Source organism: Sneathiella chinensis (assembly GCF_012720115.1).
Classification (GTDB): Bacteria; Pseudomonadota; Alphaproteobacteria; order Sneathiellales; family Sneathiellaceae; genus Sneathiella; species Sneathiella chinensis.
Map to the genome: position 1 here is coordinate 345,298 of NZ_VNWN01000002.1, position 57,671 is coordinate 402,968.

General features: G+C 57.9%; 52 protein-coding genes (2 of these 52 only partly in view). 19 read left to right on the plus strand and 33 right to left on the minus strand.

Features of this window, described 5'->3' with window-relative positions:
• The 4 genes from FQB27_RS01645 to FQB27_RS01660 all read left to right on the plus strand — a co-directional run.
• Positions 1-2,738: the 3' portion of a translocation/assembly module TamB domain-containing protein gene (locus FQB27_RS01645; RefSeq protein WP_169559130.1), read on the plus strand. It extends 1,627 nt beyond the left edge of the window; 2,738 of the gene's 4,365 nt are visible here — the last part of the coding sequence; the start codon falls outside the window, past its left edge; the stop codon is at positions 2,736-2,738.
• Between the two features lie 128 nt (positions 2,739-2,866).
• Complete coding sequence (locus FQB27_RS01650; RefSeq protein WP_169559131.1) at positions 2,867-3,403, plus strand: SixA phosphatase family protein; 537 nt, start codon at positions 2,867-2,869, stop codon at positions 3,401-3,403.
• 195 nt (positions 3,404-3,598) lie between these two features.
• Positions 3,599-4,063, plus strand: coding sequence for an HPP family protein (locus FQB27_RS01655; protein WP_169559132.1), 465 nt, complete (start codon positions 3,599-3,601; stop codon positions 4,061-4,063).
• Positions 4,064-4,158: 95 nt separating this feature from the next.
• Complete coding sequence (locus tag FQB27_RS01660) at positions 4,159-4,392, plus strand: hypothetical protein (protein WP_169559133.1); 234 nt, start codon at positions 4,159-4,161, stop codon at positions 4,390-4,392.
• 10 nt (positions 4,393-4,402) lie between these two features.
• Here FQB27_RS01660 and FQB27_RS01665 read toward each other — a convergent pair whose 3' ends face one another.
• A complete protein-coding gene (locus FQB27_RS01665; protein WP_169559134.1) occupies positions 4,403-5,041 on the minus strand; it encodes a TetR/AcrR family transcriptional regulator in 639 nt (212 codons plus the stop codon).
• A gap of 119 nt (positions 5,042-5,160) precedes the next feature.
• On the opposite strand from FQB27_RS01665, the gene FQB27_RS01670 reads away from it, so the two are divergent.
• The 3 genes from FQB27_RS01670 (at position 5,161) to FQB27_RS01680 (ending at position 10,517) form a co-directional block, all read left to right on the plus strand.
• Complete coding sequence (locus FQB27_RS01670) at positions 5,161-6,354, plus strand: efflux RND transporter periplasmic adaptor subunit (RefSeq protein ID WP_206374172.1); 1,194 nt, start codon at positions 5,161-5,163, stop codon at positions 6,352-6,354.
• 11 nt (positions 6,355-6,365) lie between these two features.
• Positions 6,366-9,515, plus strand: coding sequence for an efflux RND transporter permease subunit (locus FQB27_RS01675; RefSeq protein ID WP_169559135.1), 3,150 nt, complete (start codon positions 6,366-6,368; stop codon positions 9,513-9,515).
• A 168-nt stretch (positions 9,516-9,683) separates the two neighbouring features.
• Positions 9,684-10,517, plus strand: a complete 834-nt coding sequence (locus FQB27_RS01680; RefSeq protein ID WP_206374174.1) for a hypothetical protein — start codon at positions 9,684-9,686, stop codon at positions 10,515-10,517.
• 59 nt (positions 10,518-10,576) lie between these two features.
• Here FQB27_RS01680 and FQB27_RS01685 read toward each other — a convergent pair whose 3' ends face one another.
• The 11 genes from FQB27_RS01685 to FQB27_RS01735 form a co-directional block, all read right to left on the minus strand.
• Positions 10,577-11,692, minus strand: a complete 1,116-nt coding sequence (locus tag FQB27_RS01685) for a THUMP domain-containing class I SAM-dependent RNA methyltransferase (RefSeq protein ID WP_169559137.1) — start codon at positions 11,690-11,692, stop codon at positions 10,577-10,579.
• 88 nt (positions 11,693-11,780) lie between these two features.
• Positions 11,781-13,853: a methyl-accepting chemotaxis protein gene (locus FQB27_RS01690; RefSeq protein WP_169559138.1), complete on the minus strand. Its 2,073-nt coding sequence runs from the start codon at positions 13,851-13,853 to the stop codon at positions 11,781-11,783.
• A 426-nt stretch (positions 13,854-14,279) separates the two neighbouring features.
• Positions 14,280-15,326, minus strand: coding sequence for a hypothetical protein (locus FQB27_RS01695; RefSeq protein WP_169559139.1), 1,047 nt, complete (start codon positions 15,324-15,326; stop codon positions 14,280-14,282).
• 3 nt (positions 15,327-15,329) lie between these two features.
• Complete coding sequence (locus tag FQB27_RS01700; RefSeq protein ID WP_169559140.1) at positions 15,330-16,115, minus strand: capsular polysaccharide synthesis protein; 786 nt, start codon at positions 16,113-16,115, stop codon at positions 15,330-15,332.
• Positions 16,116-16,400: 285 nt separating this feature from the next.
• Positions 16,401-17,378 (minus strand): ornithine cyclodeaminase family protein, encoded by a 978-nt coding sequence (locus FQB27_RS01705; RefSeq protein WP_169559141.1) that lies wholly within the window; start codon positions 17,376-17,378, stop codon positions 16,401-16,403.
• Entirely contained in the window at positions 17,375-18,223 is an 849-nt protein-coding gene (locus FQB27_RS01710; protein WP_169559142.1) for an alpha/beta fold hydrolase, read from the minus strand. The genes FQB27_RS01705 and FQB27_RS01710 overlap by 4 nt, the downstream gene beginning before the upstream one ends.
• Positions 18,220-19,671, minus strand: a complete 1,452-nt coding sequence (locus FQB27_RS01715) for a M81 family metallopeptidase (protein WP_169559143.1) — start codon at positions 19,669-19,671, stop codon at positions 18,220-18,222. The genes FQB27_RS01710 and FQB27_RS01715 overlap by 4 nt, the downstream gene beginning before the upstream one ends.
• Positions 19,668-20,219, minus strand: a complete 552-nt coding sequence (locus FQB27_RS01720; protein WP_169559144.1) for a TRAP transporter small permease — start codon at positions 20,217-20,219, stop codon at positions 19,668-19,670. Before FQB27_RS01720 ends, FQB27_RS01715 begins: the two co-directional genes overlap by 4 nt.
• Positions 20,220-20,223: 4 nt before the next feature.
• Positions 20,224-21,201, minus strand: a complete 978-nt coding sequence (locus FQB27_RS01725) for a TRAP transporter substrate-binding protein (RefSeq protein WP_169559145.1) — start codon at positions 21,199-21,201, stop codon at positions 20,224-20,226.
• Positions 21,202-21,241: 40 nt separating this feature from the next.
• Positions 21,242-22,528: a TRAP transporter large permease gene (locus FQB27_RS01730; RefSeq protein WP_420877412.1), complete on the minus strand. Its 1,287-nt coding sequence runs from the start codon at positions 22,526-22,528 to the stop codon at positions 21,242-21,244.
• Positions 22,528-23,658, minus strand: a complete 1,131-nt coding sequence (locus tag FQB27_RS01735) for an NAD(P)/FAD-dependent oxidoreductase (protein ID WP_169559147.1) — start codon at positions 23,656-23,658, stop codon at positions 22,528-22,530. The genes FQB27_RS01730 and FQB27_RS01735 overlap by 1 nt, the downstream gene beginning before the upstream one ends.
• A gap of 118 nt (positions 23,659-23,776) precedes the next feature.
• On the opposite strand from FQB27_RS01735, the gene FQB27_RS01740 reads away from it, so the two are divergent.
• Positions 23,777-24,370 (plus strand): helix-turn-helix domain-containing protein, encoded by a 594-nt coding sequence (locus FQB27_RS01740; protein ID WP_169559148.1) that lies wholly within the window; start codon positions 23,777-23,779, stop codon positions 24,368-24,370.
• A gap of 80 nt (positions 24,371-24,450) precedes the next feature.
• On the opposite strand, the gene FQB27_RS01745 is transcribed toward FQB27_RS01740, so the two are convergent.
• The gene (locus tag FQB27_RS01745) at positions 24,451-26,217 is read right to left on the minus strand and encodes an ATP-binding protein (protein ID WP_169559149.1); all 1,767 of its coding nucleotides are present in this window, start codon (positions 26,215-26,217) and stop codon (positions 24,451-24,453) included.
• A 241-nt stretch (positions 26,218-26,458) separates the two neighbouring features.
• Between FQB27_RS01745 and FQB27_RS01750 the strand changes: the two genes are divergently transcribed.
• From FQB27_RS01750 to FQB27_RS01760, 3 genes are read left to right on the plus strand one after another with little or no spacing between them, the layout of a single operon-like run.
• Positions 26,459-27,661: a CaiB/BaiF CoA transferase family protein gene (locus FQB27_RS01750; protein WP_169559150.1), complete on the plus strand. Its 1,203-nt coding sequence runs from the start codon at positions 26,459-26,461 to the stop codon at positions 27,659-27,661.
• 17 nt (positions 27,662-27,678) lie between these two features.
• Positions 27,679-28,449: an enoyl-CoA hydratase/isomerase family protein gene (locus FQB27_RS01755; RefSeq protein WP_169559151.1), complete on the plus strand. Its 771-nt coding sequence runs from the start codon at positions 27,679-27,681 to the stop codon at positions 28,447-28,449.
• A 4-nt stretch (positions 28,450-28,453) separates the two neighbouring features.
• The gene (locus FQB27_RS01760) at positions 28,454-29,272 is read left to right on the plus strand and encodes a GntR family transcriptional regulator (RefSeq protein WP_169559152.1); all 819 of its coding nucleotides are present in this window, start codon (positions 28,454-28,456) and stop codon (positions 29,270-29,272) included.
• A gap of 51 nt (positions 29,273-29,323) precedes the next feature.
• Here the strand turns inward: FQB27_RS01760 and FQB27_RS01765 are convergent, their stop codons facing one another.
• The 13 genes from FQB27_RS01765 to FQB27_RS01825 form a co-directional block, all read right to left on the minus strand.
• A complete protein-coding gene (locus tag FQB27_RS01765) occupies positions 29,324-30,439 on the minus strand; it encodes a CaiB/BaiF CoA transferase family protein (protein WP_169559153.1) in 1,116 nt (371 codons plus the stop codon).
• A 14-nt stretch (positions 30,440-30,453) separates the two neighbouring features.
• Positions 30,454-31,752: a TRAP transporter large permease gene (locus FQB27_RS01770; protein WP_169559154.1), complete on the minus strand. Its 1,299-nt coding sequence runs from the start codon at positions 31,750-31,752 to the stop codon at positions 30,454-30,456.
• On the minus strand, positions 31,749-32,261 hold the full coding sequence (locus FQB27_RS01775; protein WP_169559155.1) for a TRAP transporter small permease: 513 nt from the start codon (positions 32,259-32,261) through the stop codon (positions 31,749-31,751). The genes FQB27_RS01770 and FQB27_RS01775 overlap by 4 nt, the downstream gene beginning before the upstream one ends.
• Before the next feature lie 68 nt (positions 32,262-32,329).
• A complete protein-coding gene (locus FQB27_RS01780; protein ID WP_169559156.1) occupies positions 32,330-33,358 on the minus strand; it encodes a TRAP transporter substrate-binding protein in 1,029 nt (342 codons plus the stop codon).
• 69 nt (positions 33,359-33,427) lie between these two features.
• On the minus strand, positions 33,428-34,219 hold the full coding sequence (locus tag FQB27_RS01785; RefSeq protein WP_169559157.1) for an enoyl-CoA hydratase/isomerase family protein: 792 nt from the start codon (positions 34,217-34,219) through the stop codon (positions 33,428-33,430).
• 402 nt (positions 34,220-34,621) lie between these two features.
• Positions 34,622-35,071, minus strand: coding sequence for a MaoC/PaaZ C-terminal domain-containing protein (locus FQB27_RS01790; protein WP_169559158.1), 450 nt, complete (start codon positions 35,069-35,071; stop codon positions 34,622-34,624).
• A gap of 9 nt (positions 35,072-35,080) precedes the next feature.
• Positions 35,081-36,685 (minus strand): AMP-binding protein, encoded by a 1,605-nt coding sequence (locus FQB27_RS01795; protein ID WP_169559159.1) that lies wholly within the window; start codon positions 36,683-36,685, stop codon positions 35,081-35,083.
• The gene (locus tag FQB27_RS01800) at positions 36,685-37,401 is read right to left on the minus strand and encodes an ABC transporter ATP-binding protein (RefSeq protein WP_169559160.1); all 717 of its coding nucleotides are present in this window, start codon (positions 37,399-37,401) and stop codon (positions 36,685-36,687) included. Before FQB27_RS01800 ends, FQB27_RS01795 begins: the two co-directional genes overlap by 1 nt.
• On the minus strand, positions 37,398-38,162 hold the full coding sequence (locus FQB27_RS01805; RefSeq protein WP_169559161.1) for an ABC transporter ATP-binding protein: 765 nt from the start codon (positions 38,160-38,162) through the stop codon (positions 37,398-37,400). Before FQB27_RS01805 ends, FQB27_RS01800 begins: the two co-directional genes overlap by 4 nt.
• Positions 38,159-39,052: a branched-chain amino acid ABC transporter permease gene (locus tag FQB27_RS01810; protein WP_169559162.1), complete on the minus strand. Its 894-nt coding sequence runs from the start codon at positions 39,050-39,052 to the stop codon at positions 38,159-38,161. Before FQB27_RS01810 ends, FQB27_RS01805 begins: the two co-directional genes overlap by 4 nt.
• Before the next feature lie 14 nt (positions 39,053-39,066).
• Positions 39,067-39,936 carry a branched-chain amino acid ABC transporter permease gene (locus FQB27_RS01815; RefSeq protein ID WP_169559163.1) on the minus strand — a complete coding sequence of 290 codons (870 nt, stop codon included), beginning with the start codon at positions 39,934-39,936 and terminating at the stop codon, positions 39,067-39,069.
• An 18-nt stretch (positions 39,937-39,954) separates the two neighbouring features.
• Positions 39,955-41,094 carry an ABC transporter substrate-binding protein gene (locus FQB27_RS01820; protein WP_169559164.1) on the minus strand — a complete coding sequence of 380 codons (1,140 nt, stop codon included), beginning with the start codon at positions 41,092-41,094 and terminating at the stop codon, positions 39,955-39,957.
• Positions 41,095-41,295: 201 nt separating this feature from the next.
• Positions 41,296-42,264: a LysR family transcriptional regulator gene (locus tag FQB27_RS01825; RefSeq protein WP_169559165.1), complete on the minus strand. Its 969-nt coding sequence runs from the start codon at positions 42,262-42,264 to the stop codon at positions 41,296-41,298.
• 88 nt (positions 42,265-42,352) lie between these two features.
• Here FQB27_RS01825 and FQB27_RS01830 point away from each other — a divergent pair, with 88 nt between their 5' ends.
• The 8 genes from FQB27_RS01830 (at position 42,353) to FQB27_RS01865 (ending at position 50,105) form a co-directional block, all read left to right on the plus strand.
• Positions 42,353-43,219, plus strand: a complete 867-nt coding sequence (locus FQB27_RS01830) for an ABC transporter permease (protein ID WP_169559166.1) — start codon at positions 42,353-42,355, stop codon at positions 43,217-43,219.
• Positions 43,219-44,004, plus strand: a complete 786-nt coding sequence (locus tag FQB27_RS01835) for an ABC transporter permease (protein ID WP_169560030.1) — start codon at positions 43,219-43,221, stop codon at positions 44,002-44,004. The genes FQB27_RS01830 and FQB27_RS01835 overlap by 1 nt, the downstream gene beginning before the upstream one ends.
• A 39-nt stretch (positions 44,005-44,043) precedes the next feature.
• Complete coding sequence (locus tag FQB27_RS01840; RefSeq protein WP_169559167.1) at positions 44,044-45,183, plus strand: extracellular solute-binding protein; 1,140 nt, start codon at positions 44,044-44,046, stop codon at positions 45,181-45,183.
• Positions 45,184-45,246: 63 nt separating this feature from the next.
• Positions 45,247-46,326 (plus strand): ABC transporter ATP-binding protein, encoded by a 1,080-nt coding sequence (locus FQB27_RS01845; protein ID WP_169559168.1) that lies wholly within the window; start codon positions 45,247-45,249, stop codon positions 46,324-46,326.
• 3 nt (positions 46,327-46,329) lie between these two features.
• Positions 46,330-47,673: an aminotransferase family protein gene (locus FQB27_RS01850; protein ID WP_169559169.1), complete on the plus strand. Its 1,344-nt coding sequence runs from the start codon at positions 46,330-46,332 to the stop codon at positions 47,671-47,673.
• Positions 47,674-47,683: 10 nt separating this feature from the next.
• Entirely contained in the window at positions 47,684-48,610 is a 927-nt protein-coding gene (gene kce / locus FQB27_RS01855; RefSeq protein WP_169560031.1) for a 3,5-dioxohexanoate:acetyl-CoA acetone transferase, read from the plus strand.
• Positions 48,610-49,086 (plus strand): GNAT family N-acetyltransferase, encoded by a 477-nt coding sequence (locus tag FQB27_RS01860; protein ID WP_169559170.1) that lies wholly within the window; start codon positions 48,610-48,612, stop codon positions 49,084-49,086. Before kce ends, FQB27_RS01860 begins: the two co-directional genes overlap by 1 nt.
• Positions 49,083-50,105, plus strand: coding sequence for a histone deacetylase family protein (locus FQB27_RS01865; RefSeq protein ID WP_169559171.1), 1,023 nt, complete (start codon positions 49,083-49,085; stop codon positions 50,103-50,105). Before FQB27_RS01860 ends, FQB27_RS01865 begins: the two co-directional genes overlap by 4 nt.
• A 20-nt stretch (positions 50,106-50,125) precedes the next feature.
• On the opposite strand, the gene serB is transcribed toward FQB27_RS01865, so the two are convergent.
• The 7 genes from serB to FQB27_RS01900 form a co-directional block, all read right to left on the minus strand.
• Positions 50,126-51,031, minus strand: a complete 906-nt coding sequence (gene serB, locus FQB27_RS01870; protein ID WP_169559172.1) for a phosphoserine phosphatase SerB — start codon at positions 51,029-51,031, stop codon at positions 50,126-50,128.
• Between the two features lie 46 nt (positions 51,032-51,077).
• The gene (locus tag FQB27_RS01875) at positions 51,078-52,697 is read right to left on the minus strand and encodes a Na/Pi cotransporter family protein (RefSeq protein ID WP_169559173.1); all 1,620 of its coding nucleotides are present in this window, start codon (positions 52,695-52,697) and stop codon (positions 51,078-51,080) included.
• Between the two features lie 36 nt (positions 52,698-52,733).
• Entirely contained in the window at positions 52,734-54,119 is a 1,386-nt protein-coding gene (locus tag FQB27_RS01880; RefSeq protein ID WP_169559174.1) for an L-serine ammonia-lyase, read from the minus strand.
• A gap of 14 nt (positions 54,120-54,133) precedes the next feature.
• Positions 54,134-54,931 carry an amino acid ABC transporter ATP-binding protein gene (locus tag FQB27_RS01885; protein ID WP_277346002.1) on the minus strand — a complete coding sequence of 266 codons (798 nt, stop codon included), beginning with the start codon at positions 54,929-54,931 and terminating at the stop codon, positions 54,134-54,136.
• A gap of 25 nt (positions 54,932-54,956) precedes the next feature.
• Positions 54,957-56,045: an amino acid ABC transporter permease gene (locus FQB27_RS01890; RefSeq protein ID WP_206374180.1), complete on the minus strand. Its 1,089-nt coding sequence runs from the start codon at positions 56,043-56,045 to the stop codon at positions 54,957-54,959.
• Between the two features lie 2 nt (positions 56,046-56,047).
• On the minus strand, positions 56,048-57,229 hold the full coding sequence (locus tag FQB27_RS01895) for an amino acid ABC transporter permease (protein WP_169559175.1): 1,182 nt from the start codon (positions 57,227-57,229) through the stop codon (positions 56,048-56,050).
• A 104-nt stretch (positions 57,230-57,333) separates the two neighbouring features.
• A protein-coding gene (locus tag FQB27_RS01900; RefSeq protein ID WP_206374181.1) for an amino acid ABC transporter substrate-binding protein crosses the window boundary here: on the minus strand, positions 57,334-57,671 show its final stretch. 676 nt of this gene lie beyond the right edge of the window; 338 of the gene's 1,014 nt are visible here — the last part of the coding sequence; its start codon lies beyond the right edge, outside the window; the stop codon is at positions 57,334-57,336.

The window sequence follows — 57,671 nt, forward strand, 5'->3', positions numbered from 1 at the left end:
CGGTTGTCGGTAAAGCACCGCTCCTGAAGGCGCGGGCTAACTGGTCGGCCGAGGGGCTGGCCCTTTCCAATACGGTTCTGGAATTCCCATCCGGAAAGGTCTCCATGGAAGGGAAAATTCCCGCGACCTTTGACCGGATCGCGGCGCAGCTTGAAGGCAATTTTCCGGCGCTTGCGCCCCTGACAGATTTGGTCGGGATGCCGCTTTCGGGGTCGGGGCGGGTCACGGCGGAGATCACCGGGCCTTTGGCGGACCCGGATCTTGCGGGGCGGATTGCGCTGCAGGGGGTGTCCCTGTCTGACCAGAAGGTCGGAAACGTGGATGTGACGGTTCAGGCCGCCCATACGGGAACCTCGCCTGCGGGAAGGGTGGCCCTGTCCGTTGAAGGCGGGCCGGTCCCCCTGACGGCAAGCAGTGATATTGCCGTACCGGATTTTTCCCGGCTTGACGCCCGGACGATAGAGGTGCAGCAGGGGGAAAACCGGATAACGGGGGGCCTGAGCGTTCCATTTGACGGCAGTCCGCCGCAAGGACAGTTTGAGGGGGCCCTGTCCGACTGGCGCGCCTTGGCCGCGCTCACAGGGCAGGACTTATCCGGCAGCCTGACGGCCCGCGCCCTGATAGAGGACCGGTCGGGGATAATGGCCCTCCGTTTGTCTGCTGAAGGCAAGGATGTGCGGCAAGGACCGGAGACCGGGCTGGAGACGATCACACTGGTGGCCGCCCTTGGGGGCGATATGGCTGACCCGGACCTTGAATTTGACCTTCGGGCGGGCGGTGCTGAGGCTGGCACCTTCCGCCTTGACCGGATCGAGGCAAGCGGCGCCGGCCGGTTATCCGCACTGGACCTTCGCTTTGATTTGCAGCGCCCGGAAGCGCCGTCCCTGTCCCTGTCGGGAGCGGGGCAACTGGCCCTGAAGGAGCAGGGGGTATCCGTTCTGATGTCCCGTCTGGAGGGGGCGCTTGGCGATCGGCAGGTGCAGCTTCTTGCGCCGCTGCAGGTGCAACAGTCGGCGGCGGGGCTTTCCGTCTTGCCGTTCTCGCTGGGGCTTGGGGATGGAACCGTGGGCCTTGAGGCCGACCTTGGCGGGGCGAACAGCCGCGCTGCCCTGTCCCTGACGGCGGTGCCGGTAGACCTTGTAACGGTTTTCCAGCCCGATTTCCCCGTATCGGGGCGTCTGGACGGCACGGCCGAGATTGGGATGGAACAGGGCCGGGGGGCCGGGACATTCCGGTTTGATGCCACCGGGATCAGGATCGAGGATGCGGATCTTGCCGACCTGCCCCCGATCGAGGCCCGGCTTGAAGGCTCTTTGGCGGCGGGACGGTTGGCGACATCGGCCCGTATTTCAGGCATTGAGGCCAGTGGCCTCTCCGCCGAGGCAACCCTGCCCGTTGCCCTGACCCTGTCTCCCTTCTCTTTTGACATGGATGGCGGGGCACCGATCTCCGGGCGGTTTGACGCGGTCAGTGACCTTGGCCGCCTGATCCCGCTGCTGGGGCTGGATACCCACAGTGCCTCCGGTCGCTTGCAGGCGGAAGGTCAGATGTCCGGTACGATGGATCAGCCCCTGTTCGATGGTCAGGGTAGCCTGTCGGATGGCCGCTACGAGAATATGGAAACCGGCACCATTCTGGAGGCCCTGTCGCTGCAGGGCGAGGTTCGCCAGTCGGATCAGGTGGCGTTTCGTCTGTCCGCAAGCGATGGCCGGGCGGGAACAGTCAACGGCAACGGTACGCTGCGTCTGACGGATCTTGGCCGTCCGGCGCTGGATATTGTTGTGGCGCTGGAAAATTTCATGGCGGCGGATCGGGATGATGTGGCCATTGTCACCGATGCGGATATTGCCGTGAACGGGCAGCTTCCCGACCTTGCGACCCGGGGCACGGTGACCACCCGCACCGTCGAGATCAATATCGGCGGCTCCCTCGCGCCGCAGATCACCGAGCTGGAGGTCACGGAAATCAACAGGCCGGGGGCAAGCGATGCGGGCAGGGAGCCGGACGCCAAACAGGCGGGCACACGCATTGCCCTTGATCTTGGCATTTCCTTGCCGCAACGGGTTTTCATTCGGGGGCGGGGGCTTGAATCCGAATGGGCCGGGGATTTCACCGTCAAGGGAACGGCTGCCGCCCCGCTGGTGGAGGGAAGCCTGCGCCCGGTTCGGGGGCAATTCTCGTTTGCCGGTAAGGATTTCAAGCTGGACAAGGGGGCCATCACCCTGATCGGCGGAAAGGAAATCAATCCTGAACTGGACTTGTCCGCCATATACGAGGCGCGGGATGTGACCGCCGTTGTGTCCATCACGGGCACGGCGTCGGCCCCTGAAATCAGCTTTTCCTCGCCCGATGGCCTGCCGGAAGATGAAGTCCTGTCCCATGTCCTGTTTGGCAAGTCTGCGGGCAAGCTGTCTGCGGTCGAGGCCCTGCAACTGGCCAATGCGGTGGCAACGGTTTCCGGGACGACGGGGGCGGGCGGCGGCCTTATGGGGTTTGCCCGCGATGCCCTTGGTGTGGATGTCCTGACCGCCGGAACCGACGAGGAAACCGGCAAGGCCGAGGTCAGTGTGGGCAAATATATCAATGACAATATTTATGTGGGCGTGGATCAGGGCACCGAGGCAGGCAGCACCCGCGCCCGTGTGGAAATCGAACTGACCCCCAACATCACGGTGGAAAGCGAAACCAGCCAGTCTTCAGACAGTTCGGTCGGGGTGTTCTGGAAGTGGGACTATTAGGACAGGCGTGTCCGTTTTCCCAACCGCCGGGGCTGGAACTTTCTTCCAAACGTCATATTTGCAAGACAGGAAGGATGATAGACTGGCCTTCTTTCAAAGTGCGGTTTTCAAAAAGTGGGGCAGGTGCCATGCCAAGATTGACATTGCTACGTCACGCCAAATCCAGTTGGGAGGATCTCTCCCTCGGGGATATTGACAGGCCGCTGGCGCCGCGGGGAAAGCGGGATGCGGTCACCATGGGGAAATTCCTGCTGCAACAGGAACTGGCCCCTGAACTGGTGATCTGCTCGCCAGCCCTTCGAACACGGGAAACACTGGCGCGCCTGCATCCCTTCATGCCAAAGGATGTTGAAGTCCGGTTTGACAAGATGGTCTATTCCGCCGGGATGGGCAGCGGATTGATCACTCTTGCGAAAGGGCTGGAAGACGCGGTCCGTCACGTGATGATCATCGGGCATAATCCAACCATGCACGAACTGGCATTGTCACTGGTGGACTGGACATCGGAAGAATTGGCCCTGCAGCAGAAAGTGCGGCGGAAATTCCCGACGGCGGCGCTGGCCTGTATCGAATTTTCCGGTTCTGATTGGTCGTCCCTTGAACGGGGACAGGGGCGTCTGGTTTGCTATGGGACACCCAAGATGATTGCGAGGGATGGGACCTGAGCTGAGCCGGGAATTGTCGCGGAGTCATTAACACACAAATATTTTGTAATATAAAATTCAATTTACAAGTCATGTGTAAAATGCTACTCAGGCTGCCCCGTCCCGCGATTTACCGAGTGATTTCAAGCCGTGACCGAACAGACCAACCTTGCATTCAGCCCAGCAAAAGGGGCGGATTCCAAACCTTCCGACCGGATGTTTCGAATATTTGTCTGTGGGATTGGCGCGATTCTGACCATCGGCGGTCTGGGGGCCATTGGCGAATTTACCCAGATGTCGCTGTTGATGGCGCCGCTTGGGGCCAGTGCGGTGTTGCTGTTTGCCGTCCCGAATTCACCGCTGGCCCAGGTCAAGAACCAGTTGGGCGGGCACCTGATTGCCGCGATCATTGGCTTGTTTGCCATTTTGCTCCCCTATGAGGGGATTTGGCTGAATGCGGCTGCGGTGGGATTGACGGTAATGCTGATGATGCTGTTTTCCGTGGAGCATCCCCCCGCAGGGGCCGTGCCGTTGGTCATGGTGCTGGGGGATGTGGAGCCGGGATTTGTTCTTGGGCCGGTCCTGTTCGGCACCTTCTTCTTGGGAGCGGTCACCGGCATTTTCCATTTTGTCCTGTCGTGGCATGAAGGGCGGCGGCTCAGAAAGCGTTGCCTTCAGTAAAGCCTGATCCTTGCGCCTGTTCGGGGCAAGGGGATTGCGACAGACCCTTATTCATATTAGATTGTTGTCATTCTTTGTTGAGGATGATGACGGCCATGACAGACGGGAAAAAATCCTCCCTGCCGCCGGAAAAGGCCGAGCGGCCCGCATCGCCCGTGCAGGACGTCCGGGAATTTTCCTCCCCTCCCTGCCGGTTGCATGAAGTGGATCGCCACTGGCTGTGGTCCGAGAAGGGCGAGCAGATAGCGCCGCCCGCTGCGACAGGGGTAGGGGATGGGGGAACGGCGCGTGATGCGCCATCGGACCCGGAAAGCCGGAAAGACGATTGATTCGGGCCGCTTATCGAGGGCGGGCCCCGTTCAGGAAGAGGGTGACGGCCCCCTGAACCTGTTTTCGGATTTCATCCTCGGTCAGGGTGACAAGGCTGTCAGGATTGATCAGGTAGGACATGATCTGTCCTTGCAGCATGGCCATAAGCATTTCTGCCGCCCGGGACGGGTCCGTCAGGGTCAGCCGGTTCATGTGGATTTGTTTTTGCAGGTAATCGGCCAGCATTCGGCGGGTGCGATCAGGACCGAGAGCGTCAAATTTCTCCATGATGGAGGGAAATTTATGCCCTTCGGCAGCGATCAGGCGAATGATCCGAACACCTTCGGTCGAGATGATGCCATGCAGCAGCTTGTTGCAAAAGCCGGTCAGGGCCTCCTCAAGGGGGCGGTGCGGGTCCAGCGAGATGAGCAGTTCATCGGCAAACAGTTCGCAATGTTCCGCGAGAACGGTTTCGATCAGGCCCTTCTTGCTGCCGAACTCTTCATAGACGGTTGTCCGCGAGCCGCCGGACCGTTCAATGATGGCGTCCAGCGTCAGGGCGGAAAAGCCCTGTTCGATCAGGATGGACCATGTGGCATCCAGAAAGGCGCGCCGTCTGGCAAGGCTGCGTTCCTCTTGAGTGTATTTTTTGCTGCGCTGCAACGACATCCTGTGTTCCAGATCACTTGATTGTCTTAAGTACGATATGTACTTTACCGTACACAAATTCAATGGGCATGCCTGAACCCTGTCAGGCCCTTGGCCCCGTTTTAGAAGGAATATGGTTGGTGTCCATTCGTAATTGGAAAATTCTTGCGACTTTTTCCGCAACGCTTCTGCTGGTCTCCGCATGCGGGGATGGCAGTGAAGGACAGAACGGTCAGGCATCGGCGCAGGCCCAGACACCGCCCGCCGCACAGGTCGGTTTTGTCTCGCTGCAGCCGGAAAGCATTGACCTTGTCGCCGAAATGCCGGGCCGCACGGTTGCCTATCGCAAGGCGGACGTCCGCCCGCAGGTCGATGGCATCATCAACGAGCGCAACTTCCGCGAAGGCGGCTTTGTCGAGGCTGGCCAGCAGCTATACCTGATCGATCAGGATCGCTATCTGGCCAATCTGGCCGCAGCACAGGCGGAATTGGCCCGGCAACAGGCCAACCTGTCCCTCGCCACGAAAACCCGCGCCCGCTATGAAAAGCTGTTGAAATCCAGCGCCGCCAGCGAACAGCGCTATGACGATGCCGTCGCCGCCGAGGCGCAGGGCCGTGCCGCCGTGGCCGCTGCCCGTGCCAATGTGGACCGGGCGCGGATCGATCTGGACTATACCAAGGTGACGGCCCCCATTTCCGGCCAGATTGGTGCCTCCTCCTATACCGAGGGGGCGCTTGTTACGGCAAGCCAGTCCAGTGCCCTTGCCACCATCACCCAACTGGACCCGATCTATGTGGATGTGACGCAGGCGGGCGGAAAGCTGCTGCGGATCAAGGACGCGATTGCCTCGGGCCGGATTACGGGACTGGATGATCACGAAATTGACGTGCGGCTGATTCTGGATGCGTCCGGGCAGGAATATGCCCATACCGGCAAACTTCAGTTTTCCGAGGTAACGGTCAATGAAACCACGGGAACGGTTCGCTTGCGGGCGGTCTTCCCCAATCCTGACAAGGTGCTTCTGCCCGGCATGTTCGTTCGCGGATTTGTTGAGCAGGGCCGTGTGGAAAGCGGGTTTCTGGTGCCGCACCGGGCTGTCATGCGCCGCCCGGATGGCAGTGCCTATGCCTATGTGATTGGCGAGGGCGACAAGGTTGCCACCGCAGACCTGCAGATCGAGCAGTCCCTTGGGGCAAACTGGGTTGTTACGGCCGGCCTCAAGGCGGGCGATCGCCTGATTGTCGATGGCCTGCAACGGATTGCCCCCGGCGCGCCGGTAACCCCGCTTGATGTGGGTGTGGCCACCAAAACACCTAACCCGACTGCCGGATAAGGAAACGGTTCATGGCAAAGTTTTTCATTGATCGCCCGGTATTTGCCTGGGTGATTGCATTGGTGATCATGCTCGCCGGTGCCTTGTCCATCCTGCAGTTGCCGGTGGAGCAATACCCCTCCATCGCGCCGCCCAAGGTGGAAATCCAGGCAATGTATCCGGGGGCATCGGCCCAAACGGTCGAGAATACGGTTACCCAGTTGATCGAGCAGGAAATGAACGGGCTGGATAATCTCCGCTATATCTCTGCGGTGAGTGATTCCACCGGTTCCGTGACCATTACCCTGACCTTCAACCCCGAGGCGGACCCGGATATTGCCCAGGTGCAGGTCCAGAACAAGTTGCAGGCGGCCATGTCCTCTCTGCCAACCGAGGTCCAGCAGCAGGGGATTACGGTCTCCAAATCAACGGGAACCTTCCTGATGGTTGTCGGCTTTGTGTCCAAGGACCAGGCCATGAACCCGGAAGACCTGGCGGATTTTGTCGTCAATACGGTAAAGGACCCGCTGGCCCGTGTGAACGGGGTTGGCACCGTGACCGTGTTTGGCGCCCAGCACGCCATGCGGATCTGGCTGGATCCCAACAAGATGATCAGCTATGGCCTGACCGTCAATGACGTCAGCAGTGCCATCCGCGCCCAGAATACCGAGGTAACAGCCGGACAGATTGGCGGCGCACCGTCCCTGCCGGGGCAGCAGATCAACGCCACCATTACGGCCCAAAGCCGCCTGCAAACCACCGAGCAGTTCTCGAACATCCTGCTGCGCATCAACACCGACGGGTCGCAGATCCGCCTTGGCGATGTGGCCCGTGTTGAAATCGGCAAGGAAAACTATTCCACCGTTGCCCGCTATAACGGGCAGGATGCGGTGGGGGTTGCCGTCAATCTGGCAACCGGGGCCAACGCCCTTGATACGGCCGCCGCTGTCGAGGCGCGCCTTGACGAATTGCAGGCCTTCTTCCCGGCCGGGGTTGAGGTTGTCTATCCCTATGACACAACACCGTTCGTCAAGATTTCCATCAAGGAGGTTGTCAAAACCCTGTTCGAGGCAGTGCTCCTTGTATTCCTTGTGATGCTGGTCTTCCTGCAGAATTTCCGGGCCACCCTGATCCCGACCATTGCGGTTCCGGTTGTTCTTCTGGGAACCTTCGGGGTTCTGGCGGTCTTTGGATACTCGATCAATACCCTGACCATGTTCGCCATGGTGCTGGCGATCGGCCTGTTGGTGGATGACGCCATTGTGGTGGTTGAAAATGTGGAGCGGGTCATGGCCGAGGATGGCCTGTCCCCCCGCGAGGCAACCCGAAAATCCATGGGCCAGATCACCGGGGCACTGGTGGGGATCGCGCTGGTCCTGTCGGCGGTGTTTATACCGATGGCCTTTTTCTCCGGCTCGACGGGGGCGATCTATCGCCAGTTTTCCATCACCATTGTGTCGGCCATGGTGCTGTCCGTGGTCGTGGCGGTGGTCCTGACACCGGCCTTGTGTGCCACCATGTTGAAACCCGCCCATGGGGACCCCCATTCCAAGCGCGGCTTCTTTGGCTGGTTCAACCGGGGCTTCGATTGGCTGAACCGGTTCTATCAGGGCAGCGTGGGTCATATTGTCGGTCGCAAATGGCGCTATCTGGCCCTTTATGTTGTGCTGATCGGCGGGCTGGTCTTCCTGTTCGCGCGGTTGCCCGCCTCGTTCCTGCCGGAAGAGGATCAGGGGATCATGTTCTCCATGGTGCAGTTGCCCGCAGGGGCTTCGCAGGAGCGGACGGTTGATGTCCTGAAAAAGCTGGAAAACCATTTCCTTGAAAATGAAAAGGATACGGTCGAAGGCATGTTCACCGTTGCCGGCTTCAGTTTCGCGGGCAGTGGCCAGAATGCGGGTATCGCCTTTATCAACATGAAGGATTGGTCCGAACGCAAGGAACCGTCGCAATCGGTTGGCGCGGTTGTCGGCCGGGCCTATGCGGCGTTCGCTGGCATTCGCGAGGCCATGGCCTTTGCCTTTGCCCCGCCCGCCATTATCGAGCTTGGTACGGCCAACGGGTTTGACATGCAGCTCGTGGATCGCGGCGGTATTGGTCACAATGCCCTGATGGCGGCCCGGAACCAGTTGCTGGGCATGGCCGCCCAGAACCCGAACGTGGTCGGCGTGCGCCCCAACGGCATGAATGACACCCCGCAGTTCGATATCAATATCGATCATGAGAAAGCCGGTGCCCTTGGCGTCAATATCGCCGAGATCAACCAGACACTGGCGACCGCGTGGGGGTCTTCCTATGTGAACGACTTCATGGAAAAAGGCCGGGTCAAGAAGGTCTATGTTCAGGCGGACGCCCCGTTCCGTATGATGCCGGAGGATCTGGAATACTGGTATGTGCGCAACACGATGGGTGAAATGGTTCCCATTTCCGCTTTTGCCTCGACAAGTTGGAGCTTTGGCTCCCCCCGTCTGGAGCGGTTCAATGGCCTGTCGTCCCTGAACATTCAGGGTGCGGCGGCACCGGGCGTCAGTTCCGGTGAGGCCATGGCCACCATGGAGCAACTGGTCAGCCAGTTGCCGCCGGGTGTCGGCGTCGAATGGACCGGCCTGTCCTATGAGGAGCGGGCCGCCGGTGAGCAGGCACCTGCCCTCTATGCCCTGTCCATTGTGGTGGTGTTCCTGTGTCTGGCCGCGCTCTATGAAAGCTGGTCAATCCCGTTCTCCGTCATGATGGTGGTGCCCCTTGGGGTACTGGGGGCGGTGATTGCGGCCTTGCTGCGCGGGTTGCCCGATGACGTGTATTTCCAGGTGGCGATCCTGACCACGATCGGGTTGTCGGCCAAGAACGCCATCCTGATTGTCGAGTTCGCCCGCGACCTTTACGATCAGGGGGAAAACCTGCTGGCAGCCACCGTTGAGGCGGCGCGTCAGCGGCTGCGCCCGATCATCATGACGTCCATGGCGTTTTCACTTGGGGTGTTGCCGCTGGCCATCAGTACAGGGGCCGGTGCCGGTGCCCGTGTGGCCGTGGGCACCGGGGTGATGGGCGGTATGATTGCCGCCACGGTTCTGGCGATCTTCTTTGTGCCGCTGTTCTTTGTGGTGATCGTCAGCCTGTTTTCCCGAAAGAAAGTCCCGGACGCCTCTCAGCCTGTAACGGCGGAGCCCCCCGCCGCCGAGTAATTGGCAGCGGACAGCTCTTTTGAGAAGAGCCGCAGCTTTCCTCTCCCATATGGGGGAGGGGCTGCGGCTTTTTTTTATGGCGGATTGGCCGGGCCGCTTCTGGTTGGCCGGAAAATCCGCTACAACGGGGGCTGGTTGATTTGGGTGCCGTGTCTTGAAGGGGGAATTGTGATCCGTCAATTAGGGATATTTTTGCTGGTCGGGTGGGTCCTTGCGGCCTGCGCCGGGGTGCCCTCGCCGGAGGACAGGTCCGCCGCCATGCGCGCCATGGCCAAGGCCGCCGATTGGCGCGTTCAGGCGGTGTCAGGCGGTGATTTTTCCTTGCTGGTTTCCTATCCGGCAGGCCTGACATCGGCACAGACACTGGCTGTTTATGTGGAAGGGGACGGGTTTGCCTGGGTGACGTCGTCCTCGCCGTCCCTTGATCCGACCCCGATCACCCCCATGGGGCTGAAATTGGCCGTACAGGATGCCCGCCCGGCCGTTTATCTGGGCCGACCGTGCCAGTATGTGCGAACCGGCGGAAGCCGTGACTGCGGCCGGAAATACTGGACCAGCCACCGTTTCGCGCCCGAGGTGGTGTCCGCCACCCATACGGCGCTTGACCGGCTGAAGGCCCATTTCAAGGTGCAGCAGTTTGAACTGGTCGGATATTCGGGCGGGGCGGCGGTTGCGGCGCTGGTGGCAGCCCGGCGGACGGATGTGGCGCGTCTGGTCACGGTTGCCGGCAATCTGGATCATGCGACATGGACACGGGATTTGCGGCTGTCGCCTCTGTCAGGCTCCCTCAATCCGGCGGATGCGTGGCAGTCCCTTGCCCGTCTGCCGCAGGTTCATTTCGTTGGCGGGCAGGACCGGGTGATCGGCAAGAAGGTGGCACCAGCCTATTTGCGGCGGTTTCCGGCAGGCAGTGATGTGCGCCTGATCCAAAAGGCGGCTTTTGATCATGCCTGTTGCTGGGCGGAAAACTGGCCGGATTTGTTGCAAGAGGTGAGCCGATAGGCACGTTGCCGCGCTGATCCATGTTGTCCGGCTCTGTTTCCCTTGTGGGACTTGCCGGATCAGGGCAAGGCCGGACAGGTATAGAGCCGGACCGGAATACCGCCGTGGGAAAATTTCGTGCTTTCCGCATCAAACGGCAGGCCTGTTGCCTTGGCAAGGCTGTCATTGTTGGTGACAAGCCCGACCCGCCAGCCTGAAAACCCGTCCTTCAGGGTTTTGCCGAGCGACTGGTAAAGGGGCAGCAACTTTTTGGTTTCGCCGATCCGGACCCCATAGGGCGGATTGACAATGACCAGTCCGGCGGGGCCGTCTGGCGGTGTCAGGGCACTGACGGCTTGCTGCTGGAACTGGACAAGGTCTTCCACCCCGGCGCGCTTGGCGTTGGCCTTTGCGAAGGAGATGGCCCCTCCATCGCGGTCAAATCCGTAAAAGCGGCTTTCCGGGATATGGGGGTTTGCCCGACTTTTCAGGTTGTCCCATGCCTGCCGATCAAAGGTGGTCAGTTGCTCGAACGCAAAGGATCGGGACCGGCCCGGATTGAGGCGGGCCGCGATTTCTGCCGCTTCAAGGACAAAGGTGCCGGACCCGCACATGGGATCGACAACCGGCTCCTTGCCGCGATAGCCGCATTCGCGCAGCAAAAGTGCGGCAAGGGTTTCCCGCATGGGGGCCTTGTTGACTGCTTCCTTGTGGCCGCGCTTGTGCAGCCCCTCCCCCGAGGTGTCGATGCTGATGGTGCAGACATCCCGGTAGAGGCGGGCCTTGATACACAGCGTCGCCTCGGCCGAGATGGTGAGGCCCAGTTCCTGCTCAAGCGCCTGTTCAAGGCGTTGGGCGGCGGCTTTCTGGTGATAGATCTTGGATTTGACGCAGGCGACTTCCACCCGGACCGGAATGCCGGGACGCAGGAATTCGGCCCACGGAAACTGGCGGGCCCGCTTGTCCAGTTGGGCCAGATGGGTCACCCGGAAGGATCCGATCCGGGCAAGGACGCGGCTGGCCCCACAGAGTTCCAGATTGGCTCTCCAGACCTGCTGCCAGTCGCCCTTGATGGTGACGCCGCCTTTGACAATTTTTGGGGCCTTGAAGCCTTTCTCCATCGCCTCGGCGCGAAGGGGGGCCTCCAGACCGGGGGCCGCCACAAGGAGAATTTCCAGCTGAGTATCCATGTTCATCCGGCATATCTAGCCTGTTGTTGCCGGCAGGTCGATCTCTTTGTTGTGTCGGCGCTGGTCCTTGGGGCGGTCTTTTCCCGGCGGAAGGCTATGCGGTTTCGGACAGTTTCCTGATCCGGGCACTGATTTCCTGCACGGCGCGAGAGGCTTCCTTTGTATTGCTGAAAATCTGCGATGTCATTTCGCTTTGGGTATTGGTGGTTTCCACTGCGTTGCTGACATAGTCATCCACGGATTTCGCCGCCTCCATGATATCTGCCGTGTTGGCCGATACCTCTTTTGACAGTTCCTGTACGGCGCTGATTTTCTGCGCAATCTCGTCCGTTGCATTGGCGGTCTGGTTGGCCAGATTCTTCACCTCGCTGGCCACCACGGCAAAGCCTTTGCCGGCTTCCCCGGCGCGGGCGGCCTCGATGGTGGCGTTCAGCGCCAGAAGATTGACGTGACCCGCAATGTCATGGATCAGTTCAACAATGCCTTCCATGGACCCCATGGTTTCAATCAGGCGGTGATTGGTTTCCTGTGAGGTGCTGATCTTGGTGGAAATGTTGTCTGCGGCCTGTTTCGAGCGTTCCATATTCTGACCGATATGATGGATGGAGGTGACCATCTCCTCAATGGCATCGGTGACGCAATCCATTTTGCCGGTTGTCACCTGCGTCAGGTCCACCGTATTCATCAGATCGGTGACTTCGATGGCGTATTTGACCACCTTGAAGGGCCGTCCCTCCATATCCAGAATCGGGTTGTAGGAGGCTTGTATCCAGACTTCGCGTCCGCCCTTGCCAATCCGTTTGTAGACACGGGATTCATATTCCCCGTTTCTAAGGCGTTGCCAGAAATCGCTGTATTGCTCGCTGGCGGCGGTTTCGCGCGAGACAAACATCTTGTGGTGTTTCCCCTGAACCTCGTCCAGATGATATCCCATGACGGACAGGAAGTTTTCGTTGGCGGTCAGGACGGTGCCGTTCAGGTCAAACTCGATCACCGCCTGTGATTTTCCGATGGCTTCCAGTTGACCCCGGTAGTCGGCTTCGCGAAGCCGGCGCTTGGTTACATCGACTGCGTGTTTGACAATCCGGAACGGTTTTCCTCGGGTATCCAGAATGGGGTTATAGGAGGCTTGGATCCAGACTTCGCGCCCATCCTTGCCAATCCGTTTATACTCGGCCGCCTGAAACTCGCCGCGTCCCAGTTTTTCCCAGAATTCGGCATATTCCTGACTGTCCGCATGGTCGGGTGTCACGAAAAGGCTGTGGTGCTGGCCCTTGATTTCGTCCAGAGACTCATATCCCATCGCAGACAGGAAATTCCGGTTTGCCGACAGAATGGTGCCGGACAGGTCAAATTCGATCACGGCTTGCGAGCTGTTGATGGCCTTGATCTGTCCCTTGTAATAGGCGTTCTTGAGTTTTCTTTCAGTAATGTCCGTGGCGTATTTGACAATGCGGATCGGTTTTCCGTCCGGATCAAGAATGGGGTTGTAGGAAGCCTGAATCCAGACTTCCCGGCCGTCCCTGGCAACGCGCCTGTATTCCTGACACTCGAAATTACCCGCTTTCAGACTGGCCCAGAATTGCGCGTATTCGCTGCTGCTGGCCTCTGCTGGCTTGACAAACAGGCTGTGATGTCTGCCGACGATTTCCTCGCGGGTATAGCCCATGGTTGACAGGAAGGCGTCGTTGGCCTCAAGGATCGTACCCTCAAGATCAAACTCGATCACGGCTTGCGAGCGGCCGATTGCCTCCACCCGGCTTTTGTAGAAGGCGGCCTGACGTTTCAGGTCGGTGATGTCGGTCACCAGTTCGACAAAGCCATACAGGCGCCCTTTTTTGTCCAGCAGCGGGGTTGCGGATGCCTTGAGCCAGATGTCCGCCCCGGCGGCATCCTTATGCTTGAACTCCCGTTCGTGACAAAGACCCTGCTGCAGGCGTTCCCAAAAGGCGTCGTAATCGGTGCTGTTTGAAAGCGCCGGCCCGGCAAATTCGCGGTGATGTTTTCCGGTAATGTCCTCGGTCGTATATCCCAGCATGTCCAGAAAATTCTGGTTTGCAAAGACGACCTCGCCATCGAGGGAGAATTCAATAATGGCGCGAGACCGGTTGATGGAGGAGAAAATATCTGATTTTTTCCGGTCTTTGGAGCGTTTCAACGTCAACATACAGGTTCTCCCGGTTGAACAGAAAACAAAAAAGGTACTTCGAAATTAGCGATCTCTAAAGCGAGAGGGGCGCTGGATATCGCTGAAATTTCTTAAAATTGTATGAATATCAAAGGGCTAAGTGCATTGACCGGTGGTATTGACATTTGTCGAAAAATGTGAAAATCGCACATTTTTTCAGTAAGTTGCTGATTTATATTATTTATAATTTTTTTGTAAAATTCATGCGAGAGCGGTGTTTTTTCTCGGCCCCGAACGCCCGCTCTTTCGGGCTAGCCCGTTTTTCCCGAATCTGCCGATAATCCCGCACAATACCCGGCAGTGGTGTCAGGCGATTGAAGGTTGTTCTTCTTTTCACGCTGCCATCATCCTAACAGGGTTTCAGTTGCTGCTACCTAGATCTGTCCAGCAAATTGTACTGATGCTTCAGGAGACCGGAAAAAATTCGGTAGACCGTTTCTTCTGAGGGGGGGAGTCAAAAAAGTTACTGGGTCCGTAGGGCTTTTCGTCGAACAATCGACCATCAGAAATATTGAGATACTGCCGGGCGATTTCAGCATTCGACTTGCTGAATTGGCTCATGAATTCGGAATGGTTTTCCTGACTGATTGTCAGGGGTCGACCGTCAGAGATAGATTCCATAAACGTCACGACACCGCGCCGATGGGGGTTGATCCCTTGGGGGCTAACCAATGGACCAAGATGGGGGTTCAGTTTCCTCAGAACCTCTACAGTTTCCGGATCCAGACTTTGATTGAGTGAAGCGTTCTTGAGGGAAGCTGCTTTCGGTATCCGGCCCAAGGTATGTAGGAAGTCATCCACGATATTGTTGTTGAGCAGTCGGGATTTTTGGAAAACACGCACAATGAGGTTTTCTTTGCCAAAGACGCGTCCCCATCGATCCAGAAGCTTCTGATAGTCATATCGGTCAAAATCGTCGTCCGCAGGGGTTGGGAAAGAAAATGGCTTTGTTCTTTGCCCTGTTTTCACCTGCGTAGAATACCAGCTTGTCAGATACTCAGTTTGGGGTCTGAGATAGACAATGATCTTTGTCGTCTTTGCGATGGATTGAAAAAGATGTGCGATTTTCTCAAGTTCGGTCTGGTCGTTCAGTCTTGAAGACAATTGCTCAAGAGAGAGAACAATATCCATACCCTTGTGAGCATGGGCTTCGTCAAGAATGCCTTGTTTGAAGGTTTCCTGAAGGGCAGCTACTTTATTCGGGTCGGTCAGTTTACGTGCAAACTTGATCCTGTCCTCCCGTTCGGCTGCCATGGCATAGACGAGAAGGCCCCAATGGTTCTTCTTGCACCCGGAAACGGGATACAGAATTTTTTGGTTTTTCAGGTCATTCCGCTCTTGCTCTAGATAATGCTGTAGTGTTGTCGTGCCTGTTTTCTCGGTCCCAATATGTAAATAGGCCGTTTCGACAGGTTTGTAGCCAGGTATCATTGTGCGAAGTGAAGTCAGCATTGGTCAGACAGTGGTTTCATATTCCGCTTTCAGGAATTCCCGCTGTGGCAAGGTCGCCCGAAATACTTTCGAGATAAGGGCATCGCTGTTATAGAGTTTGTCGATACTCCACCCTTTCAAGGTTGTATCAAAAACCGAGTGAAATAACATCAAGGTCAGGGTTTTCTCATCCAGAAAATCCTCTGGTTCATGAATTTTGCTGGCAAGAATTCTTGGCGCATTGAAAGGTATGGGTTGTATGTCACGTTCCGGCAGAACCCGGTTGGGGAGGCCACTATCGATGATCGGAGTGAGCGTGAACGCTCCAACCTCTCCCCATTTGAATGCAGTGCGTTGGGCGATATGGTCCCTAAGGGCGTTGGCATAGGAGGTGATAACCTCGCCATTTGCTATCGAACCATACAGGCCAATTGAAATATGCCGTGTTGGTGCAGAAACTTTCCGCATACTGATAAAATGATCTTTCCGGATCATTTCGAACAGTCCTTTTAGGGATTGCAGTACAATGGCGTCTGAATCGATGTATAGACCCCCAAATTTCTCCAGAAGGAAGGCTCGAATGAAGTCTGTCTTGGTCGCAAGACAGGGCTCATCCGGGTTGTCCTGAACGGTGATATTGTGAATTTCTGGAGGTAAGTCTGGTAAAAATTCGGACAGGTTTTCTGGCGTAACCAATTGGATCCTAAGGTCACGGCACTGGTATCTGAGAACCTGACGACAAAGGGTGATATGGGGAGGTTCTGTTCGCCCTGGCAGGTTTTCCCAATAAATCCAGATTGTATCATTCATGCTCAGGACCCTTTAAATCAATCCCCGGAATTTGCCTGCTTTTGAAGGAAATAGTTGCTTCCATATACAGGGTTCGCAGTACTAACCGGATTTGGCAATACACAGTGCTGATAGGGTACTCCTACATGTCTTTGCGGTATTTATCAAGTTTCCAGAATCTGCCCCCGCTGTGTTGCACAGGGCACTGTTTCAAGTACGGCCATGGTAAAGGGAATGGTTGTGAAGAAAGGGGTGAAACGGCCTGCAGGGGGAGAGAGGGGCAGGCCGTTTCAAGGGAGCAGGATGTCAGAAGCTGACGTCCTGCCCGATATTGTTTTGGATGGCCTTGTTCAGGACATGATGGGCGGCGGCGAGGTCTTGTGCCGCGACGCCGAGAGAGCGGTAAAAGGTGATTTGATCCGCATCGGTGCGGCCCGGCAGGTCGCCGGAATAAACAGCCCCGATTTCGCCCTGCAGGTAATCGGTTGTGAGGGTGCCGGCGGCGACCATATCCACGATTTCACCGGCTTGTGCCTCCCATGACGGGCGATAATCCACCCAGATGGAGGATTTGAGGACGGTTGCGTCATCCACTTCCCGCATGCTCGGGATGGAGGAGCCGACCACATTCAGGTGGGTTCCGGGGCGCACCCAGTCCCCGTTCAGAAGCGGGGTCGGCGAGGCGGTGACCGTACAGACAATATGGGCGCTCTGGACGGCGGACTGAATGTCTGTCCCGGCTGTGATCTCAAGATCCGGGTATCGGGTTTTGGCCCGGTCGGCAAAGGCGGCGGCTTTTTCTGTGGACCGACCGACAACCTGCACCCGGGAAATGGGGCGAACCGCACAGATGGCATCCAGATGATGCTCTGCCTGTTCCCCGTAGCCAACCAGTGTCAGGGTGGTGGCATCCTTGCGGGCAAGGGCGCGGGTGGCAGCCCCGCTTGCAGCGGCGGTTCGAACCGCTGTCAGAAGACCCGCATCCATCATGGCGATGGCGCCGCCGGTTTCCGCTTCGAACAGGACAATGGCCCCGCGATGGGACGACAGCCCCTTGTCCGGGTTTCCGGGAAACAGGCTGACCAGCTTGACGCCGAAGCAGGCCGGATCGGAAATGGCACCGGGCATGACGCCCATCATGTTGCCGCCGCCAACGGGAATGGCCGTGCGAAGGGGCAGGGTTTCCGTGCCCCGCGCTACGGCGATCATGGTTTTCTCGACCACGTCGATGGCCTCCGTCATGGGAAGCAGGCTGGCCACATTTTCGGTACTTAGAATTCTCATTGTTCCACCATGGTTCCCGGTCCCCAATCCGGTCCGGGTATGTCAAGGTTCAGTTCGCGGGCCAGAATGGCCGTGTAAAGCGCCGGGCGAACGCAATAGGGGAAATGCCCTCCCCACAGGAAATGATAGGCGGTTTGCGGGCGGAGGCGATCCCGCACCGCCTCTCGCATTGCTTGCGGGATCAGGGGGTCATCCGCAGAATCGATTGTCACCACCCGGCCCGTAAAGGTGGGGAGTTCCGGCCCGTGCTTGAGGGCGGCAAGGCGGGCCCGGAGTTCCGGTTCCAGAATGCGTCCGCCTGCTTCCTCCAGCAGAAGTTCGACGAGGTCCTTCTGGTCGGGATGACTGTCGGCCCATGCGGTCAGCCCCCGGCCAAATCCGGCCCTGAGGTGATCAATGGGGGCCGTTTCCAGATCGAGGGAGTAGGGCGGGTTTGCGTCCAACCCGTTCACCGTATGGAGCGTGTTGGCCGCGAACAGGGTGCCCACCTTTTCCGGGTGGGTGCCGGCAAAATACTGGGCCAGATACCCCCCGAGGGAGGAGCCGAGAACATGAACTGATGTCAGCCCTTTCTGATCAAGCAGGCTGACCAGATCCTCGGTCCATTCCCGGATGCCGCCTGTGTCCGGGTAGCTGATCGCGAGAATGCGCAGATGGCCGGACAGGGCCTCAATCTGTTGCCAGAAAATGTCCCCGCGCCCCAGTGTTCCCGGAATCAGGAGCAGGGCGGGCCGATCCGGGGTACCAGTATCCCGGATCCCCCAGTCGCGACCGTTCAGGAGGAGCCTTTCCTCTGGCGCGGCAGCGGCAAACCGATTGCGATCGGTGATCAGTGAATTTGTCATGCAAACGGGTCCTCAATCCGGGGCCAGTAGTTCGGGGACCGCTTGGTGTAGGGAATATTGGCATAATCGGGCGTGATGGCCCCCGGGGTTGCCACGGGGATGACCTTGTGGGCGATCGGGGTAAAGCCGGCCTGATAGTGGTTCGAGGATTTGACGCAGACAATCTTGCGTTCTGACAGGTTGATCCCCAGTTTTTCGAAGGCTTCCGGGTGGAAGGTCTGGGTGCGGTTGTCGTTAATGATGATATCGACGCCCTCGGTCTCAACCCACACGGTTTCCCCCATCGGGCAGGGGAGGGAGCCGAAACGCTGGGTCAGGCCGGTGGCGCATTTGCGGACCGTGACAACCAGATCCAGCGGGTCCCCGGACATGGGGCCGCATTTCCCGCCAAGGCGAAGGGGCAGGGTCGCGCCCTCGCCGGCTTCACGGCACAGCCGGACCGCGATCGGGTCCCAGAAAATTCCGGTGGCGACGTTCTTGAGGCCCCGCTCCAGAATGGCGCGCAGCAGGAATGTGGCATCGCTTGGGGCGCCGCCGCCTGCATTATCGGACATGTCCGCCAGTACAACGGGGCCTTCCGTTTCGGCTTCGGCAAGGTCCAGTGCCTGATCAATATCGGCGATGGGTTTGTGCAGCTCGTGACGGAGGGCGTAGAGCTTTTCGCCAATATCCTGCGCCGTTGCGGCGGCAAGATCGGCGTCGCCGTCGGTAATGGCGACGGCCCGGGCCCCGGTTCTGGGGTGATCCCCCCACGGGAAGCCATGCCCGATGGACAGGGACAGGATACCGGGTTCGTTCTCCCGCTCCTGCAGGGCATCGACAAAGTCGCGCATGGGGGAGGTCATGGTCGGCATGGCGATAATCATGCGGATATCAAAATCCCGCATGACAGGTTTCGTGCGCTCTTCGGCGGCATCCACGGCAAGGCGGAACAGGTCGTTGGCCCGTTCGGGAATATCCACATGGGGGTATTCCTTGAACGCAACCAGCAAGGTTGCCTTGTCCAGCATGGTGTCGGTGATATGGCAATGGGGGTCCAGCAGGCCGCCGATGATGGCAGTTGGCGCGACGGATCGGCAATGGGCGATCAGGTCCCCTTCGCAGTCGTCATATCCATCGGCAATCATGCCGCCATGCAGGGCCAGCAGGATGATGTCGGCACCGCCGTCCGCCTTGAGATCGGCGACGATTTCATCCCGAAAGGCTTCATAGACAGGGCGGACGGTCAGGCCACCCGGCTGGGCATGGGCGGACAGGCTTTCCACCACGGTCCAGTTTTTCGCCTCGGCCTTTTCCCGCCAGATATGAAGCGGGCCGGTCCAGTACTGGATTTCGTCGGCTGTTGCATTCCCGTGATGAATTGAGCCGTCCTCGAAACTTTGCAGGCCGGTGGGAAGGGGCGAGAAGGAGTTCGTTTCCGTACTCAGCCCGGCAATGAACACTTTCATTCCATTACATCCTTTTGTTTTTGTTCTTCGGCTTGTTCCAGATTTGCCAGCCTGGTCACCACCCCGGCAATCATGTGGATCATGATCAGGGTAAAGGCGATTGGAACGGCAGAGGTAAACCACGCCATGGACACGGGGATCATGTCAGCCTGACGCCCGAGGCTGCGTCCGATAAAGCCCAGATTGATCATCATGTTGGGGCCAAATACGGAATACCAGATCACGGGGATGGCAAAAATGGCAACGCCTGTCCCGCGAAGCACGGCAAGCAGCTTGCCAAGGTTGCCCCCCACCGCCAGCATGCCCGGAAACAGGGTTGGGTCGGCGCGATAGCGGAACGCGGCGGATGCCCCGAGCATGCCCGCCCAGACCATGGCCCGGCGGGCCAGTTCCTCGGTCCAGACCGGCGGGGCATCAAACAGGTAGCGCGTTATAACCTGCCAGCTTGCGGCGAAAACCATGACCAGCACGGCAAGGACCGCCCCGGACAGGGCGATCCTGTTCAGGGCGAAAGAAATCCGGTCAAGGAAAAGCGCCGCAGCCTTCATCGGTTCAGTTTCCTTTTGCCTTTTCCCATTCGGCAATCTGTTCCTTGCTCAGAAGGCCGCTGTCATAGGTGGGGGCGGAGGCTGCCCGGAAGGCTTCCCGCGCTGCAGGATCAAGATAGGAAATGCTGACGCCTGCCTCTTCCAGCTTTTTGAGGACAGCTTGCTGGTTTTTCAGCCAGTTGCGGTTGGCCTCGTTGGCGGCAACAGCAGCGGCATCCACGGTCCGGCGTTCCTTGTCGCTCAGGCCCTGATACCAGATTTCGGAAACGATGGTGATCCGAAGGGCGGGGGAGACCGCCGCGTCCGTATAATATTTGATGAAGTCCGTATGCCCGAACAGCAGCGGCACAAAGGCCGGGTTCATATACCCGTCGGCAACGCCGGTCTGCAAGGCGTTGGGAACTTCCGCCCAGCTTACGATGGTGCCGGTGGCACCCCATGACTTGTAAAGCGCGATCTGGCTTTCATCCAGTGCCCGCATGCGAAGTCCGGCCATATCCGCGACCGAATTGACGGCACGCTTTGTATTGAAGATGCCCGTTGCCTGTCCAACGTGGTTGATGGCCAGAACCCGGACGCCGCCCGGTGTGGTGGCCTCGTTGATGCGGGCCAGCATGCCGCCTTCATACAGGGTGCGGTCCACCTGATCATGATTGTCAAAGAAATAGGGCAGGCGCAGGCCGTAAATCAGGTTGTCCAGCGACCCCACAATGTTCAGCGGTGACATGGACACTTCCAGAAGTCCCTGACTGACCTGATCGAACAGTTCGTCATCGCCGCCAAGGGCACCGCGCTGGTATTCCTCGGCTGCCATGCCGTTTTCGTTCAGATAGGTGCTGAAGGTATGGGCCCACACATAGCTGCCGGATCCTTCAAGATTGGCCGGACTGTCGAGGGCAATCTTGACCTCTGCCGCGGCGGTCCCTGTAAAGGCCAGCAGGGCGGCCATGGCCGCACTCAATAGATGTTTTTTATAGTTCATTGATCCTCTCCTTGTTTGCCAGACGGTTTTTTACCAACCGCTAGCCTCCTCCCATAAAGCCAAACGCACGGGGTAGAAACAGGCTGATTTCCGGTACCTGTACCAGCAGGATCAGCACACCGACCTGTACCAATACAAACGGCAGAATGGCCCGCGCCAACCGCCAGTAATTCACACCTGTTACGGTTGAAACCACCAGAAGGCATCCGCCAAGCGGGGGGGACACCAGTCCGATACACAAATTGAAACACAGGATAATGCCAAGATGCACCGGGTCCGCGCCGTGGGCCAGTGCCACCGGGGCCAGCAGCGGCACCAGCAGGGCCAGCGCCACCGGGATGTCCAGCACCATGCCGGCAATCAGGAAAATGACATTAAGAACCAGCATATATCCGGCAGGCCCAAGCCCGAGCGCATCAACGGCGCTGGAAATGGCCTCCGGGATACGTTCCAGTGCGCCAAGATACCCAAGGGCGGAAACGGCACAGATGATGATGAAGATCGACCCGGACAGCATGGCGGTCCGGCGAAGGCCTTCCAGAATGGCGTCCCGCTTCAACCCGTCATAGAACCATCCCGCCGCGAGGGCGGTAAAGACGGCCACGGCGGCGGCCTCTGTCGGGGTCATCCACCCGAACACAATGCCGCCGATAATGATGATCGGCAGGCACAGGGCGGGCAAGGATCGCAACAGGGTTGGCGCAAGGGCGGGCGCTTCCTCGGCGCTTATTCTGGGGTGGTCCTCTTTCCACGCGTAGAACGCATTCAGGGCGATCAGGGAGGCCGCCAGAATAAGGCCCGGAATGATGCCGGCAAGAAACAGCGAGGTGACCGACGTGCCCATGATCGCGCCATAGAAGATCAGGATGATCGAGGGCGGGACAATGGGTCCGATGATGGAGGATGCGGCCGTAATCACACTGGCATAGGACAGGGAATATCCCCGCTCCCGCATGGCGGGGACAAGGGTATTGGACAGGGCGGCGGCATCGGCGATGGCCGATCCGGAAATACCGGCGAAAAAGACGCTGGTCAGGACATTCACATGCCCAAGCCCGCCCCGAAGGCGCCCGACAAGGGCGATGGACAGATTGATCAGGGCCTTGGTCACACCGCCCCGGTTCATGAATTCACCGGCCAGAATGAACAGCGGCATAGCCATCAGCGCAAAGACATCGATCTTGGAAAAGATCTGTTGCGGCAGAATGGCCAGATAGCGGCCCTTGTCCGCCGCCAGAAACGCCAGAACAGCGCCGCCGCCAATGACATAGGCAATGGCGAGGCCGGATCCCAGAAGAAGCAGGGCGATGATCGGGACAAGTGGCATCATGGGTTCAGGTCTGCCCGTGTTCTGGACAGGGCTTCGGCGGTAACGCCTTCATCCTGAATGTCTTGTGGAAGAGGGGTTCCAAGGACCAGTGCCGCCGCAGTGCGGGACAGGGCGGGGGCGGACTGGATGCCATAACCACCTTGCCCGGCCAGCCAGAAAAAGCCGTCCCTGCCGGGCTCAAATCCGGCGATGGGGCATTTGTCGGCAAAGAAACTGCGAAGTCCGGCCCATTTATGGTCAATCCGCCGGATCGGCAGGTCAAAGGCCTGCTGGATCCTGTCCACGCAGACGGCCACATCCAGATCCTCCGGCTGGGCATCACACGGGGCAGAAGGGGTCTCATCCGCAGGGGAGATCAGAAGTTTTCCCGCATCCGGCTTCAGGTAAAATTCCTCGTCCACATCCACGGTCATGGGCAGGCTTTCCGTCTCAACCCCATCCGGCGGGGAGACAAGAAGCGCTGTGCGCCGCTTTGGCACCAGACCGGCCGGCGCGATACCCGCCAGTGCGGCGATTTCATCCGCCCATGCCCCGGCGGCGTTGACGACGATGCCAGCGCGGAATTCACCGTGCGGTGTTGTGACGGTCCACGCGGAACCGGATTGGTCCAGCCCGGTGATTTCCGTGGCGGTCTTGAGGGTGTCGCCTGCGGCCCGGTATGTTTTCAGGTAATGCTGGTGCAGGGCATCCACGTCGATATCGGCGGAACTGCTGTCAAATAGGGTGTGGGCCAGATAGTCGGCTTTCAGCAGGGGCTGGATTTCACGGGCCTGTGTCAGGGGAATGCGGCTCACCGCGTCTCCCAGTTCCTCGTGCAAAGCCTCAAGGGAGGCGCTCTGGTCCGCCCGGGCGGCAAACAGCAGGCCGCGCGGTTTTAACAGCGGATGCGGTGTAAATTCAGAACGGGGATCGTTGAAAAACCGTTCCGAAGCGCGGGACAGGGCGCGAATGACCGGGGGGCCGTAGGTGCTGGAAAAGACGGCGGCAGATCGACCGGTGGTATGATATCCGGGCTGGCTTTCGCGTTCCAGCAGCAACACCTTCGCGTCGGCAGACAGTTCCGCCGCGATGGATGCGCCCGCAATACCGGCACCGATAACAACAATATCATACAGTTCAGACGACACGAATGGCTCCCCGTTTATTTTTTTGCAGACCGTAGCATTAATTTTCCGATAGGAAAAGGATGTTTTTCCTATCGGAAAATCTGTTGGCAGGGGGCGGAAGGTTTCCTATAATCGGGGTATGAAACATTCCCCTCTCCCCGATACGCAGCGGATCGAATTCGGACGCCGCCTTCGCGACCTTCGCAAGGAACGGGGCTGGACGTTGTCGGAAGTGGCCGAAAAGTCCGGTCTGGCCATTTCCACGGTTTCCAAGGTGGAACGGGGCATGATGTCCCTGACCTATGACCGGCTGAACCTGCTGGCGAACGGGCTTGGCGTGGATATGGCCACTTTTTTCACCACCGAAGGGCAGAATTTTGAACCCGGTGGCTTTGCCGTTGCCCGTAAGGGCCAGTTCCAGCGGCAGGAAACCAAGAACTACGTTTATGAAATGCTGTTCCCGGAAATGTGGCACAAGGCCATGACCCCGATGATGGGAACGCTGAAGGCCCATGATATTCTGGATTTCGATGAATTCGTCCGCCATCCGGGGCAGGAATTCCTGATGGTTCTGGACGGGGCGGTGACCGTGCATATCGAGGGGCGGGACCCGGTCGTTCTGGAACAGGGGGACAGCATCTATTTCGATAGCGCCCAGGGGCATCTTTATGCGTCGGCCGGGGATCAGGATGCCCGCATTCTGGTCGTCTGTGCCCTGACCGAAATGGTCTAGGGTCAGGGCGTCCTGCCTGCTTTCAAGCCAGACAGGACGCCTGGCGGTATCCCGGCGTGTCGTGTCTGGCTCAGGTTAAATCAGTTAATGGCCTTGGCCGGCTGAGTAGCGAACACTTCCTTTGGATAGATGAGTTCAACCGTCGTCCCTTCGTTGATGGCACTTTTCACTTTGACTTCACCGCCCCGGGCTTCAACCATTGATTTCGTGATGTAAAAACCAAGGCCGATGCCTTCGTCATTTGAACGCGCCAGATACTCCCCCTTATGGCTGACAAAGGGCTGTCCAAGTTGTTCCAGCGTCTCTGGAGACATGCCGCAGCCAGTATCGGAGACAATCAGGGCAAAATGATTTTCCCTGCTTTCCCAGCGAACTGAAATTTCACCGTTTTTTCTGGAGGCTTTAACGCTGTTGGAGATCAGGTTATTCAGTATGTGGATAAGCACTTTTCTGTCGGTGTAGAGAGATTTTGGAAAATCCTCTGAGGCGGAAAACTTGAACTTTATCCCTGATCCTTCGGCCAGATGCTGAAAACGCGAAACGACTTCCCGGGTGGCAGACGTCACATCCCAGGATTCACTTTTAAACTCGAATGACTTCAGGTCCAGCCGGGTTAGATCCAGAATGTCATCCACCATTTGTTTAAGGTGATTGCCGCTTGCATTGATGTCTTCGATATATTCTTTGTATTTTTCGTTGCCGATGCTTCCGAACGCTTCCATTTTGATGATATCCGAGAAGCCAATGATGGCATTCAGCGGTGTTCTGAGTTCATGGCTCATGGTTGCGATAAACCGGGACTTTGCCGCATTGGCCTCAAGGGCTTCATTCTTTGCCTCTGTTGCCTCGCTCTCGCGTTTTATATCTTCGGTCACATCCGTGCGGATAGACGCATATCCGATAATGTTCCCGTTGATATCAAGGCGCGGACTAATGGTGGATTTGACCCAGTAAGCCTCTCCATCCTTTCGGTGATTCTTCAGATCACCGCGCCACGTTCTGCCGCTCCTTATTGTGCGCCAAAGGTCACTGAACAGAGAGCGGGGGTGCTCTCTGGAATTCAGTATTCTGTGATTTTGCCCGATAAGTTCTGCTTCGCTATAGCCCGAGATTTCACAGAAAAGACGGTTCACAAAGGTGATATTCCCCTTGATATCCGTCTCACTGTAAATTGCGTGATCATCAATCAGGTTTTGCTTTTGCTTCAGATTGTACAGAAGTGCATCGCTTTTTTGCTGTGCATCCAAAGTCTCGCGCGTTTTTTTTGCAAGATCAGAAGCAAGTTGTACGGTTCTTTCATTATCCCGCAACAACAAGCCCAACAGAATAATCCCCGGGACCAGTATGAGGTAAAAGGGAACGATTACAGAACTGAGCACACTGGAGGACATGTCGTTCGGGAGCAGGGTTATGAGGCATAACTCTGCTGTATGAAGGAGGAAGCCGTAGACCAGCAGATGGGTGAAGGAAACCTTCAGCTTCTTGAGGTGAATAAGCCTGCTGTATAGGAGGCTGGAGAGGGCACAAATCAGAATAAACGAGATACCGAGGAGATATCCCTCGCCCGATATAAAGATCCGATAAACAATCGCAATGGTTGCCGTGGCAATCGCACCAATAACCCCGGAGAAAATACCGGATAGCCCCAGAACAAGGGACCGCGCATCAAAGATAACGCCCTCTACGGGCATGACTGGTACAGACATCACAAAGATGCACATAACGCCAAACAGCACGCCAATGGCAAACTGCCGTTTATACCCATCCGCACCGCAAAATCTCAGGATGTATCGATGGAGTAGGGCAATCGACAGAACGACGGTTACCTGTTCAATGAACTGAATCAAACTTTACACCTAAGAACGACGTTGAATTGAATTTTCTCCTTTTATAATAAAATTGGTAAATGACTAATTAAATCTTTGCTATCTGCGGCTTGAGAAAGGGTTAACCAAGCTGGGGACCCGCCGCTTCAGTCCCGGCGACAGGTTGGGGCAACACAGTTCTTTGCGCCCCTCATAAAAACCTATATAACGATCTTTAAGATTAAAAAATGGGAAAACCTGTCGGAGAATAGGGGATAAAACAATGTATAAATTTCTGGACGGCGTGCGCATTCTTGAACTTGGCCATATCCTGATGGCGCCCTACGCAACCCAGTTCATGGGGGATATGGGGGCGGATGTGATCAAGGTGGAATCCCTTGACGGAGACTATTACCGGTCCCTTGGCCTGTCGAAGGATCCGGGGATGAGCGCCCAGTGGATGGCCGTCAACCGGAACAAGCGCAGCATTGCGCTGGACCTGAAATCCGAGGAAGGGCGGGAAACCCTGAAAGACCTGATCCGGCAATCGGACCTGCTGGTTCACAACATGCGGGCGCAGGCGATTGAGCGGCTGGGCTTTGGGTATGAGGCGGTGCGGGACATTAATCCGGGGATTGTCTATTGCGCTGCCATTGGCTTTGGTCAGGACGGCCCCTATGCCGAATTCCCGGCCTTTGACGATGTGATTCAGGCCTGGTCCGGGCTGGCCGATGTAAACGGCCGGTTGCGCGGCCGTCCCACCTTTGTGCCGGTTGCCATTGCCGACAAGGTGGTCGGGTTGATGCTGGGGCAGGCCATGCTGGCAGGATTGCATCGCCAGCAAAGCACCGGCGAGGGCAGCTATATCGAGACCCCCATGTTCGAGGCCATGGTATCCGTGGTCCTGAACCAGCATCTGAACGGCCATACCTTTCAGCCCCCGATTGATGATCTGGGATACAAGCGGGTGATGAGCCCGCATCGTCATCCGTCCCCGACCAAGGACGGGTTTCTGGTGCATGGGGTGTATAAATTTGAACACTGGCAGAAATTCCTGGAGGCGGTGGACAGGCACGACATCCTGAACGGCCCGCTGATGGAAAGCCGGGCGGCCATGGCCTCGGGCATCACCGAGTTATATGCCCTTGCCGCCAACGAAATCATGCCGACCCGGACCACCGCTGAATGGCAGGGTTTGCTGGAGGAACTGGATATCCCTTCCGCGCCGGTTAAAACGCTGGAGGATCTGGAGGAGGACCCGCATCTTCAGGCGGTTGGCCTGTTCGAGGATTACGAGCATCCAACACGGGGACCCATGCGGCAGGTACGCTCCCCCGTCACCGCCCGGGATGTGGAGCAGGGGCCGGACCGCTATCCGCCGGAACTGGGCCAGCACGGGGCGGAAATCCTGTCAGAGTTCGGCTATTCCGAGGAGCGGATCAGCGACCTTGAAAACCGCGGTATCGTTGGCCGCTTTTCGGCTTGAGGCAGGAGGACAGGATCATGACGTCCGTATCCGGTTCCGACATTCTGGTAGAGCGCGACGGGTATCTCGGGATTGTCACCCTGAACCGTCCGCCCCACAATTTCTTCAGTACCGAAATGTTTGCGGCGCTGGAGGCGGCATTCCGCGATCTTGCGGCCTCGCCGGATTGCCGTGCGATTGTCCTGCAGGCCAGCGGCCGCAGTTTCTGTGCCGGGGCCGATTTCAACGGGTCCGGCCTTAATCTGGATCAGGTGTTTGCTGTCTATCAGGCCGCTGTTGGCTTGTTTTCATTGCCCCTTCCCATTGTGGCCAGAATTCAGGGCCCGGCGGTTGGCGGCGGGCTGGGGCTGGCCTTGCTGGCGGACTTCCGCATTGCCGGGCCGGGGGCACGGTTTTCTGCCAATTTTTCCCGGCTGGGCCTGCATTGTGGTTTCGGTATCAGCGCCACCCTGCCCCGGGTTGTCGGACGTCAGGCGGCGGCGGATTTACTTTTGACCGGCCGTCGTATAAAACCGGATGAAGCCAAGGCCATGGGACTGGTTGACCGTCTGGTGGAGGACGAGGCACTGGAGCGTGTGACCCTGGATTTCGCCGGGGAAATTGCCGCCGGTGCCCCGCTTGCGGTTCAATCCATGCGGCAGGCCCTGTTTGGAGATCGGGCAGAGCATGTCCAGAAGGCGGTCCAGCGGGAATTGGCGGAACAGAAGGTACAGATACAGACAGAGGATTTCCGGGAAGGGGTGCGGGCATATGCCGAAAGGCGCGCTGCGAACTTCACCGGTCGATAACCATATGACAGACAAGGTTTCTTCTCTTCCCGGGCAGGATGGGCATTCTTTGCGCTCTGGCGATGGAATCCCGTTGTACCTGAAACTGGCCAGTGTCTTTCGTGAAAAGATCACGAGAGGGGAATGGCCCGCCGGCGAACAGATCGCAACCCTGCCTGACCTGAAGCAGCAATATGGCGTGGCCCGGGCCACGGTCCAGCAGGCCATCCGTATCCTGAGCGAAGAGGGCTTGCTGTCCAGCTCGCGCGGGCGGGGAACCTTTGTCATTCCGCAGGCGGAACGACAAAACGCGGATCAACCGCCCCCCTATGACCAGCTTGAACTGGACCCCCGCTTCAACATTCGCATCCTGTCCCGCACCCTGTGCCATGAATGCCGGGATGTGGTGCGCCCGCTGGCCCCGGACATGGGGCCGTTCATCCATATTCGTAAGCAGCATCTCTTCTTCGAGATGCCGTATTCGCTGGTTGATCTTTATGTGCCAAAGGACGTGTTCGACAAGATCCCGTCCGATGCGGACCAGACCCGGCTTTATGCCCAGCTTGTCCGCGATTATTCCGATTTCAAGAATCTGGACGGAAAACAGAGCATCACCATTGTGCAGGCGGATCATGAAAGCGCTGTTGCGCTGGGGGTGACCCTGGCCTCGCCGCTGGCCCGGATTGATTCCACCCTTGTAACCGATCAGGATATTGCCGTCATGTCCCACCGGGCCCTGATCCGCAGTGACCTGTTTCAGGCCCGCCGCACCGTGCGGGATTTTTTCTCGGCCGATCCGAAAAACTGGCGCCCCACGGCAAAAACACCGAACCCCGAAAACTAGAAACGGGAAGGTTTCGCTTTCAGGGTCCGGGTTTTGTGAGGGCTGGGTTGTTCAGGATCGGGGAACGGCCACTTCGCCAATGGCCGGTGCCGCAGAACGGATTTTCGGCCTCTCCCCGTTGAAGGAAACAGGAAGTGCCATCATGGCCACGTCTTTCAGGCCGGGCAGCGGTTGCAAGATATCCAGTGCCTGCACCTGCGAATCCTCAAGGACTTGCGGCATGGTGCGGATCGGGGCGTTGGGAACCCCGGCACTGTTAAGTTTTTCTTCCAGTTCCGCCATGGGCATGGGCCGGATGACACCGGCGATCAGGCCGATGATTTCCTCTTTATGCTTGCGGCGAAGCTCGTTGTTCAGGAAGCGGGGGTCTTCCGCCCATTCCGGATGACCAAGGGCGCCGACAAGGGCCTTGAACAGGCGGTCATTGCCGGGCGCGATCACCAGCGGGCCATCCTGTGTCTCGAACGCCTGATAGGGAACCAGAAGGGGATGACCGGTGCCATGCCGCGCCGGAATAAATCCGCTGGTGACATAGGTCGCCAGATGGGACGCCCCCCACATCAGCGCGGTTTCCAGAAGCGAGGTGTTGACAATGCACCCCTTGCCGGTGCGGGCCCGGTTCCACAGGGCGGCAAGCGCCCCGATGGCAGTCCACATACCGGTGCCAAGATCCACGACCGAGGCCCCGATCCGGGCTTCCGGCCCGTCCGGGTGTCCGTTGACGCTGACCAGTCCGGCGAAGGCCTGCATCAGGGGCTCATAGCCGGGCCGGTTGCGAAGCGGTCCCTTGTGACCAAACGCCCCCATGTCACAATAGATCAGGTGCGGGAATTGGGCGGTCAGGGTCTGGCCATCAAGGCCAAGCGCCGCCATGGTTCCGGGGCGCATATTGTGAATAAGGATATCGCTTTCGGCGATCAGGGAGCGCAGTTGCGCCTTGCCCTGTTCCTCCTTCAGGTTCAGGACGACCGAGCTTTTGCCCCGGTTCATCAGGTGAAAGATGGCCGACGAATCCGGGGAAATGGGTGGTCCCCATTTCCGGGCATCGTCGCCGTCCTGTTTCTCGATTTTCTCGACCGTTGCCCCAAGGTCAGCCAGAATGGCTCCGGCAAACGGCCCCGACAGGTTCTGGCCAATTTCCAGAACGCGGATATCAGATAACATCATCAGTTCGTTTCTCCTTAAAAACCGGCCACGGCGGGAAGCCACAGGGACAGTCCCGGCACCAGAATAAGCAGGACAAGAATGATCAGTTCGGTCAGCAGGAACGGCCAGACCCCCTTGAAAATCCTGCTGGGGGGGACTTTCGTGGTGCTGCTGACGATGAAGACGTTCAGGCCCATGGGCGGGGTGATCAACCCGATTTCGGCTGTTTTCACAAACAGGATCCCCAGCCAGACCGCATCAAATTCCAGCCCGGCCATCAGCGGATAGATCAGTGGCAAGGTCAGGACGAGAATGGCAAGCTGGTCCAGAAAGAACCCCAGGATCATCAACAGCAGCAGAACCGCCGCAAGAACCACATACCGGTTCACGTCCGCTTCCTGGATCATGAACAGCAATTCCTGGGTCAGCCCTGTCATGGTGATGAAAACGCCAAAGATGGCCGCACAGGCAATGATCGCCAGAATCATGGCACTGTTACCGGTCGCAGATTTCAGGGCATTCAGGAAATCGCGCCATCCCATACGCCGCATGGACAGGGCCAGCAGCATGGCAAGGAAAGCACCAACGGCCCCGATCTCGGTGGGGGTTACCACGCCGGAATAAATGGTGCCCACGATGATGACCATCAGGGTCAGGACCGGCCAGACCGTTTTCAGGGTTTGGACCCGTTCCTTCATGGTGGCCCGTTCTGCGGAATGGGGGGCGATTTCAGGACGCCGCCGGATCATCAGGTTGATGGTCACCGCATAGCCGAGCGCGGTGATGGCACCGGGAACAAACCCCGCCACCAGCAGCTTCCCGACCGAGGTTTCCGTGATCACCCCGTAAAAGACCAGTCCGATGCTGGGCGGGACCATGATGGCAAGGGTGCCGATCACCGCAAGGGCAGCGGTTGAAAATCTGTCTTCATAGCCATACCGCTTCATTTCAGGATAGGCGGCAGAGGCAAGGGTTCCTGCAGCAGCGGAGGAAGACCCGGAAATGGCGGCCAGCAACACACCACCGGCAATGGCGGAATAGGCCACCCCGCCCCGGAAGTGCCCCAGCCATTTGTCAGAGGCGGCGAACAGGTCTCGCGTAAAGCGGCCTGAATTCAGGAATTCCGCCATCAGGATAAACATGGGCAGGGTGGTCAGGGTATAGCTGGCCACATGCTCATAGGGGGCCGCTTTCAGGATTCCGGCCAGCGGATAGTGGCCCGCCACCAGAAAAAGACCGGTTGCGCCGGATACCAGCATGGCAAAGGCAACCGGCATGCCATTGAGAAGCAGCAGGAACAGAAACAGGATAATAGCAAGGGCTGTCAGGGTCATGCCGTGTCTCCTGCTGCGTGGGTTTGCGGACGGGTGGGAAAGAAGATTTCCAGAAACAGGCGCACAGTCAGCAGGCCGCATCCCAGCGGCACCCAGACATAGCTCCAGTATAACGGGAACTGGATGGCGCCAAAGGTGGTGTCCAGCTTGATGAATTTCTCGATGGCTTCCCCGGCGCTGAACCATGTCAGCAGGCCAAAGGCCGCCGCGCTGAGCAGGGCGTTTAGGCGGGCCGAGATTTTTCCCGGCAGTTGTTCAAGCCAGCTGGTCAGCACATCCAGCCTGACCATGCCCCCCCGGGCATAGGTGGCGGGCATGCTGAGAAAGGCAACGATGACCATGAGATAGAGAGAGGTAAATTCAAAACTGCCGCTGAGAGGGATTCCGACGGCGTAACGTCCAAGCGCATCGACCGTGATACAGATCATCATGACAAAAAGGGCCAATTGGGCCACTCGCAGGAAAACGGTATCAAAAAAGCCGAGCACGACATTCATCTGTCTGTGCATTGTATATTCCCTTGCATCCGGAACCGGTGGAAATGACCCACGGTCATCCCGCACCGGTTCTGTTGCATTTACTGTTTGGCGAGGTGGGCTTTGAAGGCGTCCAGCATGTCCTGACCGGGCAGGTTTCTGGCTTCCATCTGGGAGACCCATTCCCTGGCCACGGTTTGCAGGCGTTCTTCAAACTGACCAAGCACCGCACCGGAAAGCGCAAACGGTTTTACGCCAGCCTTCTCCAGTTTCGGATAGGACTGGTCGTTGAAGGTCTGGAACTGGCTGGACATGCTGGTGCGAAGCTCGTCGGCGACGGTCATCAGTTGTGTCTTTACGTCGTCCGGCAGGCCCTGCCAGACGTCCTCGTTGATCAGGGTTGCAAAGGCAACGGCGCCAAGGCTGGCATTGGTGGAAACGCTTGCCAGGACTTCATCAATTTTATAGGCGAAGGTGCTGGGCGGGTTATAGATGGCCCCGTCCACGGTACCGCGCTGCAGGGCAAGATACAGGTCGGCCGCAGGAACCTTGACCGGGACGGCACCCAATGATTTGGCGATCATTTCCCCGGTGGCGCCCGCAGTCCTCAGTTTCAGGTTGTCGATGTCCTTGATATCGCCAAGGCTGTCCCCCTTGCGCAGCATAAGCTGGTAGGGCGGGGTGATGAAGCCCCACAGGGGCCGGACATTGTTGGACAGGTATTCCCGTTCCAGAAGCTCGGTCTTGATATAGGCGTCAAATGCGGCACTGCCCTTGACGGAATCGGTGAACAGGCCCGGCAGTTCGGCGGCACTGGTCAGGGGAACCTTGTCCGTCACATACACCACGCCGACCACGGCAATATCCACGACCCGGTTACGGACCGCATCGAACAGGCCGGCGGCTTTGGAAATCTGTTCCGCCGGGAACATGCGAATATTGATGCGCCCCTCGCTTTTTTCCTCGATGGTTTTCTTGAAGGTTTGCATGCCCAGTTTTGACGCCACATGGGTCAGGGGAAACTGGTCCGCCATTTTCAGGGTGATCGTTTCATTCGCCTGGGCATTCCAGCCGAACAGGGAAAGCGCAGCGGCAAAACCGGCCACTTTCATCGGGTTTGTCAGTTTCATGTTTTCCTCCTCTGTTATGATCACAAATCCAGCACACACATCGTCTTTGTGACTTTTCTTTTGAGACGTTTATTCCGACCACTTGAAGCGGGGCGGTTTCTTGTTCAGGAAGCGATTGGCCGCGTCCTTGTGGTATTCACTGGCAAAACACAGGGCCTGTCCGGCGGCTTCGGCCTCGACAACCTGCCGCATATCCATGGCGAAGCTTTGGTCCAGCAGGGTCTTGCTGACCCCGACGGCAAGCGGGGACGCGCCCCGAAACCCTTCGGCAAGGTCTTTTGCCGCCTCCAGTACGCTGCCGGTTTGCACAACCCGGTAGGCAAGGCCAAGGGACAGGGCTTCCTCTGCCCCGATCATCCGGGCCGAGAAAAGAATTTCCTTGGCCGCGGCCAGACCAACCCGTCTTGGCAGGGAATAATGCAGGCCGAAATCCCCGATCAGGCCCAGTTTGGCAAAGGACGCACAAAAGGTTGCCGTCGGGCCCGCCAGTACGAAATCCGCCGCAAGAGCCATTCCGAACCCGGCCCCGAAGGCCGGACCTTCCACGGCGGCAATCAGCGGTTTGTCCAGCGTGGCCATCTGAACGGCGAAGGCACCGGTGCGGCGCATCCGGTCCCGGCCCGTGGTCACGCCATCCTTCATTTCCCGCATGACTGAAATGTCACCACCGGCGCAGAAACTGCCCCCGGCACCGGTCAGAATGATGGCAAAGACCTGTTCGTCCGATGTCAGGTCCCGAAGGGCATCGGGAAGCTCTTCGCGCATGCGTAAATCAATGGCGTTCTTTTTATCGGGGCGGTTCAGGGTCAGGATGGCAAGGCCGTCCTGTTTTTCCAGGCGGATTGTTTCATACTCAGCCACAGCAAGCCTCCCCCCGTGTTTCAGGCGCGGATACAAGCGGCGCGGGACCGCACGGTCCGTTGAGGATTTTGGGATAAAAGGCGAGGCAGGAGGTAGAACCAGACATTGGGTATTCCCCGTTTTCTTATTATTCTTTTATAAAGACCTATATACTGTTCTTTTGTTATTTTCAACAAACTTCATGAAGGGTTTATTGTTTTTGTTGGCAAGGAGAGCATGAGAGGAGGCGGCTTGCCCTGAATGATCGGGGGCGGGCGGCGACAGGGAACAGGTCGGGAGCAGGCCGGGAGCAGGTGGCCCGAAAGGGGTAATCTTTTGGGGGAGAGAGCGGAATAGCACGCGCCCGAACGGGCAGGGGGGGCAGGCCCGGACGATGCGCCCGGGCCCCGGTATTTATGCGTTTTACGCCGGATTGACGCGGACCAGAACATCGGACCGGCCGCTATGGACGACCTCGCCTTTCTGGTCGATCAGTTCGAAAAGACGTCCGATCCGTCCGGTATTGCCGGATTTGCCCAGTTCCTTTTCAAGGATCGTGAGGCGCAGGTGCAGGGTATCGCCGATAAAGATCGGTTTCTTGAACTGCCAGTCGGATACCCCCAGCATGGCCACGGCACTGTCCTCGAAGATGCCAAGGCCGTGCATCAGGCCAAGGGCAAGGCCAATCCCAAAGGCCCCGTGGATCAGCCTTTCGCCGTATTTTGTCTTGCTGGCAAACTCGCTGTCATTATGGACCGGGTTCCAGTCTCCCGTCAGCATGGAGAACATGGTCAGGTCCGTTTCGGTCATGGTTCTCGCCTGCGAGGTAAAGACCTGTCCTTCCTCGAAATCGGCGTAGTAATAAGTGCTCATGTGATTTTCCTAGTCCCCGGCAGTGATGATCTGTTCCGCCTGCTCGCGCAGTTTGTTCTTCTGGATTTTCAGGCCGTTTGCGCTTTCGGTTGTGGGAAAGGCGTCAAGCTGAATGATCCGCACCGGGATCTTGTAATGGGCCAGACGGGCCGACGCCTGTTCCAGAATGGCCGCTTCCTCAAGCGGGCCGTTTTCCGAGACAACAAAGGCAAAGGTCCGGGTTTTGCCGTCGACGGGAATACCGACCACCTGACATTTTTCCACACCGGGAAATCCTTCGATGACTTCCTCGATTTCTTTCGGGTCTGTCAGGAAGCCGGACAACCGCAGGAAGTCGCCGTTGCGGGCGAGATAGACAAAGCTGCCATCTTCCCGGAGGTACCCCGCATCCCCGCTGTTGAAATAGCCTTCCTCGTCGATGGCTTTTTCCGTTGCTTCCGGGTTGCGGTAATAGCCGACAAAGTTGCCAGCCGTCCTGAATTCAAGAATTCCCACCTCGTTCGCGGGACAGAGTTCCCCTGTTTCGGGGTTCCGAACCCGGATGGAGGCGTCCTTCCCGGCAGCAGGCTGTCCGCCGCCCCGCAACCGTTCCGCAACGGGCAGGTCAAGGGACTGGATCGAATAGAGTGCGTTCAGTTCGCTGGCCCCATACAGACCGGCAAGGGGAACCCCCGTTGCCGCGATGCGGGCCAGTTTTTCCTCGATCCCTGGGGTGAAGGAGGCAAAACCACAGATGCGGGCCACATCAAAGGCGCTTTTGTCTGTTTCCCACATCTGCACGAACATGTCGTCGCTTCCGAACATGTGCGTGATGGCATTGTCCTTGGCGGTTTTGAGTGCAAGGCCCAGATTGAACACCTCGTTCAGGTAAATGGGGGCCCCGCTGGCGATACTCGTCAGCGTGGGGACAATCCCGAAGACCCCGCAGAAGGGCATAACCGCCATATAGCGGGCGGTGGGTTCGTCAAAGCCGAACGCCGAAACACACTGGTTTGCATGCCAGCCAACGGTTCGTTGCAGATGCAGGACCAGCTTGGGCAGGTTGGTGGTGCCCGAAGTGGTGAACAGGATCAGCGGGCTATCTGCCGTTCCGGTCCGTGTCACCGTGCGGCCGGGCAGGGCATGCCGGCCGAAATGCTGAACGGGCAGGCCGCCCACGGGGGCCAGCCTGTCCGCATTCGGGTCCAGCGAGACAAGCGCCTTCAGGTCCGGCAGCTTGCTGAAATCCAGCTCCCCGATCATCCCGTAGAAATCGGAATGCTGGCTTTTGGCATCAAAGATCAGCATACGGGCGCCGCTGGACGACAGGATATGGGAAAGCTCCGCGGTTCTGTAGCGGGTGTTGACGGCGGCAACGGTGGCGCCGATCCGCGCGCACCCGAACAGCAGCATCATCCATTCCAGCTTGTTGGGCAGCCAGACCGCCACCCGATCGCCCGCCGTGATGCCCTGATCCAGCAGCCATGCGGCGGTTCCCTCCACCAGCGTGTCAAACGCATCCGGCAGGACGGCGTGACCGGTTTCCTCGACAAAGACGGGGCGGTCATCGCCGGCCTGTTGCCACGCCAGACGGTCGGCAAGGGCACTGTCGAAACTCAGGTCTGAAAAGGCCATTAATACAGCTCCATCAGTTTCTGGTTGTCCTGCAAATCCTCTGGCAGGCCCTCCCAGATCATGGAGCCGGATTTCATCACCACCACCCGGTCCGAAATTTTCAGGGCCTCGCGCACGTTTTGCTCAACCAGCAGAATGGACAATCCTTCGCGCTGCTGCAACTCCCGGATTGGGGCCAGCAGGTCCTGAAACAGTTTGGGGGCCAAGCCGATGGACGGTTCATCCATCAGCAGGATACGCGGTCGGTTCAGCAGGGCCCGGCCAATGGAGACCATTTGCTGCTGCCCCCCGGACAGGTTCCCCGCCGGGCGCAGCATAAACTCGCGAATGGCCGGCAGAATATCCAGAACCCAGTCAACCCGGTCCTGTTGTTCCGCTTTGGGCACTCCGGTCGCGCGCATCCCAAGGGTGAAGATATCCCGTACCGTCAGGCTGGGAAAAATACCCCGCCCTTCCGGCACCATGGCAACGCCCCGATCGGCGCGGTCCCTCGGGCTTTGGGGGGTGACATCCTCACCGTCAATGCGGACCTGCCCGGACAGGGGGGGCAGCAGACCGAACAGGCTTTTCAGCAGGGTGGACTTGCCGGCCCCGTTATGGCCGATCAGGCACAGGACCTCATCATTTCGCAGGGTGACGGAAATATCATTGATGACCGGACGACCGCCATAGCCAACGGTAATGGCATCGGCTTTCAAGACCTCGCTGGTACTCATGCGCGTTCTCCAAAATAGATGGCTGTCAGTTCAGGATCGTTGAGAACGGTTTCCGGGTCTCCGTCCGCCAGCAACCGTCCCCGGTCCAGAAAGGCGATCCGGTCGGAAATGCTGATCACGATATCAAGGTTGTGCTCGATGATGCACACCGTGACCCCCTTTTTTACCTCGACCCGCAGGATATCCAGAAACCGGTCATAGGACTGGGGGTCCAGCCCCGACGCCGGTTCATCCAGCAACCAAAGCCGGGCATCGGTGGCAAGGATACGGGCCATGGACAGGAATTTCCGTTCCGCATAGGCCAGATCATTGGCAAGGGTATGCCGCTTGTCGGCCAGTCCGGTCCGCTCCAGGGCATACTCAACCCGTTCCTGCTGCTCTGCCCGTTGGGCGCGGGTGCGGAAGGTGGGGAAGGACATGGGCTCGATCGAGGTCAGGATATTTTCCTCGACGGTCATGTCGTTGAACAGGCGCAGGTCCTGAAAGGTCCGAAGAATGCCTTTTCGGGCGGCCTGATAGGGTTTGATCCGGTCGATCTTCTGTCCCAGCCAGCGGATTGACCCGGTATCCTTGGTCAGTTCCCCGGTGATCAGGTTGAAAAAGGTGGTTTTTCCCGCCCCGTTCGGACCGACCAGCGTGGTGACGATGCCGGCCCGCAGGTCCATGGAAACCTCATCAACGGCCTTGACCCCGCCAAAGGATTTGTTCAATCCCCGGATTTCCAGCAGAACATCGGAGGAAGATGTGTGTGTATCGGTCATTTGCTTCCCCCGGCTGATGTGACTTTTTTCCGGCCGATAATGCCGCCCGGTCGGTAAATCATGAGCAGCGCCATGCCCAGACCATAGATAATCTGCTGGATCGAGCCGATTTCCGTTTGCGGCAGGAAGTCCAGATAGCTGATGACGCTGGGCAACAGCAGCAGAAGCGCGGCCCCGACGATGGGTCCGGCCTGTGTGCCGGTACCGCCAATAATGACCATGGCCATGATCAGCACCGATGTGTCGAGCATGAAGCTTTCCACGTTGATGAAGGCCAGATAGCTGGCATAGAGGGCGCCCGCCACAGCCGTCAGCGCGGCAGAGATGACCACCGAAATGGTCTTGATCAGGGGCACGTTCTTGCCAAAGGCTGCCGCCGCGCTTTCACTGTCCCGGATGGCCTGAAGGCTGCGGCCGAAACTGGAATGGACAAGGCGGTTGATGACCACCAGAACGACAATCAGGGTGACGACAGTCAGGAAAATAAACTCGCCGGGTTTGTAGATTTCCAGCCCGGCGATATTGACGGGCGGAATGCCGATCAGGCCGCCGATCCCCCCGGTTACGCCTTTCCATTCGGAAAAAATGGTAACCGCAAGGACTTGCAGGCCAAGGGAGGCCGCGACGAAATATTCACCGCGCACCCGCAGCGCCGGAAGCGCCAGCACAAGCGAAAGGGCGGCCCCGATGGCCATGGCCACCGGCAGGGTTATAAAGATCGATGCCGAAAAATTCAGGGCCGTATAGGAACTGGCATAGGCGCCGATGCCGAAAAACACGGCATGGGCCAGCGAATAGATGCCGGCATAGCCCATGATGAAATTCAGGGTGACGGCAAGAATGGAATAGATCGAGATCAGGATGGCGAGGTTCAGCAGATAGGCTTCCACGGTTCTTCCTTTCTCTAGTGTGTTGCGGAACGGCCAAGCAGGCCGGACGGGCGAAGAAGGATGAACAGGAACAGGATGGCGAAGGTCACCGCCTCGGTCCACTGCGATTCCACATAGAGGAGGGCGAGGCTCTCGGCGAGGCCAAGGACCAGTCCCGCGATCAGGGTTCCAGGAACGCTGCCGATCCCGCCGACGATGGTCGCGGCAAGGGAAATCAGCATCACATGGTGACCCATGGCCGGGTTAAGCCCCTGCGTTGCCCCCGAAATGATCGCGGCGGGCACCACCAGAAGCGATCCGATGGCAAAGGCACAGGCCGAGATGAATTTGGGGTTGAGACCAAAGACACGGACCAGTTCCGGGTTGTCGGACAGGGCCCGAAGCGCCATGCCGGTGGTGCTGAAGCGCAGGAAATACCAAAGCGCGGCAAAAAAGACGGTGGCACACAGCACCGCAATCCAGGCAAGAGGGGCCACATACAGCCCCTCTGCCAGTTCCACGGACTTTGACAGGGATGTTTGCACCGCGACATAACCGCGACCGAAAACCATGCCGATCACGTTCTGCACCACAATGCCAATGCCGAACGAGGCGACAAAGACGGTGAAGAACGATCCTTCATCCCGTTGGATGGGCACATAGATAAACCGGTACATCAACAGCCCGAAGACAATGGCGCCGCTGGCGGCGGCCAGAATGGCCGGGATGACACCGTATCCGCTGACATCAACGAAATAGAAAAGATAGGCGGCGATAATAAAGGTGGCCCCATGCGAGAAATGGAAGATGCGGGTTGACCCGAAAATCAGGGAGAACCCCACTGCCGTGAGCGCATAGATAGCCCCTGTTTGAAGGCCGGTTATGGCCAACTGCAGAGCAAGCATCGATAATGTCCGTGTGTTTTAGTTGAAGGTAACCGTCTTCAGCGTTTCGGTTTTACCCGCTTTCAGCGTGTTGATCTTGATGGGGAACAGCAAGGTGCCGTTTTCCTGGAAGGAAACGGTGCCGCCTACAAGGTCAAATGACGGGGTTTCCAGACGCTTCTTCAGAAGGTTTTCGCCGGTCACGTCTTTTCCTTCCGCTTCCAGTGCCTGTGCCAGCAGGGCAAACAGACGGGTCGCGTTATAGTAGTTGACGTTATAGGCGTTTGGTTCCCGATTGTGCTTGGCGGTGAAGTCCTTGACGAAACGCTGGGTTACCGGGTCTTCAGACGTGAAATCGACGCTCTGTCCGGTAAAGATCATGCCTTCGGATTCCGGCAGGGCGATGGCATCCGGAACGGCATAGCCGGAATAGGTCACCAACAGGGAATCCACACCATTGTCCCGCAACTGCTTGACGATCTGGATTTGCTGCGCGCCATAACTGGCGACATAGACGGCATCGGCCTTCGCGGCACGAACCTTGGCGGCAACGCCGGAGAATTGCTGCGCGGTTGTCGGCACGGACAGGGTGTCGATCAGCTCACCGCCGGCTTTTTCCAGCTCGGATTCCAGTTCTTCCAAAATGGAGTTTCCGAACGGATCATCGATGTAAACCAGAACGATGCGCTTGATATCCCGTTCCTTGACCAGATAGGGAACCGCCGCCCGGACTTCCAGATTGACCAGCGGGATCACGTTCCAGAAATATTCGCCAAGCTGGGCCAGATCGGGGCCCACACCGCCGCCGTTCACGGCCACAACCGAATTCCGCTGGCCGATGGTTGAAATCGCCTTGGAAACACCCGTGAAGGCGGACAGTGTGTAGGGAACGTTTGTCACATTGACCAGCTTTGTCATACCGATGACGGCTGGCTGCGGCAGGCCCTGACTGTCTTCATAGGCAATGGACAGTTTTCCGTTCAGGAGATTGTCTGCGTTTACATGCTCAACCGCCAGATCGGAACCGGCCATGAACACATCGCCATAGACGGCGTTTGGTCCGCTCAGCGGAAACAGGGCCCCGATTGTCTGGTCCGCGGCAAGGGCGCTCCCCATTGCGGAAAATCCAAGGCATGCTGTAAGAGAAACCTTACCCACGAAAGCAAAGATGCTTTTCATTGTTTTTCCATCCCATTTATTTGTTTTTGATTATACTTCTTGGGTATTTTGCAGGCGTTTTGTTTATGTTTTTTGCCTGATCGTGATGATTGCGTGAAAGCAGATTCACTGTCAACTTCTTTTCAGAAGCGAACATCCATGCAGCGGGAGCGGGTATTCCCTCTGCTGCCTGTGAAAAGGCCTCCCGACCGGGCCGGGCTATTAGCCGTAAATTCGGTCCTCGATGGGGGTGCTGTCGATGAGGGCGTGGATAATCCGGCAGAAGGCTTGTTCTGCCCTGTTTAGCTGGGCTTTCGGGTTCTCCACCACATACACATCAATGGCTGGCGGCGATACATAGGGGGGCAGGCGCCAGAGGATGCCGTTGTCAACGTCCCGCTTGGCCACATGAATAGGCAGGGGACCGATGCCGAGCCCGGCAATGATCATGCGGCGGACCTCTTCCAGATTGGCGGATGTCCCCACAATACGGTCGGCCAGATCCGCCTGCGCCCGCATCAGGGCGACCTGCCGTAGGGCATCGCCCATCTGGTCGGTGACAAAGCTGACACTGGAATGGCCGGCAAGATCGCTGGATGTCAGGTTTTCCTTGCCAAACAGGGGGTGTTCCGGGCCGCAGAATAATCCGAAATGTTCGCGAAACAGGCGCTTGTAATTCAGCTTGGGGCTGCGGTCCTTGACCAGACAGATGGCAACGCTTGCCTTGCGGGCCATGAGATTTTCAATGGCATGGCGACTGGCGGAAATTTCGATCGACAAGGTGGCATTGGGATGCTGCTGGTGAAACTGGGACAGGGCGTTGTCAAAGAACGGGCATTCCACATGGCTGGCCATGGCAATGCGGACATGGCCCCGGATTTCATCCTCCGTATCCCGCAGCAAGGTTTCAAGGCGCAGGATTGTGCCGTGGATTTCCACAATTTCCCGTTCCAGCAATTCGCCCGCCCGGGTCAGGCGGAAATTGCCGGGGCTCCGTTCGATCAGCTTTTTCCCCAGCCTTTCTTCCAGCCGTTTCAGCGAAGCAGAGACTGATGGCTGGCGCAACCGCAGGGTGTTGGCCGCGTCGGTGATGCTTTTGGACTTGGCGATCACCTGAAAGGTTTTCAGCAAGTTCCAGTCCAGATCCCGGGCCAGACGTTCCGGTGTGAATTTGATTGAGTCACCAGTCATAGTTTCAAACTATACACACTATTTCAATTATCTATTTGATCTATACACGGGTATTTGGCAGCCTTCAACTCAATTGTGGGGGAGGGGTATGTCAATTGAAAAGCGTGAGGCCAGACAGCCATGGGTGCTATTGTCCCCGGCGCTGGTCTCGATCCTGTTACTGTTGATCGTGCCACTGATGTTCATTGTGGTGTATTCCTTCTGGTTACGGACAGCGACCGGGGCCGATCAGGTCGGCTTTTATCTGGATAACTGGATCGAGGTGCTGACCGATGAGTTCTATCGGGATATTCTTCTGCAAACCCTGCGCATTGCTTCGGTGACCACAATCGTGTGCGCCGTCATGGGGTATCCAGCGGCCTATTTCATTGCCCGCTCACGCGGGAACAAGGCCATCTTGCTGTTGCTCCTGATGCTGCCTTTCTGGATCAGCTACATCATTCGGACCATGTCCTGGATCAATATTCTGGGGGTGTCCGGCGCCTTTAACAGCGTTCTCATGATGCTGGGGATAATCGATGAGCCGTTGCAGCTGCTGTATAACGAGGTGACGGTGATCCTCGGGCTTGTCCATTTCCTGCTGCCCTTCATGATCCTCAATATCTATGTGAGTCTGGAGGATATCGACCGCAATCTGGAAGATGCCGCCTGCTCGCTGGGAGCCCATAGAGGGCGCACTTTTCTGGAGATTACGCTGCCCCTGTCCCTGCCCGGTTTGGCGGCGGGGGGCTTGCTGTGCTTCGTGCTGGGCGCGGGCACCTATATCACGCCGGTCATTCTGGGAGGACCGCGGGATGCCATGTTCGCCAACCTCGTGTTCGAGGCCATTATCACACAGCTCGACTGGCCGTTGGGGTCGGTCCTGTCGCTGGTTCTGATTGCCGTACTGGGATCGATCGTCCTTGTTTACAACCGCTTTCTGGGAATGCGGCAATTGATGAAGGGGTTGGCATGATGGGATGGGGGGTTATTCGTCTCTGGACTATTCTTGTCTATATTTTCATGTTCCTGCCGGTGGCCGTTGTGGTGCTGCTCAGCTTCAATGCCAATCAGTTTGGCAGCTTTCCGGTGACCGGATTGTCGTTTCGCTGGTTTGTGGAACTGGCTGAGAATGAGGCCATCATCCGGGCCTTCAAGACATCCCTGCTGCTGGGGGTTCTGACGGCGTTCATTTCGACGACGCTGGGGGTGCTCGCAAGTCTTGCCCTTGTGCGCTACAAGGTGCCGGGCGGCAATTTTATCAGCACCCTGCTGATCGCCCCCATTCTTGTCCCCGAGGTGGTTCTGGCCGTGGCGTTGCTGCTGTTCCTGAACTTCCTGTCCGTTCATAAAAGCTTTTTCATGTTGCTGATGGGGCATGTGATCTTCACCTTGCCGTTCGTGGTTCTGGTGGTACAGGCGCGCCTGATCGGGATCCGCCGGGATGTGGAGGAGGCCGCCATGAGCCTTGGGGCCACACCGGTTCAGACCTTTTTCCAGATCACCCTGCCGCTGCTGGCCCCGGCCGTGTTCGCCGGCATGCTGTTTTCCTTCACCATCAGCTTTGACGATATCACGGGGACCCTGTTCTGGAAGCCGGGTGGCGTGGAAACGGTTCCCACGCAGATTTTCGCCATGTTGCGCAATTCCATTTCACCGGAAATCAACGCACTTGGCTCCGTCATGATTTTCTTCACCGTCGGCGTTCCCTTGCTTGGAGCTGCCATCGCCCGGCGGCTTGGGAACCATCAAGGTCGCTAGACGGCACAGATGGCGCACACTAACAGAGAGGAGAGACCAATGGATAATACGAAACGGTATGAGCGGTTACTTGAAAGATACAGGAACGGGGATCTGGATCGCCGCAAGTTTCTGGGCCTGATGGGGGCCGCCGGTCTGGCATATGGCCTGCACACACCCTTTGCCAAATCGGCATTGGCTGCCGTGAGTGAGGTTCGCTTTGACGGTTGGGGCGGGGTTGTTTCCGAGGCGTTTCGAAAACACGCCTTTGACCCTTTTGCACAGAAAACCGGCATCAAGGTTGTGGATGGCACCTTTGGCAGCGGCGATGAATATTTGTCCCGCGTCAAGGCCAGTCAGGGCGGCGAGTATAACATTGCCCATCTGTCCGGCGTTTTTGACTACGCACGCTATCACGGGCTGGGTCTGACTAGTGAATTGAACGAAGACAATATTCCCAACCTGAAATATGTCATCCCGAAATTGTCTGATGTGTTCCGCAAAATCACGAACGGAAAACTTTCCTGTGTTCCCTACGATTATGGAACCACGGGTCTTGCCTATAACCGCAAGCATATTTCCGATGATGAAATGAAGGAAAAAGGTGCGAAAATCCTGCTTGAGGAGCGGCTGAAGGGGAAAATCGGTGGCTGGAGCGATTGGCGCACCCGGATCTGGTATGCCTCCTTGCAAACCGGACAGGACCCCAACGGGGCAACGGACATGGAGGCGATCTGGGATACCCTGCGTACCCACCGTGACCTGCTGCTGAAATATTGGGGGTCCGGGGCGGAACTGATGAGTCTGCTTGCGGAAGAGGAGATTTATGTCACCGAAGCATGGTCCGGCCGGGTGTATGCGTTGCAGGAGCAGGGGCATGACATCGGCTATATGGATCCGCCAAACGGGTTCGGCTGGCAGGAATGCCTGTTCGTGATCAAGGGATCACCGATGGAGGCCTGTGAAGAGTTGTTGAACTTCATGCTGGCACCGGAAACATCCATTGCCGTGGCCGAGGGGCAAAATTATCCCCCCGCCCTGGATCCGACCAAGGTCGATCTTGGCAAGAAAATCCCCACGCTTCCCGCCTTTGATCCGAAAGGCACACTGGAAGGTCTGACCTTTGCCGATCCGGAATATTGGAACACCAACGAGCAGGAGTGGTCCAAGAAGTTCGGTCGTATTCAAAAAGGGTACTAATTCCTCTCCCCCTCGCTGCATGGGCAGCGGGGGGAACCGGACAGAGGCGGAAAGGGATTATCTGTGAGCGCTGTAAAATTACACAATATCGTCAAGAAGTTCGGGGCTTTCACGGCTGTGCACCCGATGTCTCTGGATATCCCGGAGCGCAGTTTCGTGACGCTTCTGGGGCCGTCAGGCTGCGGTAAAACAACAACCTTGCGGATGGTTGCCGGGCTTCTGGACCCGACAGAAGGGGATATTCTGGTTGCCGGGCGGCAGATCAATGATGTGCCGATCCACAAGCGGAATCTGGGGATTGTTTTTCAGAATTATGCCCTGTTCCCGCACAAGACAGTTGCGGACAATGTGGCCTTTGGCCTGAAGCACCGGAACATTCCGAAAGAGGAGCGGAACCGCCGGGTGGCCGAGGCGCTGGAACTGGTGCAACTGCCGCATTTGGCGAACAGTTATCCGAAACAGCTTTCCGGGGGACAGCAGCAGCGGATTGCGCTGGCCCGGGCCATCGTCATTGAACCGGATGTCCTGTTGCTGGACGAGCCGCTGTCCGCGCTGGATGCGAACCTGCGCGAGGACATGCGGGTGGAACTGAAGCGCATTCAGGAACAGATTGGCATTACGACCATTTTTGTCACACATGACCAGTCGGAAGCTCTGGCCATGTCCGACATACTGGTGGTCATGTCCAATGGCCGTGTGGAACAGGTCGGGGCGCCAAAGGAAATCTATTCCAATCCGACCAGTCGCTTCGTCGCCGATTTTCTCGGAACGTCGAATATTCTTGAGGCGGAGATTACCTCTGAGGGCGGGCAATCCGGGTTGACCGCCGCGGCCGTCGGGTTTGTCCCGCTTCGCGATGAACAGATGGCAAAGCTGGCCGGACGGGCGAAGGCCTATCTGGTCATTCGGGCGGAAAAGATAGACATCCTGCCGCTGGACGCCGGGCCCGATGCCCGACTTTCTTTCGAAGGGACAATCGAGGCGGTGGATTATCAGGGACAACTGGTGCGCTATTTCGTGGATGTGCAGGGCATGAAGTTTCAGGTGCTGAACATGCTGAGCGGCACCACCTCCTTTGAGGACGGAGACAGGGTTTCCGTTCGTTTTGACAGTCAGGATTGTGTGGCAGTAGGAGAGGACTGATCAATGGTCAGCCATCTGTTTTATCAAACGGGAAGCAAGCGCCCCGTTCTTGCGGAAGCGCGCGGCATTTATATGTGGGATGTGGAAGGCCGCCGTTATCTGGACGGCTCTTCCGGGGCCATGGTGTGCAATATTGGTCATTCCAACCCCAATGTTCTTGCGGCAATGCGCCGGCAAATGGAAAAGTCCACATTCGGGTATCGCCTGCATTTTGAAACGGAACCGTCCGAACATCTGGCGGCCAAGGTGGCGGCCCATGCCCCGGCGGGGCTGGAGAAGGTCTTTTTTGTCTCCGGCGGGTCGGAAGCCGTTGAAAGCGCCATCAAGATCGCCCGTCAATATGCCACGGTGACAGGGCAGGAAAAACGGTGGAAAGTCATCTCCCGCCTGCCAAGTTATCATGGCTGTACCCTTGGGGCGCTGGCATTGACCGGATATGCCCCCCTGACGGAACCCTTTGCGCCCATGTATCGGGACATGCCCAAGATTCCGGCGCCGACGGCCTATCTGGATGGGATGGATCCCGCTGATCCGGCAACGGGCCTGCATTACGCCAACATGCTGGAGGAAAAAATCCTGGCGGAGGGGCCGGAAAGTGTTCTGGCATTTATTGTTGAACCTGTCGGCGGGGCCTCGACGGGGGCGCTTGTGCCTCCCTCCGGCTATATGGAGCGTATCCGCGACATCTGTACCCAATACGGGCTTTTGCTGATCTATGATGAAGTCATGACCGGCGGCGGCCGGACAGGGCGGTTTTTTGCGACGGACCACTGGAACGCCCGCCCGGATATCATCACCTTTTCGAAGGGCTTCGCCGCCGGGTATTCGCCGCTTGGGGCCATGATCGTGGATGAGCCGATTGTCGATGCGGTGATCAAAAGCGGCGGCTTCCTGCATGGATTTACCTATGCCGGCAATCCGCTTGCCTGTTCTGCCGGGGTTGCGGTGCTGGAAGAAATCCAGCGTCAGGACATGGTGGCCAATGCAACCGCCATGGGAACGCTTTTAAAGGCCCGGCTGACCAGCCTGATGGACCGCTATCCTTTCATTGGGGATGTGCGCGGGGAAGGGCTGCTTCTGGCGTTTGAACTGGTCGCTGATCGCGGCACCATGGAGCCTTTGCCGCGGGACATGAACGCCTATTTGCGGCTGGTGGATATCGCCTATGCAAACGGGCTGATCATCTATTCCCGAAGAACCCGCAACGGATTGGCGGGGGACCATTTTCTGGTCTGCCCGCCGCTGATTATCACGAAAGAGCAGATTGACCAGATCATGGAGATGCTGGTGCTGTCCCTCGATCAGTTTGCAAAAGAAAACCATCTCCCCATTGAACAGAACCCGTAACGAGGCAACCATGAGCAAGATTATCATTACCTGTGCGGTAACCGGTTCTATTCACACCCCGTCCATGTCGGATCATCTTCCGGTTACCGGTGAGGAAATTGCCCGTCATTCCGTTGAGGCTGCCGAAGCAGGCGCGGCCATTATCCATCTTCATGCCCGGGACCCGGAAAGCGGTCGCCCCTCGTCACGGGCAGAGGATTTCATGGCCTTCCTTCCGGTGATCAATGCGGGCACGGACGCGGTCATCAATATCTCGACGGGAGGCAGCGCCCTCATGCCGCTGGAGGAACGTCTGGCCGCCCCCTTCATTGTGGAGCCGGAGATGTGTTCCCTGAACATGGGAACCATGAATTTCGCGCTGTATCCGTTGGCGGAACGGATTACGGACTGGAAACATAACTGGGAAAAGCCGTTTCTGGATAATTCCGATGATCTGGTGTTCAAGAACACCCCCCGCGATATTGCCTATGTTCTGGATCAGATGGGCCGTCAGCGCGGTGCCCGGTTCGAATTTGAATGCTATGACGTCGGTCATCTTTACATGCTGCGTCATTTCGTGGACCGGGGTCTGGTGCAAAAGCCCCTGTTCATTCAATTCGTGTTCGGCGTTCTTGGGGGGATCGGGGCGGACCCTGAAAATCTGGTTCATATGAAGCGGATTTCTGACAAGCTGTTCGGCGCGGACTATGAATTTTCGGTTCTGGCAGCGGGCCGTCACCAGATTCCGCTGGCGACCATGGCGGCCACCATGGGCGGGCATGTGCGCGTGGGATTGGAAGACAACCTTTATATTGGCAAGGGGAAGCTGGCCCAATCCAATGCCGAACAGGTTGCCAAAATTCGCACGATCGTCGAGGCGCTGGGCCGTGAGGTGGCCAGTCCGGCGGAAACGCGGGAACTGCTGTCCCTGAAAGGGGCGGAAAAGACAAAATTCTGATGTCCGGGATCACAATCAGGCTGGCCGAGGCTGAGGATGTCCCGGCCATTGATACGGCCCTTCGCAAGCTGTCCGACCATCTGGGAGATACCCATGTCCTCCGTCAGGAAGAACTGGGCGCCCTGTTGTTTCAGGAGCCCATCGGAATTCGGGTGCTGCTGGCCGAGACGGCAGGAAAGCTGGTCGGTGTGGTGATGTTCTCGTCTTATGTTTCAACAACGGCAGGCGGGCTTGGGGTGTATGTTTCTGACCTTTGGGTGGACGCATCCGTTCGCGGGCAGGGGATAGGCCCCCGGTTATTGGTGGCCATTCTGGACCTTGGCCCCTTTCCCATAAAGACGATGTTCCTGAACGTCTATCAGGACAATATAGCGGCTCGCAAGACGTACCTGCGTCTTGGGTTCAAGGCGAACAGCCTAGCCGACGACCTGTCGCTTGACGAAAGCGACTTTCACAAAATCCGAGGAAAAGTATGAAAGCGGTATTTGACGAACGACAATGGAAACATGATCCCCAGAATTTTATGGCCAATGGTCAGCCCTTGCGCAACCCGGAACAGCCGGAACGCATTCGCCATCTGAAGGATGGGGCCAGTCGGGCAGGGGCCGTTTTTCAGGCGCCCCGGGATCATGGGCGCGGCCCCATTGCCGCCGTGCATTCCCCGGAATATTTGACCTTTTTGGAAAATATTCATGCGCGCTGGAAACGGATTGAGGGCGCCTCGGACGAGGTGATCCCGAATATTCACCCGGATAGCCGGGGGGCCAATTATCCAAAATCGGCGGTTGGACAGGCCGGATATCATCAGGCGGATACGGCCTGCCCGATTGCCGAGGGTACGTGGGAGGCGGCCTACTGGTCCGCCCAGACGGCGCTGGAAGGGGCGGACTTGTTGCTGGGGGGCGAACGGGCGGCCTATTCCCTGTGCCGTCCGCCGGGACATCACGCCTTTGCCGATCTGGCGGGCGGGTTCTGTTTTTTGAACAATTCCGCGATTGCCGCCGATTACCTGCGTCAGCAGGGGTTGAAGCCCGCCATTCTGGATGTGGATGTTCATCACGGAAACGGGACGCAGGGGATCTTTTACAAACGCAACGATGTCCTGACCATTTCCCTGCATGCGGACCCGGATCGTTTTTACCCGTTTTTCTGGGGAAGTGCGCAGGAACGCGGCGAAGGATTGGGGGAGGGGTATAATCTCAACCTGCCCTTGCCGCGGGGAACCGGCGATGACGACTATCTTGCCGTGTTGAAGACGGCGCTTGCCAGAGTGCGGAATTTCGGGGCGGATGTGGTGGTGATCGCCCTTGGACTGGATTCCCACGAGAATGACCCCTTGCAGGGCCTGAGCATTACCACCCCCGGCTTTGCCCGGTTGGGGGCTGCCATTTCAACCCTTGGGGTGCCCACCCTGCTGGTTCAGGAAGGTGGCTATCTGTCCGACGATCTTGGCAACAATATCGAGAATTTCCTGACAGGGTTTGAAGGCGGATAACGCCGGAAAGCCCCGGCAGACTAGCCGTCTTCAGAATCCGTGAATTCGCTATGGTGATAGCCCTGAAAATAGAGGAGCGCGGTCAGGTCTGCGTGGTTGATGTGACGCGGTGTTTGCTCAACAACGATGGGCTGGCCGTGATAGGCAACCCCAAGACCCGCCGTTTGCAGCATGGGGATATCGTTGGCGCCATCGCCCACCGCGGCGGCATCCAGGGGGGTGAGGCCCCGCTGACGACACAGCCGTGTCAGCAGGTCCGCCTTTGACGCGGGGCCAAGGATTTCCGGTCCGAGGGTTCCAAGGATTTTATCCTCCTTGATGGGCAGCGGATTGGCGTGATGTTCATGAAACCCCAGCGCCTTTGCCACCACCTCGGTGGTAAAGGTGAACCCGCCCGAGATCAGCGCCGTGTAGGCACCGTACTTCCTCATGGTCTGGATCAGGGTTTTCGCACCCGGTAGATAGGAAATCCGGCCAACCAGATCGTCAAGGGCGGCTGCCGGTTTGCCTGCCAGCAGGCTCACCCGCGCGCGAAGGGATTGTTCAAAATTCAGGGTGCCTTGCATGCTCTGTTCTGTAAGGGCCCGCACCGCCGCCCCGACCCCCAGCGCGTCGGCCATCACATCAAGGCTTTCCATGTCGATCATGGTGCTGTCCATATCCGAGACCAGAAGCCGTTTTCGCCGGTTTTCATTGGGCTGGACGGTGCAGTCATAGTCCCCCTTGAGCGGGGCAAGAATGCTTTCCGCCGCGTCCATGCCTTCCGCGTCAAAAAAGCAGTCGAAAGCAACCCCCTCGTTCAGCCACCTGAACGTCATGTTGCGGGCGCCTTCTGCGGCCAGTTGGGAGGCAAGCTGATCCTGCAGAGAGGAGGTAAGATCGGATTTGTCGGGATGGGTGACAACGGTGGCAACGTGGTTTTTCATCAGGGGTCCAGTCTTTTTCGGGCAGGAACGGCCCTGTTCCGCCATGCTAGCGGGACAGAGCCTGATCCTGATTCAGGATCGGATAGGCAGTGGCGGCAATATGGGAATTGATGCGCCGGAAATCGCGCAGGATATCAAGATGGATGCGGCTTGTTTCAAGGCTTTCCGTCACGCCCTTGCGAAGCCGGTCGATATGGTTTTCCGTGGCATTGAACAGCAGGTCGCGGAAGGCTTTTTTCTCGGCCAGAAGCTGCAGGGCCACATCCTCGTCCCGGGACATGAACAGGTCGATGGAAAGCTGGAAATTATTGACCATCATGCGATGAAGCTGCAGCAGTTCGTCCCGCCCTTCCTGTGAGAAAGACATCTTGGACTTGTGCAGGTTACGGGCAAGTTCCGCCAGATTGCTGTCAATGATATCCCCGATATGCTCCAGATTCATGGTCAGTGTAAAAACCTCCACGGACCGGTGCATGTCATCCTCGCTCATATGGTCGCGCTTGATATTGGCGATATAAAGCGTGGCTTCCCGGTGCAGGAACTCGACAATATCGTCGGCTTTCTGTATGCGGTCGATTTCCGTGCAATCATCAAAGGCCCGAAGGCTCTGGTCCAGCATGGAATAGACAACATTTGCCATCCTGAGGGTCTCGCGGGCCACATTGGACAGGGCCTTTCCGGGATTGTTGCTATCCTGCGGTGACAGATACAGGCACCGCATTTCGTCATTCTCCGCATCGGTATCAGACCCGGCTTTCAGATATGTGACGATTTTTGCGACCAGCGGCAAAACCGGCAGGAACATCACGGCCAGTGCTGTATTGAACAGGATGTGAAAGACCGCGACCAGTTGTCCGTGCTGTATGCCAGTATCCAGCAGCAGCCGGGTAATCGGGGCCAGCAGGGCGCTGAAGACAAGCACGCCAATCAGCCTGAAGACAAGATTACCAAGGGTCAGCCTTTGCGCGGCGACGGGTTCGTTCAGTGTCATGATGACGGCGGGAATGGCGGCCCCGAGGTTGGCCCCCAGTATGAAGACAATCCCAAGCTCCAGCGGGATGACGCTGCTGGATACAAGGGTGACCACCAGCAGAACGATGGCGAGACTGGAATGGGCCAGCCATGTGATGACCATGGCCACCGCGATGGCCAGCAATGTATCATTTTCAAAGACACCCATCATGCCGCCCACCGCCTCGCTTGAGCGGAAAATCGCCGTATTCATGGCGATCAGCTTCAGGGCCAGCAGGACAAATCCGAGCCCGATCAGAACCCGCCCCGTATTGCGCACGGTCTTGGAGGAGGCGCTGAGAAAAACAATCAGGCCGATGGCAAGGAAGATGGGGCTGAGGAATTTCACGTCATAGCTGAGAAGCTGGGCGGCGATGCTGGTGCCGATATCGGCCCCAAGGACAAGGGCCAGTCCGGGGACCAGAAGCAAGGCCCCGCGCGCTGCAAACCCGGAGGCCATGACAATCACAGCGGTGGAGGATTGCAGGCAAGCCGCCATTCCGGCCCCGGCCAGCAGGGCACTGAACCGGTTGCCGGCCATCCGCGCCATGATGCGCCTGAGATCGGCACCGAACAGGCGTTCAATGCCGGTGCGCACCATGCGGACCCCCCATAACAGGATTGCCACCGCACCGAACAGTTCAATTATGATCAATGACCCCTGACCCATGTCATTCACTTTCCGGGAAAATCAACATTCAACGAAATTGACGGCAAGGCCCCCAAGCGAGGTTTCCTTGTATTTTGTCTGCATGTCCGCCCCCGTTTGACGCATGGTTTCAATGACCGCATCCAGCGATATCTTGTGGGTGCCATCCCCTTTCAGGGCCAGCCGTGAGGCCTGCACCGCCTTGACCGCGCCGACAGCGTTTCGCTCGATACAGGGGATTTGCACAAGCCCGCCCACGGGATCGCAGGTCAGGCCCAGATTATGCTCCATGCCGATTTCAGCGGCGTTTTCAATCTGGGCGTTGGTGCCCCCGAGCACGGCGGTCAGTCCCGCTGCCGCCATGGAACAGGCCACCCCGATTTCGCCCTGACAGCCAACCTCGGCCCCGGAAATGGCGGCATTTTTCTTGTACAGGCTGCCGATGGCGGCGGCCGTCAGAAGAAAGGTTGCAACGTCTTTCCGGTCCTCTCCGCCGCAATGGCGTATGTGATAGGCAAGGACGGCCGGTATGATCCCGGCGGCGCCGTTGGTTGGGGCCGTGACCACCCGGCCCCCGCAGGCATTTTCCTCGTTCACGGCAAGGGCATACAGGTTGATCCAGTCCAGCCCGGAAAGCGCATCCTCCCCCTTTGTTTCCTGCTGGCGGACAAGGTTTGCCCGCAGGTTCGCGGCGCGCCGGGGAACGTTCAGTCCCCCCGGCAGGGTTCCGCTTTCGTTGCATCCGCGCTCGATGCACTGCTCCATGGCCTGCCAGATGTCATCCAGTCCTTGTAAAACCTGTTCCTCCGGTCTTTGCGCACATTCATTTTTCAGAACCAGCTCCGCAATACTGAGGGCGTTTTCTTCCGCCAATTGCAGCAGGTGGCGGGCATTCCTGAAGGGATAGGGGGGCGGTGCCGATGCCGTGATCCGGTGTTGCAGGGCCTGCCCGTCCCCCTTAATGACGAACCCGCCGCCGATGGAATAATAGGTCCCGCTTTTCAGCAGGGCGCCATCCTTGTCAAAGGCGGCGAAGGTCATTCCGTTGGTATGGCCCGGCAAAAGCTGGTCGCGAAGTTCCAGATAGTGTTCCGCAGGATCAAGGGAAATGATGTGTTTTCCGGCCAGTTTCAGACAGTGCGTGCGGCGGATGTTCTCCAGCATGGCTGGAACCTCAGCCGGGTCAACCAGATGGGGCTGCTCGCCGGACAGGCCCAGTAAAATGGCATGATCCGTGGCATGTCCCCGACCGGTAAGGGCGAGGGAGCCGTATGTCTTGATTAAAAGGCGGCAGACATCCGTCAAAACACCGGATTGATCCAGACCTTGTACAAAATGGTTGGCCGCCACCATGGGCCCGACCGTATGGGAACTGGACGGGCCAATGCCAATCTTGAACAGGTCAAAAACACTGATGTTTGAGGGCATGGTGGCTTTCTGGGTCAGTTATGCAGGATCTGGCTCAGGAAGGCCTGTGTCCGGTCCACTTGCGGGTTGTCGAAAAATTCCGTTGGGGTGTTCTGTTCCACGATTTCGCCGCCATCCATGAAAATCACCCGGTCGGCGACCGATTTCGCAAATCCCATTTCATGGGTCACGCACAACATGGTCATGCCTTCTTCAGCAAGTTCCGCCATCACATCCAGAACCTCCTTGATCATTTCCGGATCAAGGGCGGATGTGGGTTCATCAAACAGCATGATCTTTGGCGCCATGCAAAGAGAGCGGGCAATGGCCACCCGCTGTTGCTGGCCGCCCGACAATTGTCCCGGATACTTGTGGGCCTGTTCGGCGATATTGACCCGGTTCAGGTAATGCATGGCTGTCTCGACCGCCTCGGCCCGTGGCATTTTCCGAACCCAGATGGGGGCGAAGATCAGGTTTTCCAGAATGGTCATGTGGGGGAACAGGTTGAAATGCTGAAAACACATGCCGACCTCGCGGCGGATATGGCCGATATTCTTCGTGTTGTCGTTCAGTTCGACCCCGTCCACCAGAATGGTGCCGCCCTGATGTTCTTCCAGCCGGTTCACACAGCGGATAAGCGTTGATTTCCCGGACCCGGACGGGCCGCAAATGACAATGCGTTCCCCCTTGCGAACGGCCAGATCCACATTCTTCAGGACATGAAAGTCCCCATACCACTTGTTGACCTTGTCCAGCAGGATAATGGGCTGTTCAGCCTGTGACCCGGTCCGGCTGTCTGCTGATTGCGGGTTGGAGTGTGAAATAGTCATCATGAAGTCTTGTCTTTCAGGTGAACGATCAGCGATAGGCGGCGTAGCCACGTTTTTCGAGTGAGTTGCCATACCGGCTGAGGCCAAAGCATAAAATCCAGTAGATCAGGGCACAGAACACAAAGGCCTCGGCATCGAAGCCCAGCCATTCCGGGTCTTGTGACGCAGCCTTTGAGATACCGAGGAAATCCAGCAGCCCGACCACAATGACCAGCGAGGTATCTTTCAACAGTGCAATGCAGCGGCCAATCAGCGGCGGCAGAACCTTGGTCAGGGCCTGCGGCAGAATGATAAACAGCATGGTCACCCAGGGATGCAGCCCGAGGGAGGCGGCGGCCTCGCTCTGTCCGCTTTCAACGCCCTGCAATCCGCCGCGCACGACCTCGGCGATATAGGCGGAAGAAAACAGGATGATGCCGATCTGGACACGGTACAGGATGCCGATCTCCATCCCGCTGGGAAGGAACAGCGGCAGCATGATTGAGGCCATGAACAGGATCGTGACCAGGGGGACACCGCGCACGGTCTCGATCAGGGCGATACACAGCCCCTTGATCAGCTTGATGTTTGACCGGCGGCCCAAGGCCAGCAGGATACCAAGGGGAACAGATACCAAAATCCCGACCACGGACAGAACCAGCGTCAACAGCAACCCGCCCCATTTGGAGGTATCCACACTTTCCAGCCCGAAGCCGCCCCCGACCAGCCAATAGATGGGCAGCGGCAGCAGCAGCCAGAACACTACGGCGACCTTGCCGGGCATAAGTTGACGGGCCGTTGCAATAAACAGGGCCAGCAACAGAAGACCGGCGGCGATGGGGCGCCATGCCAGTTCCTGCGGGTAGGAGCCGATCATGAACAGCCGGAACTGGGCCTGCACAAAGGACCAGCACGCCCCGCCCGCCGCCCGGCATTCATCGGCATTGCCAACGAATGTGGCGTTGAGGACAAACCAGTCCAGAAGCGGGGGAATGATCGCAAGAATGATACCGACCCCGAGAAAGGTCAGGATGGTATTTTTAACCGAACTGAAAAAGTGATCCCGCAGCCATTTGATGACCCCGCGCTGGGTCGGCGGGGCCGGTTGGTCTGGTGAGGGTTGAAAGATGATCGTCATGATTAACGCTCCACCAGTTGGAATTTCTTGTTGGCCACATTCATCAGCACGGAAATGACCAGATTGATGGAAAGATAGACCAGCATCCAGATGCCGATCACCTCAATGGCCTGCCCGTTCTGGCCGATCATGGTGCCGCCAATGGACACCATGTCCGGATAGCCGATGGCGATGGCAAGGGAACTGTCCTTGACCAGACTGGCGTAATCGTTTGTTGTGGCGGGAATGATGGTGCGAAGGGCCTGCGGCAGGATTACACCGCGCATGATGCGGGAGGGCGGCACCCCAAGGGCGGCGGCCGCTTCATTCTGTCCCTTGCTGACGGCCATGATGCCGCTTCGGACATTTTCGGCGATGAAGGCCCCCCGATAGAGCGCCAACCCGATGACCAGAGCGAGAAATTCCGGCCGGAAAACCGCTCCGCCGGAAAAATTGAACCCTTTCAAGGCCGGATAATCCCAACTGACCGGGCCGCCCGCCATCCAAAAGACCGACAGGGGAACCAGTGTCAGGATCGCCGTGCCCAGCCAGAAGAGCGGCAGGGAGCGGCCTGTCAGGTTCTGGCGCTTCTTGGCCCATCTCACCATCAGGATGGTCAGCCCGATGGCGACCAGAAAGGCCATGGCGACCCAGATGAAGCCGTCTTCGGGGATGGCGCGGGGGAAATACAGGCCGCGCTGGCTCAGGAAGGTGCCGGGGAAAATCTCGACCGCCTGCTTGACCGATGGCAATCCGGCGAGGGCGACACCATAGACAAATAGCAGGATCAGTAGAACGGGAACATTCCGCAGGATTTCCACATAGGTTTTGGCGATTTTGGCAATCAGAAGATTGTCGGAAACCTGTGCCACGCCCACAATGACACCCACCACCGTGGCCAGAATGATGCACAGGATTGCCGTATAAAGGGTGTTGATGATCCCGACCAGCAGGGCATATCCGTAACTGTCGCTGGATTGATAGTCGATCAGGGAATCGCCAATGGGAAAGCCGGCCTCTTGCGAGAGGAAGGCAAAGCCCGTTTCAATATGACGGGCCGCCAGATTTTCCTGTGTCGAAAGAAACAGATAATAGGCGCCCCCGATTGCCGCCGCGACCATGAGCAATTGCACAAGGTTGGACAGCAGGTTCCGAGGGGTGAAGAAAGTGCTCAGCATTCCTGCCAAATCTGATTGTGTCGACATAAACGTCACCTTGCCTTGCAGGCCGGTCGGGTAACACCGGGTAAGGATCAGGGAAAAAGCCGGGCCGCCGTTCAGTCAGGCGGCCCGGGGTATGCGGGACAGTGTTAGCGAAGCGGTGCCACGTAAAGCAGGCCACCCTTGGTCCACAGGGCGTTCTTGCCGCGCGGCATGTTCAGGGGGCTTTCGCTGCCAAGGTTGCGGTCGTAAATTTCGCCGTAGTTACCGACCGCCTTGATGGCATTGTACAGCCAGTCATTTTCAAGACCGAGATAGCTGCCGTAATCCCCGGTGACACCCAGCATACGCTGAACCGTCGGGTTCTTGGAGGAGGCTTTCTGCTCGCTGGCGTTGCCCTGTGTCACGCCGGTTTCCTCGGCGGTGATCAGGCCGTTGATGGTCCAGGTTACAAGGTCTTTCCACGCGTTGTCGCCGTGCTTGACCA

What these genes read in the sequence shown, in the direction of transcription:
- FQB27_RS01720 (WP_169559144.1), bottom strand. Translation starts at nt 20,219, where the DNA reads ATGAAGGCTGCGGCGCTTTTCCTTGACCGGATTTCTTTCGCCCTGAAC.
- FQB27_RS01755 (WP_169559151.1), top strand. Translation starts at nt 27,679, where the DNA reads ATGACGTCCGTATCCGGTTCCGACATTCTGGTAGAGCGCGACGGGTAT.
- FQB27_RS01885 (WP_277346002.1), bottom strand. Translation starts at nt 54,931, where the DNA reads ATGATGACTATTTCACACTCCAACCCGCAATCAGCAGACAGCCGGACC.
- FQB27_RS01715 (WP_169559143.1), bottom strand. Translation starts at nt 19,671, where the DNA reads ATGAAAGTGTTCATTGCCGGGCTGAGTACGGAAACGAACTCCTTCTCG.
- FQB27_RS01805 (WP_169559161.1), bottom strand. Translation starts at nt 38,162, where the DNA reads ATGACCGATACACACACATCTTCCTCCGATGTTCTGCTGGAAATCCGG.
- FQB27_RS01800 (WP_169559160.1), bottom strand. Translation starts at nt 37,401, where the DNA reads ATGAGTACCAGCGAGGTCTTGAAAGCCGATGCCATTACCGTTGGCTAT.
- FQB27_RS01695 (WP_169559139.1), bottom strand. Translation starts at nt 15,326, where the DNA reads ATGCTGACTTCACTTCGCACAATGATACCTGGCTACAAACCTGTCGAA.
- FQB27_RS01750 (WP_169559150.1), top strand. Translation starts at nt 26,459, where the DNA reads ATGTATAAATTTCTGGACGGCGTGCGCATTCTTGAACTTGGCCATATC.
- FQB27_RS01850 (WP_169559169.1), top strand. Translation starts at nt 46,330, where the DNA reads ATGGTCAGCCATCTGTTTTATCAAACGGGAAGCAAGCGCCCCGTTCTT.
- FQB27_RS01655 (WP_169559132.1), top strand. Translation starts at nt 3,599, where the DNA reads ATGTTTCGAATATTTGTCTGTGGGATTGGCGCGATTCTGACCATCGGC.
- serB (WP_169559172.1), bottom strand. Translation starts at nt 51,031, where the DNA reads ATGAAAAACCACGTTGCCACCGTTGTCACCCATCCCGACAAATCCGAT.
- FQB27_RS01835 (WP_169560030.1), top strand. Translation starts at nt 43,219, where the DNA reads ATGGGATGGGGGGTTATTCGTCTCTGGACTATTCTTGTCTATATTTTC.
- FQB27_RS01795 (WP_169559159.1), bottom strand. Translation starts at nt 36,685, where the DNA reads ATGGCCTTTTCAGACCTGAGTTTCGACAGTGCCCTTGCCGACCGTCTG.
- FQB27_RS01665 (WP_169559134.1), bottom strand. Translation starts at nt 5,041, where the DNA reads ATGTCGTTGCAGCGCAGCAAAAAATACACTCAAGAGGAACGCAGCCTT.
- FQB27_RS01710 (WP_169559142.1), bottom strand. Translation starts at nt 18,223, where the DNA reads ATGACAAATTCACTGATCACCGATCGCAATCGGTTTGCCGCTGCCGCG.
- FQB27_RS01740 (WP_169559148.1), top strand. Translation starts at nt 23,777, where the DNA reads ATGAAACATTCCCCTCTCCCCGATACGCAGCGGATCGAATTCGGACGC.
- FQB27_RS01825 (WP_169559165.1), bottom strand. Translation starts at nt 42,264, where the DNA reads ATGACTGGTGACTCAATCAAATTCACACCGGAACGTCTGGCCCGGGAT.
- FQB27_RS01690 (WP_169559138.1), bottom strand. Translation starts at nt 13,853, where the DNA reads ATGTTGACGTTGAAACGCTCCAAAGACCGGAAAAAATCAGATATTTTC.
- FQB27_RS01650 (WP_169559131.1), top strand. Translation starts at nt 2,867, where the DNA reads ATGCCAAGATTGACATTGCTACGTCACGCCAAATCCAGTTGGGAGGAT.
- FQB27_RS01840 (WP_169559167.1), top strand. Translation starts at nt 44,044, where the DNA reads ATGGATAATACGAAACGGTATGAGCGGTTACTTGAAAGATACAGGAAC.
- FQB27_RS01820 (WP_169559164.1), bottom strand. Translation starts at nt 41,094, where the DNA reads ATGAAAAGCATCTTTGCTTTCGTGGGTAAGGTTTCTCTTACAGCATGC.
- FQB27_RS01780 (WP_169559156.1), bottom strand. Translation starts at nt 33,358, where the DNA reads ATGAAACTGACAAACCCGATGAAAGTGGCCGGTTTTGCCGCTGCGCTT.
- FQB27_RS01705 (WP_169559141.1), bottom strand. Translation starts at nt 17,378, where the DNA reads ATGAGAATTCTAAGTACCGAAAATGTGGCCAGCCTGCTTCCCATGACG.
- kce (WP_169560031.1), top strand. Translation starts at nt 47,684, where the DNA reads ATGAGCAAGATTATCATTACCTGTGCGGTAACCGGTTCTATTCACACC.
- FQB27_RS01880 (WP_169559174.1), bottom strand. Translation starts at nt 54,119, where the DNA reads ATGCCCTCAAACATCAGTGTTTTTGACCTGTTCAAGATTGGCATTGGC.
- FQB27_RS01860 (WP_169559170.1), top strand. Translation starts at nt 48,610, where the DNA reads ATGTCCGGGATCACAATCAGGCTGGCCGAGGCTGAGGATGTCCCGGCC.
- FQB27_RS01890 (WP_206374180.1), bottom strand. Translation starts at nt 56,045, where the DNA reads ATGACGATCATCTTTCAACCCTCACCAGACCAACCGGCCCCGCCGACC.
- FQB27_RS01815 (WP_169559163.1), bottom strand. Translation starts at nt 39,936, where the DNA reads ATGCTTGCTCTGCAGTTGGCCATAACCGGCCTTCAAACAGGGGCTATC.
- FQB27_RS01770 (WP_169559154.1), bottom strand. Translation starts at nt 31,752, where the DNA reads ATGACCCTGACAGCCCTTGCTATTATCCTGTTTCTGTTCCTGCTGCTT.
- FQB27_RS01865 (WP_169559171.1), top strand. Translation starts at nt 49,083, where the DNA reads ATGAAAGCGGTATTTGACGAACGACAATGGAAACATGATCCCCAGAAT.
- FQB27_RS01730 (WP_420877412.1), bottom strand. Translation starts at nt 22,528, where the DNA reads ATGCCACTTGTCCCGATCATCGCCCTGCTTCTTCTGGGATCCGGCCTC.
- FQB27_RS01790 (WP_169559158.1), bottom strand. Translation starts at nt 35,071, where the DNA reads ATGAGCACTTATTACTACGCCGATTTCGAGGAAGGACAGGTCTTTACC.
- FQB27_RS01765 (WP_169559153.1), bottom strand. Translation starts at nt 30,439, where the DNA reads ATGATGTTATCTGATATCCGCGTTCTGGAAATTGGCCAGAACCTGTCG.
- FQB27_RS01775 (WP_169559155.1), bottom strand. Translation starts at nt 32,261, where the DNA reads ATGCACAGACAGATGAATGTCGTGCTCGGCTTTTTTGATACCGTTTTC.
- FQB27_RS01660 (WP_169559133.1), top strand. Translation starts at nt 4,159, where the DNA reads ATGACAGACGGGAAAAAATCCTCCCTGCCGCCGGAAAAGGCCGAGCGG.
- FQB27_RS01830 (WP_169559166.1), top strand. Translation starts at nt 42,353, where the DNA reads ATGTCAATTGAAAAGCGTGAGGCCAGACAGCCATGGGTGCTATTGTCC.
- FQB27_RS01675 (WP_169559135.1), top strand. Translation starts at nt 6,366, where the DNA reads ATGGCAAAGTTTTTCATTGATCGCCCGGTATTTGCCTGGGTGATTGCA.
- FQB27_RS01760 (WP_169559152.1), top strand. Translation starts at nt 28,454, where the DNA reads ATGACAGACAAGGTTTCTTCTCTTCCCGGGCAGGATGGGCATTCTTTG.
- FQB27_RS01895 (WP_169559175.1), bottom strand. Translation starts at nt 57,229, where the DNA reads ATGTCGACACAATCAGATTTGGCAGGAATGCTGAGCACTTTCTTCACC.
- FQB27_RS01725 (WP_169559145.1), bottom strand. Translation starts at nt 21,201, where the DNA reads ATGAACTATAAAAAACATCTATTGAGTGCGGCCATGGCCGCCCTGCTG.
- FQB27_RS01700 (WP_169559140.1), bottom strand. Translation starts at nt 16,115, where the DNA reads ATGAATGATACAATCTGGATTTATTGGGAAAACCTGCCAGGGCGAACA.
- FQB27_RS01685 (WP_169559137.1), bottom strand. Translation starts at nt 11,692, where the DNA reads ATGAACATGGATACTCAGCTGGAAATTCTCCTTGTGGCGGCCCCCGGT.